The following is a 57,671-nucleotide window of genomic DNA, read 5'->3' as shown; positions in this document are numbered from 1 at the left end:
TGAATACGACATCAAGGTGAAAGATAAAGAAGACGGCACATTAGAAAATGGGATTGATCCTGAAAATGTAGCTGTCAATATTGATTACCTGCCTGAGGGATTCGATAAAGTAGCTATTGCGCAAGGCCATCGCTCAGCCGACGCAAGTGCGGCTTTTTCTTCGGGTAAAAGATTGATTGAAGCCAGTGATTGTAAAGCCTGCCACAGTGTAGAGAAAAAATCTATCGGGCCGGCCTATCGAGAAGTTGCCATGAAATATAAAGGTGATAAAGAGGCTATTGACCGTCTGGCGAAAAAAGTAATCAGCGGTGGTAGTGGTGTCTGGGGAGAAACTGCTATGGCAGGTCATCCGCAGGTTTCTACCAATGATGCAACTGAAATGGTGAAATACATTCTGAATATTGCAAATGAAAAACCAAAAGCCAAGTCGCTACCATTGAAAGGGAAATATACGGCAAAGTTACCTTCAAATGATAAAGGCAAAGGTGTTTATATAGTCCGCGCAGCTTATGAAGACCAGGGAGCAAATGGCCTGCCATCGCTGAAATCAGAACAGACATTTACTTTAAGAAATGCTACCCTTGGAGCTCATGATTTTGATAGATATGAAGACGTTAACAAGATGTCGTTTAGCGGACGAAACCTTGCTATGCCTGCGAAATCAGGAGCTTATATGGTACTGAATCAGGTAGATCTGAACGGTATTACTGAATTACAAATACAGGCTATGGCGCCAAAACCACAGGTAAATGCTTTAGGGGGCAAGGTAGAATTAAGACTGGATAACCCAAAGGGTAAATTGATTGGAGAGTCTGATTTCCTTGAGCCATCAGAAAAAATGAGTATGGCACCAAACATTCTGAAAGTTCCTGTTGGAAACGTTGAAGGATTACATGATTTATTTGTGGTATTTGTAAATCCGAAGGCTGAAAATGGGACTCTAATGATAGTAACGGGTCTGGAGTTTAAATTAAATTTACCTGATGAACCTAAAACCAATATAGACACCGGAGCATTACCTAAAGCTAATATTGGTGATTATATTGGTAAATACAAAATGGAGGGCTTACCAATGGATTACATAGATCTGGAGCAAACAGAAGGTAAGCTAAATCTGAAATTTGGAGACCAGGGAACTGTGATGCAACCAGCTGATGCACCGGATAGTTTTACTGATGGTGAAAAAGTAAAAGCAAGCTTTGTAAGAGATGAGACTGGCAAAGTAAGTAAAATCAGACTTGAAGCAATGGGAATGACCTTTGAAGGCAAAAAACAATAATTTTATATTTAACAATCAAAAATCAATGAAAAATCCAAAGTTCGTTCTCACTGTAATTGTTTTATTTGCCTCATTATCTTTGGCAAAAGCTCAGGTTAATCAAAATTTCTTCGTAGGCAACTGGGAAGTGTTAGTTAAAGGCACCCCACAAGGAGACATAAAGATGCCTATGTCTTTTGAATTGAAGGAAGATAAATTAATAGGAAAAATTACGAATCCTGAAACTAAGGAAGAAACTACGATGACTTCTGTTGAGTTGAAAGGTGAAGAATTATTTACAGCTTTCTCCGCAGGCGGTTATGATGTAACCATGGTTATTTCCAAAAAAGACGAAGAACACTTTATCGGTAAATTAATGGATATGATAGAAGTTGAAGGAACGAGAATGAAATAAAATCAAAAAATCTATTTAAAACACCTTTGAGCTATACCTCAAGGGTGTTTTGCTTTTATAATGGCCCTCAATAAAAAAACAGAATTTATTAGGATATTACTTCTTTTTTACTAATTTGGCATTGATTTTCACAACATACGCTATTTATTATCTCTTGCTGTATTCTATGAATCTGAGATATTCTTCCCAAAAGACACTTTTGGTATGTAATTACCAGTCTAAGAGTGTGTTTATTCCGCAGTTTTTTTATATTTTAATTAATCATTTTTACTTGATATTACGACATTCCGAATATTTTTTTATTAAAAGGGTCTTCTAAATCTCTTCCCACCTGAACACCTTATTAAATCATTATAACCTCCTCTTTACCATGATTTTATTACAAGCAAGCCTGTTCCCAACCGAGTTTTATCTTGTCATTCCACACGTCATTTTAGCACACCTTTGCGGGGTTCATTACCTCTTCTGGCAGATTCAGCCACGCTACCCTCATTATAGTATGACCGGGAAAATTTCAAGTTGGATAGCCTTTGCCATTATCATCTGGTTGGCGTTTTATGCGCTTCCAATTTGGATAACAATATTCGGCGTAGTTTCTAAAGCATCTACTCTCGCTGCAAACTATTTTACAATATCTTTAGTAGCTCTGCTTTTTGTAGGCTTGATGATTTTAGAATCCTTTATTGTCTATAATCATTTTTTTAAACAACGCCTAAAACATTTTTCGTCAAGCTACTTTGCCTTATCAGTGGTTATTAGTGTTATTGCTTTTATCTGTACCTTCGCAATGTTCAGTTTTCTGACTAAAGATGTCATTCTGACAGAATTAGGACATCCGAATTATGCATAGAATATTTATTGATCGATTGAGTGATTTAGCAGTTACATTTTAAACGTATATTAAATACTAAGTCACTCATTCAATTCCTAAATCCTCTACCGGAAAATACATATCAAACTTTGCTCCTTGCCCAGGCTCACCGGAAGCCGTTATGATACCAAAATGGTTTTCTACAATTTTTTTTACTATAGCAAGACCAATTCCTGTACCCGGATACTCATCTTTACCATGTAATCTTTTAAATACCTGAAAAACCGCCTCATTGTATTCAGATTCAAAGCCAATACCGTTATCAAGAAAACTGATATGATAATAATCTGAGGTTTTATCAATACCCGCTTCATCAATAGTTTTACCCGATTGCACTTCAAAGTCTATTTTTATAACAGGTTTCTGGCCTGCTTTAGAAAATTTTAAAGCATTAGTGAAAAGATTAGTAAATAACTGCTCAAACTGGTATCTGACCACATTTAATGTCGGTAACTTTGCCGATTCTATTGAAGCACTTTTCTGAAGAATCGATTCTCTTAATTGTTCTAATATACTTTCCAGAAGTACATTCAAATCTACTTTCTCCAAATGTCTTTCGGCAGTGTTGGCACGAGAATAAGCCAGCAAATCCAATATCAGCTGTTGCATACGTTTGGAAGCATTCTGCAAACGGGCAAAATAATCTTTGCCCTTGGCAGATAAATTATCTTTTTCTATCTCCTGAATTCGGGCCGAGAAAGTCTGAATTTTCCGCAATGGTTCTTGCAAGTCATGGCTTGCCACATAAGCAAACTGTGCCAGTTCGTTATTGAGTTTGCTAAGCCCCTCATTCGAATCCTCCAATTGTTGCGTTCTTTGCTTTACCTGCTCCTCTAACTCATGAGTAAATACCTTCCAATCGTGTACATCTGTACTGGTTCCAACCCACATAATAATATTTCCATCATCATCTTTCTGTGGCACGGCTCTGCTTAACTGCCAGCGATATTGCCCGTCAAATCTTCTGAATCGATGTTCAGCTTTAAACAGTTCTCCTTCTTTTACAGCGGCAAGCCAGGCCTTCCGGCTATTCTCTTTTTCTTCAGGCAGTAATAGTTCTAACCATCCATCCTGCCCTAACTGAATGGCTGTCAGACCTGAATAATCATAAACTGACTGATTAAAATAGTTCATATTGCCTTCTGCGTCACCTGTCCAGATATGTTGTGGCAAGGAGTCAGCTAAAAGTCTGAATACCTGTTCTCGTTTTTCTAATTCCTTCTGATAGTTCATTTCATTGGTAATGTCTCTGATTGTCCCCATCATTTTATATGGTCGGTTCTGTCCGTCATACAAAACTTTTCCTTTCCCCTCCATCCAATGAATACTTTTATCATTCCATATCAATCTGGAAGTATAATGGAGTGTACCTGTGCGATAAGCTTCTTCAAAAGCCTGTTTCCTGATTGGCAGGTCATCCGGATGTAAATGAGCTATTAATTCATCATGCGTCAGCATAGCATCTTTGGTATATCCGAATATTTCAAGGTATCTTGGCGAATACTCTACTTCTCTCGTCATTAGATTAAGATCCCAAGTACCCAATTCGCTGGCACCAATTAGTATTTTCAATCTTTCTTCACTTTCAGCAATCAAACGTTCATTATGCCGCTGTAGAGTAATATCACGTGCAATCTTTGAAGCACCTATTATCTCTCCCTGCTTATTTTTTACTGGTGATATTGTAAGCGAAATATCAATTGTTTTACCATCTTTTCTTACTCGTCTGGTTTCAAAATGTTCAATGCGCTCTCCTTTTCGTAAACGATTAATAATTTCCTCTTCCTCTTGTAATCTATCATCAGGAATCAGTTTTGACACATGCTGACCTATCATTTCATGGGCCTTATAGCCCATAATTCTTTCTCCAGCATCATTCCAGCTTGTTACAATTCCACTTAACTCTTTACTTAAAATCAAATCCTCCGAAGACTCCACAATAGCGGCAAGCATTGCCATTTTTTCCTCTGCGGTTTTACTCTCGGTTATATCCTTTACCGTTCCCAGCAATCTTATAGGTGTATTATCCTCATTATAAAATACTTTAGCAATTGTTTCAATCCACTTCTTTTCTCCATCAGGCAAAATTAAAATAAACTGATAATTCAGGAAACCTGACTTTAATGAATCCTGAAAAGCCTTTTTACGTTTTTCTTTGTCATTCAATTTCATCATATCAACATACTGCTCTATCGAAACAGAGCTCTCTAAGCCAAACAATTTATTCATCATCTCAGACGATAACACTTCATTCGTTATAAGATTATAATCATAAATGCCTATCTCACTGGCGTCTACCGCCAAACGCATACGTTCTTCTAATTCTTCTACTTTTTTACGGACAGCAATCTGTTCAGTTATATCATACCCTGATATAATAATGCCGATGGTTTCATTTTTAGGATTCAATACAGGCTGAATAGTGAAATTAGCATAAGCTTCTTTTTGTTTTCCATCTTTTGTATTTATACTAAAATACATCTCATTATCTGCATAAGTTGCTTTAGAAGCATAGACCTTGTCTAAGATATTAAAAAAGCCCTGCTCTCTTAATTCAGGAAGTACTTCTCCGATGGGTTTACCGATTAGTTCTCTCTGTTCTACAAAATGTAGATAAGCCGGATTTGCCAGTTCAAAAATATAGTTTGGGCCTCTCAAAACACAGAAAATACCAGAAGCCTGCATGAAAAAGTTGTAGATTGCCTGTTGGAAGTCTAATTGAACAGATAAATGTGAATCATCAGGTATTACTAACGATGATTGAATATTCATAGTTTAGAACTGGTTAAAACTTAAAAATGCAAAGGTTTTTTTTAGAAACTATACTACAAATATAAAAAATTTCATGAATTTTTCTATGATTTGTAGTGCATCAGGTCCAACCAGATCTCTTATGTAGCCGGAAAAGTTTTACAGTCTTTAAGTGTAAAAAGAAATGAAAAACAATAGTTGTGAAAATAATTTGTCAAGTATAAAAACCTTAGGCGAATCTCTCAAGAATGATTGCCTTTATGATTTAAATATCACTAATTTAAGGGAAGAACGCCCATTTTAATTAGTACACAGAAGTGTAATACCCTAGTTCGCCTATTATCCAGAATACTATTATAATTCTATTTAAAGTAAATTGGCAAACTCATTTCTCGTTCTGAGGTAAGGATTTTTCTGATAGCCTCTATATAGTCCTTGTAAGATTCAGGCTTGGTAATAAATAGATTAGCTCCTGCCCGATAAGCCTTTTCTACCTGTTTTCTGTTTTTATCGCTGGTCAATACTACTGAATAGGTATTATTCCATTTATTATCTTTTCTGATTTCTTTCAGGCATTGAATCCCGCTCTTTTTGGGGATATTCATATCTAACACCACAACATTATAAGTAGGCGATTGAGCCGATTTGAGTTTATCCATCAACTCCTTACCATCGTTCACAATAGTAAGCGTAGCAGGAATACTCACCTCTTCTAAAGCCTCCTGAAATATCTCCTGATATTCCGTATCTTTTTCGGCTAAAACAATATTAAGAGAAATATACATATACCAATACCGTTTAGATTCTAACAATATAGCTACCAGTAAAATGAAAGCACTCAGGTATTAAGACCAAAAAACTCAAACTTGTAAAAATGGAAAAAGCACAAGGTTTTACAAATAATTTATATTACAGGAAGCACTTATAGAGGTAAACGGGGAAAGAGTTGTGAAAAAATATCAAAAAATCGTGCCAAAATTTAAATACAAGAAAAAGGAAGATTCTTCCCTGACAATACAAAATTAAACAATTAAAATGTAGAATTGTTTACATATTTAACTCAAAAGTTAAATTTTACAATAAATTAATATTAAAAGCAGAGTAAATTGTATTAGCCAAGAGATGCTTTTCAAAACCAGTATTAATACATTAATATTTACTGATTAGTGTCAGACAAGAGAACCTTCATCACACCATTTGTATTGTTATCACAAAGAGGTTTTCAGAAAGTTTCAATACAAGCGTGTAATTAATATTACAGACTAATTCCATTATTTTATCAATCTTAAAGCTAAATCCAGTTCAACATCTTTGTGTTGTAATATATCCTCAATATCAGGTATTATCTCATAATCAGGTATAATACCTCTATCAGGAAATTGTGCTTTTTTTACCGCATTCACATATTTATATAATGGAATATTAACAATAATCTGGCTATTGGGAAGCATGGTTTGTGTACTTCCACCCGAAGTATTACCGTAATAGCCCCCTCCAGTTTCTTCACCTATAAAAACGGCTCTGTCATTACTACGGGCTGTAGCACAGAAATCTGCTGTGGTCGAGAAACTAAAACCATTGATCAGAATAAAAACTTTCCCTTTGAAACTATTGGATTGTGCTTTTTGAAAACCCAATAATGGGTTTTCTTCTAATTTTACTACATGGGTACTTGACGCCTTAGAGGCAAAGTATCTGAAAGGTTTCTGACTCAGATAACTATACAATAAAGCGCCATAATCATCTGCTCCCCCACCATTATTACGTACATCTATTATCAGATTACTGATTTTCTGTATATTCAACGCTGAAAAGGCACTATCCATAAACCCGCCAAAATCTATGTTTGCCTGATCTATTCTATTTTCATCAAATGTTCTTATATTGAGCAAAGCGGTAGATGAGTTAAGCCGTTCCAATTGTAAAGGTTTGGTATTGTTCAGCTTCCGTAAGAAGTCACAGGCAACATTTTTTGTAGCTATACTGGCAATTCTGATAGTTTCTATCAACCCTTTTTGATTTTTATACTGTACTTCAAAAGTATTCTTGCTTCCATAAAGCCAATGATACAAAATCGGGAAAGCACCATCGTTTAATTGCTGTCGCTTATTGGTCTTAATAGAACCATCTGAGGGCAGGTATCGAAATATCCTGTCTTTAATTTCTTTAATGGGCATACCATCAATCGCTACAATTTCTGTTCCGGCAGGTAACCTTTCAATACTACCGCAAAGCACGTAGGCTTTACTATCAACAAAATAAGGATATAAAGGAAAAACCTTCGCATTATTGTTGTAATAAGCGCTTAACAAACGAGGAACATTACTGCGTGTATGACCATCTTCTAAAGCACTTATAACCCATAGAATTGTCTTGCCGAACTCTAATTGTGTCATAGATCTGGTTAATACCATAAAACAACTATCCAACAATTTATCTAAGTGTTGTTTATTTTTAAATCTATAAATTCCGGCATGATATTTTTCCAATGCCTCCCGAAAAACGATGAAATCTTGCTGCAACTTTTCGGGTTTTATCAGGTTATCGTCCTTAGCATCAATAGCAGTCTGGTTGGTATTTCTAAAAGTTGAAATTCGTGTATAGCAGGTATCTCTATCATTCAGTATAATAAGAAAATCATAGGTTCTATCAGGTACTACATCAAATGAAATCGAATCGATGTCGGTATAAAATGTAATGCGTTTGTCAATGAGTGGCTCTAAAGCCTGATACACATCAGGCTTTACTTCAGGTGTGAGATTCCAGACAGCCCTCTGAAAAATCTGTCCGTCTTTTACGTTTACCAGCTTTGATTTTGCCCGAATAACGGGCAAAGATTGAGCGAAGTCACACTGAGTAAACAGCAGGTTAATTACAAGAAATGCAATATATTTCATACTTATTCAGGTTTACTATCAGAGTGCTTCAGAAAGAAGAAATATCCTAAAAAGCTTCCGGCAATACAGAAAGCCATAATAGCTAAAGAGTGAATACCCAAAGGCAAGGTGTAATGAATAGCAGTAAGGGCAACACCTAAACCTGAAAGAATAGCAAACCATTTCATATTACTATTCAGATTTTCCTTAGGATTTGTTTTTAAAACCGAAGCAACAACACTATCAGGCACCCCCTTATCAACAATCTTATGTTTTAATTTATTCTCCATCAGGCGTTTCATAATAGCTAAGACAAACCACATAAACAGCCCTACTGTGAAAATTGTCACAATAACTCTGAAAACCTCCGGTGGGTATAATTCGCTTTCACCCTGCGCCCGAACTATAAAAGGACACACAATTGCAAATAAAATGATAATTGACTTTTTCATATTTTTATAAATGTTAATATTTTATAGCAGATTAGATAGATAACTCCTTTAATTGTTGCAATATTTAATAAAAATCAAGCACCTTCATTTGTGCCTTGTATCTCTGATACATATCAACTCCGAAGAAAATCATAACCCCAAATGAAGCTAAAATTACAAGGCTCACAAGCATGGGTGTTAAGCTTGAAAGGATATCCACTATATTATTACCAAATTCATAACTTACCACTCCACTCATTATAATTATAGCAGTGGTAATAATATACAAAAATGACTTATCATGCGTAGTTTGTTCTTGCGGCAGCCGAGCCATTACTAATTCAGTCAAATCAAAATCAAACACAGCTTTTTCCTGGGCTTCAATACGATGAAACATTAGTTTATATATCATTGCCTCTTGCTGGCAATAAGCACAATGATTAATATGCGTAACAATTGTTTCCGTACAGCTATTGGAATCTAAAGCATATTGCTGCATTTCTGCTTCAGTCAGATGTCCGTTTGTCATAATGCTTCCTTTTTATAATTGAGCAATAAATTATCTTTTAATAATTTCCGTGCCCTTGAAAGATAACTTTTCACAGTTCCTTCTGGTAATTGTGTTATTTCAGCTACTTCGGCATAACTTAATTCTTCATTATGGTACAATGTGATAAGAGTTTTATAGATAGTCGGAAGTTTTTCTATTTCTATCTTTAAAATAGAAGACAACTCCAGCTTAAAAAAACTATTTTCAACTTCGTTATTAAAGGGGTCAACCTCATGATGGAGTTTTTCTAACACCTCATTTTCATCTCCATCATTAATATAATTTATTAAAACTAATTTTCTTTTTTCAAGATAACCTAAGCAGGAATTATAAGCAATCTGCGCTATCCATGTTGAAAGTTTAGATTGAAACTGAAAAGTATCTAATTTCTGAAAGGTCTTGAAATAAATATCCTGAGCAATATCTTTTCTATCAGCAGGATTCTTCACCATCTTGTAAACAATTTGTCCGACTAAAGTTTCAGTATTTTTAATGATGAGTCTGAAAGCATTAGTATCTCCATCTAATACTTTATTGACCAAAGTACGGTCTAACCCATTATTTTCTCTGATAGTCTTCAATAAAACATTTGACAGCTAAGTTGGAAAAATGTTGCAGGGGATTTAAGATCATTCCAAATTTAGGAGATAAATGAATGATTTTACGAGCACAGAAGTACTTAAATAAAAAATAGAATATTTTTTTTAGTTAATGTGATTTTTTCATAAATCTATACACTAATAAGGCAAGAAAATAAAATCGCCTGATTGATACGTGGAAAAAAAAGAGATATTCATCAAAGCCATCAAGGAAAATGAAAGACTAATTTTCAAGATTGCATCAGTTTATACCAATAATACTGATGACAAAGCTGATTTAGTACAGGAAATCATTTATCAGCTCTGGAAATCTTTCGATTCTTTCAAACAGCAATCCAATTTAAATACATGGCTGTATCGGGTTGCTCTAAACGTGGCTATTTATCAGCTAAAAATTGCTAAAAGAAGAGTTTCGACCGTTGAGATAAATGAACAAATACTGAACCATAACGACGATTTTAATAATGAAGAAGAACAAAAATGGGAGTTATTCCGACAGCTAATCGAAAACCTTAATTTGCTTGATAAGGGAATTGTTATGCTATACTTAGAAAACAAAAGCTATGCTGAAATTGCCAAAATAATTGGAATTACAGCAACCAATGTAGGTACTAAAATACAACGTATTAAAGAAAAACTAAAGAGACAACATATAAATTCGAAAAGTAATGGAATTAGAGGAACTAAAAACACTTTGGGATGAAGCAGGTAATCTCAAAGAGAAACAACCTTTTTTAAAAACAAAAACTATTGAAAAAATGACAGAAATCAGATACAAATCTAAATTGAAAAAAGTAATCTTTCATGAATCGCTCGGAACCCTATTTGCCTTTGGAGCTGTAGTCTATATGATTATTAACTTTAATAAGCTAACTACTCTATTCTTTCAAGGAATTGGCATTATTACCTCCTTGATGTTAATAGTTTTACCAATTATTAGCCTTGTTTTACTTTACCAGATCAACTCGATTGGAGATGTAAATCAACCATACGTAGAAACACTCAAACAATTTGCCAAACAGAGACTGCGATTTATCAGATTTCAGCAGGTAAGCGTAGTGTTTGCCTATATTCTTTTAGTGTTTGTCATTTTACTGATGCCAAAATTTACAGGCGGACGTAGCCTCAACGAAAACAAATATTTCTGGGCAATTGCTATCCCCATTGGATACATTTTCTTGTCCTTTTTTTCAAGATGGGTAATTAAATACTATAGTAAGACTTTACAGCAAGCAGAGGAATTATTAAAGGAACTGGAAGGTTAATTACTCCTGAAAGCGTAAGTAAATCGCTATTTACGCTTTCAGTATTATTTATTTTATCAATTTCCTAAGTCATCATTCCGATTCATCAATAATACTTGTGAGATACCATTGATTGTCAATTTTAGAAAACAAGTGATGCACTACTTCTCCACTTTCTTTATTAGTAAACACCACATCCTTAGAGTCAGTACCTTTATCTACAGTTTCCAATCTATTCTTTGGATGCTCTCTTTTAAGTTTTTGCAAATTCGTATGTCGCCAGTCGTTTTGTTGAATCATTTTTTCATTTCTTTTTTCATCATCCACTACTACTACTTTCAACGGAAATTTAATTCTGCTTAATTGAAAAGTAGAATTTCTGCAAAATTCTTTAAAAAATTTATCGAAGTCATCCTCATTATTCTCAATTTCCTCTACAAGACCTATTTCTTTTTTAGCATAGCTTTCATTAAAGAACGGGGCTAAAAACAACAAAAAAGCAATTAATTTCATATATAAAATTTTAGGGCTGTATCATCAGTATCATAACCTGATTATCTTTCTTAAAGTTTTCTATTAGTTTTAAAAAAAGAATTTTATAGTAAAATCTTCAAATAAGTGCCAGAGCTATTTTCAGAGTTAACTGAACCCTATTTCTCAGCATACTTATAATCTTTAATCACCCATTCCTCTCCTTCTTTCTTCGTTAAAAAAATAATTAGGTCAACATTTTCTTTTTTGCCGTAGATTTTTGTTTCTATACGCACATTAGTTTCTCCGTTACGCTTGCTGATATTATATCTTGGAACTTTTCCCATTCTGATAACTTCTCCTGTTTTCTCCTGAATTGCTTTGCTACTAAAAACAAAGGCTTCTGTCAGAATATATTCTTGTTTCTGACGTATATACAGGCCTATCAGATTGGTAATAGACAGATATAAAACTAACAGAATTACAAAAATACCAGCCATTAATTCGGCACTCCTTTTAACAGTTGTCTGATCTATTACTTCAACCTTGGTTTTGAATAGGACATCTCCTATACGTTTATCAAAAATAAACCAGACAAGAGCCTCTGCAGGAAATAAAATAAGACTCATATTCCGCAAAATAAGATCAACCACATTTCCTGATTTGTTCACAACTACCAAGCCTATATAAAATTTACCCGGACTCTGCCCTTTTCTTATATCTTTTATAATAAGTAAGCCAATAATGACAACTATCGGAAGATAAATAGATGTCTCAAAGTCAAGTTTCCAGACAAAAATTTCCATGTCCATCAATAATACGGCTGGCACACTTGAAATAAGAAAATCTATCAGAAAAGCATATATACGTTTTTGTTGCATAAATATCCTACTGTTCTGGATCTTTAGCTCAAAGATAATTTAATTCATCAGTTTCAGGAAGAACATAGAAGGATTTATTCAATATCCATAATAACATTCAGATTACAAATTGATCTTATACAAGATAAAAAAACATCCTGAACAACAACACCCCGAATAAACCATATTTTTCTGACGAAAAAACCTTACTTTTGCAGAAAATTGCGCTTCACAAAGAAGCATTACTCACAATCTATGAATATCGAATTATCATTAAAATCTGCTATCAAGCAGGCCTTATCAGCATTATTTCAGGTAGAAGAAGAAGTGATTTTACAACCTACCAAAAGTGATTTTGAAGGAAACTATACCTATGTGGTTTTTGCCTTGGTGAAACAACTCCGAAAAAGCCCTGCTGATATTGCCAATGCCATAGGAGAATATTTAAAGACCAACACAACCTATATTAAAAATTATAATGTTGTACAAGGCTTTTTGAACCTTGTATTGGCCGACGAAGTATGGTTTGATATTTTGAATGGCATTTTAGCCGATGAAAACTTTGGCATTTTACCTAAGAATAATCAATCCGTAATGGTTGAGTATTCATCGCCTAATACTAACAAACCGCTGCATTTAGGGCATTTAAGAAATAACTTCCTGGGTTTTTCTGTATCAAAAATATTAGAAGCCAATGGTTATGATGTAGTTAAAACCTGTCTGGTAAATGACCGAGGTGTGCATATCTGTAAATCCATGTGGGCTTATCAGCAATTTGGAAATGGAGAAACACCGGAATCGTCCGGTATCAAAGGTGACCATCTGGCCGGTAAATACTATGTAATTTTTGATAAACATTACAAAAGTGAGGTTGCAGCCTTAATGCAGGAAGGCATGAGCGAGGAAGAGGCCAAAAAGAATGCCCCGGCTATTAAAGCGGTACAGGAAATGCTTATTAAGTGGGAACAAGGTGATAAAGAAACTGTTGCCTTGTGGCGTAAAATGAACGACTGGGTTTTTGCAGGTTTCAACGAAACTTATCAGAAAATAGGTGTATCATTTGACAAAACTTACTATGAATCAAATACTTATTTGTTAGGAAAAGATTTAGTAGAGGAAGGCTTATTGAGTGGCATTTTCTTTAAGAAAGAGAATGGAAGTGTTTGGATTGATTTAAAAGAAGAAGGGCTTGACGAAAAATTAGTGCTTCGTGCCGACGGTACTTCAGTATATATTACCCAGGATTTAGGGACTACCGACCTTAAATTCCATGATTTCCATATTAACAAAGCTATATGGGTAGTAGGCAACGAACAGGACTATCACTTTGAAGTGCTTTTTGCGATCATGAAAAAACTGGGTCGTAATTATGCTGATGGTTGTTATCATCTGAGTTATGGCATGGTTGAATTACCTGAGGGCAAAATGAAGTCTCGTGAGGGAACAGTGGTTGATGCGGATGATCTGGTAGACGAAATGATTGAAACGGCCGAAGTAACAACCCGTGAACGGGGCAAAATTGATGATTTTACGAATGAGGACGCTGATATTTTATTTCAGATGATTGCTTTAGGGGCATTGAAATATTTTTTATTGAAGGTAGACCCTAAGAAGAAAATGCTATTTAATCCGGCGGATTCAATCAGTTTTGAAGGCAATACCGGGCCTTTTATTCAATATACTCATGCACGTATCTGTTCTATTTTGCGGAAGGCGTCTTCACAGGGCATTTCAGTAAATAGCCGGATTAAAAATGTAGAAATAGCAAAATCTGAAACTGAATTAATTTTTGTTCTGAGTGAGTATCCGAATGCCGTTAAAAAAGCTGGTGATGAGTATTCACCATCAGTTATTGCCAACTACACTTATGAATTAGCAAAGACTTTTAATCAGTTTTATGCCGAGATTTCTATCATGAACGAAACAGATACTGATAAACAGCAGTTTCGTCTGGCATTAATAAAAGCTGTTTCGGAAACAATTCGCAAGGCAACTGCGTTATTAGGCATAGAAGTACCAATCAGAATGTAATACCCGAATCTTTCAATCTCAACGCATACCGTTCTAAACAATTCAATTAAATGAAAAAGACCCTTATTTTAGCATCATTAGCCCTTTTGGCTATTATCGGAACTATGAGTTTCAGAACAATAAAACTTATTTTCTCTGACAGAGAATTCAACGAAGGCCGACCATCAACTTCTGTGGCAAAAGGATCGTTTTACGATTATTCATTGAAATCGCTTGATGGCAAAGAAACAATTAACTTCAGCCGCTATAAAGGTAAAAAAGTAGTGGTAATAAATGTAGCTTCAAAATGTGGCAACACCCCTCAATATGCTGAGTGGCAAGCATTTCACAAGCAATATGGTGATAAAATTGTGGTATTGGGGATTCCTGCTAACAATTTTAAATCACAAGAACCTGGTACAAATGAAGAGATTGCAGAATTCTGTCAAAAGAATTATGGTGTAACTTTCCAGATGCTTGAAAAAGTAAGTGTTTTAGGTGAAGACCAGGCACCATTATACCAATGGCTTACACATAAAGAATTGAATGGGTGGAATGATAACGCTCCAAACTGGAATTTTAGTAAGTACGTAATTAACGAAAATGGCGAATTGACCCATTTCTTCCGGGATAAAGTTCTTCCATCTAATGAAGACTTCAAGAAAGCAGTAGGAATTTAATTGTATTGCAACACATTTGTGTAATTTTGCAAAAGCGTAAATTTTTGTTTACGCTTTTGTCATTCTTATCTACCTGAATCATGAAAAACTGGCTCTCTGCTGCCCGTCCCCGAACATTACCTTTGTCGTTATCAAGTATCTTTATGGGTAGTTTCCTGGCTGCTTCTTCCAGACATTTCAACTGGCTTATCTTTGCTTTCTGTTGCCTTACTACCATTGCTTTGCAGGTATTGTCAAACTTTGCCAATGATTATGGCGATACCCAGAACGGCGCTGATTTGGCCGGACGTGTAGGGCCTCAAAGAGCAGTTCAGTCGGGAGCTATAACACCTAAACAAATGCTTAATGGCATCATTATTCTGGCTATTTTCTGTCTTATTTTTGGTGTATCACTTTTATACTTTGTTTTCAGAGATGCTTCTACCAACCAGTTCTGGGGCTTTTTAGGCTTGGGCTTACTTTGTATGTTAGCTGCTTATACTTATACTGCAGGTAAAAAACCCTATGGCTATGCAGGACTGGGAGATATGTCAGTACTGATATTTTTTGGTTTGGTAGGCGTTTTAGGAAGTAATTATCTATATACCAAAACTTTCGATTGGTTGAATCTTCTCCCGGCTTTAAGTTGTGGTTTCTTCGCTACGGGAGTATTAAATATCAACAATATACGAGACATTGAATCAGATACCCGTGCAGGTAAAAAGACTATCCCGGCCCGTTTAGGTCGCGAGGCAGCAATCAGATACCATTGGTTTCTGCTAATAGCTGGCATGGTAAGCATTCTTTTATTCAGTATTCTGAAAGAGCAATATACAATTCTGTATGTGTTATGCTTCCCCTTATTTTTTATTAATGGCATCAAAGTATCCAGACTTCCCAATCCTGATCCTATGCTGAAACAAATGTCTCTTTCAACTTTAGCATTTGTGTTATTATTTGGTGTGGGGCAGTTGCTTTTGTAAATAAACCAGTAATCAGTTTTTTTTTAAATCGTTATGGCAAGAAAACCTATCCCAACAAATATATAAAATACCATTGTCTATACTATTAACTTTATTCAATAGGTTTGAGAGAACTACGATATTCTGTTGCAGTTACACCCACTACTTTCTTAAACGCATTATTAAATGAGTTTTTATTATTAAAACCTACTTCATAGGCAATCTCAATAATATTCATTTCCTGCCTGGTTTTGGTTTTAAGTAGTGTTTCAGCTTCCTTGACTCTGAAATGATTCACATAGTCTGAAAAGTTAATTTTGAGTTGCTCATTAATAGCCTGAGAAATATGATGGTTACTCACCCCCATTTTTCTTGCTATTTCGTCCACCTTTAGTCCACTTTCCAAATAAAGTTTTTGTTCCTGCATCAATTGGTCCAATTGCGCCACTATTTTTCGCCCTTGTTCAATACCTAAACCATTCTTCCGATACTTCAATTGTTTGATTGATTGAATAATGCTCATTCCGGCGAAAACCTCTGGCCTGATATAAGCCAGCATCGTAACCGAGTAAATCGCAACCACAATTACAAACGAAATAAATAAGTCAAAATAAATCGGTATCCCACCTAAAAACCGATTCCAGATAACATAAATGGCCGAATTAACGCCAAAAAGGAAAAAAAACAATACCAAGTAACGATGCCATGACAATTGATAAACATGGCTTTTAAATAATGGTGTGTATTTGTACCACAAATAAGCTGAATAAGCAAATACTGAGATTAGTAACAAGTAAGGCGTAATATCCGTACTACTGAATATTGTCATTTCCCATAAGAATCTCCAGCCAGTTTTATAGCCAAACCAATTAAAAGAATAATAAGGCAGATATTTTATAAGGATAAAAACAGGCAATATAAAATGCCATAAATCATTCTTGTTAAACTTATAATTTTCAACCGAATAACGATAATAAAAAAATAAAATCGGCCCATACAATGCCGAAAAACTGATGGAAATATTAGTAAAAAGAGGATAAGAATTATAATGATTAGTCCAGAAGCCAACCCAGTCAAGTAAGCAAATCGAAAACAATAAAATAAACAAAGCTAAAAGCCTGTTTGGAATCCCCTTTTGATAAAAGAATAATACCCCCGAAATAAAAAAGCCCTGAATAGATGCTACCACAAAAAACAGCATCATTAATCTGAATCCCATATGGTTCCTTTTTAGATCATTTTTTTATTTCAAAACCCAAGATTACTATGTAAATAAAAATAAAAGGTGAAAATTTCCCGGCAAAGCAATTTTTATGAAAAATTTACCCTAAATCAATTTTTCATTCGATTGCTTTGCAAACAATCTTTTACAAATACACATTCATCAGTATGACTCACTACAAATATCTGGTACTTTTTTTACTATTCAACTCATACTTTGTTATGGCACAAAATATACAACCATCGCCTACAAGAGGTGCTGACTCTTTATTTTTTAACATGAGGTACAAAGAGGCAATCTCTAAATACAATGCCTATCTGGCTACTGCATCAAATCCACTGAACATTACCTATGCCAGACTTGCCTTTAGTAATCATTTTACCGGAGATTATGAAGAAGCTATAAAATATTATAACCTCATTCTATCAAAAAATCCATTGCCAGCACTAAAAGCTCAGTTATATTCAAGAATGGCCATGACTTATGCCATGAAAATGAATAAGGAAAAGGCTTTGGTTTATTTAGATAGTGCCAATGCCAACGGTTATCTGAATGCCTATGAAATGGAGAAATTTAAAGATTTTGATAGTATCCGCAATTTACCCAGATTCAAGGATATTTATCAGAGCGTTTCTAACAGAGTTTATCCTTGTAAAACCCAACCCAGAGCAAGAGACTTTGATTTCTGGATTGGCACATGGGAGGTTTACAACAATCAATATCCGAATCACAGAGTAGGTACAAGCGTAGTTGAAAGTGTCTCAGGTGATTGTACAATACTTGAAAACTGGTATGCATTTAATAGCCCCGGTGACGGGAAAAGCCAGAACTGGTATAACCCAACCACAGGCAAGTGGACACAAATGTGGATAGGCTCAGGTGGCGGTGCTACACAGTATAATGACGGAGAATACAAAGATGGTGCTATGCGTTTTAAATATACACAAACCGATGCGCAAGGGGTAGTTCAACCTGGTAATTTTGTTTTTGAAAATCTCGGGCCGGATAAAGTCAGACAATATCAGGACATATCCAGTGATGGAGGAAAGACATTTAATATTATGTTCGACTTCATTTACATCAGAAAGAAATCATAGAAGTAGAAAATAGTGTTGTTAATTAACCTGGGCCGGGAATCAAAAAAGAGCGACAAACCCTGTCGCTCTTTAACATATTAAAAACCTCAACAAAAAACTAATAAGCAATCTATTTACTTGCTACCTGAATTTTAGAAGCTAAAAATTTCTTTTCATTGGCTCTGATTTTTACCAGCACTCTGCGGTTTTTACGTCGTCCTTCTGGTGTTTCATTGCTGGCCAGAGGCCGTGTTGCACCATATCCGGCAATTGCCAGTCTTTCAGCCACTACCCCTTGTGCTTTCATATATAAAGCTACTGATTTCGCACGATTTTCTGATAGTTTTTTATTTTTTAGCTGATTCCCGCTGCTATCAGCATGGCCTTCAATAAATACCTCAGTGTAAGGGTATCGATTCAAAACACCTGACACCTCGTTTAATAAACTCTTTGCATCAGGCGTTAGTTGCTCTGAACTTGATTCAAAATAGAAATCAGGCTGAAAAGTAATATTAATACCTTCACCTGTCCGCAAAATATCTGCTTTACCAGTAGTAGCACTCACTAAATCTGTAGCTAATCTATCAAGCATAATACCAATTTTCAAAGCCGCATTTGCTGCCTCCGGGTCTTTCTTACGACCACTTGCTGTGTCTTGTGAAGTTTTTCTGGCTGAATTGCATGAGGCGAATAACGCTATACCAATAGCCACGCCTGCCAAAAGACGAAGTACTTTCATGAATTTAGGAAATTTTTAGCAACGTAAGTAAGGGGTTTTACACAAGGTAAAACTTAAATTATAGTAAAATTGCTAAAAAACTATTGAGAATTACAAGTTTTTTGCAATAAAATTTAATATTAGCTGATTTAATGGTATTCTTAACAAAATCTTTTCAGAAAAGTTATGGACTAAAGGCTCATAAAATTTATCTTTGTTGTTCAAACTTTAGTTCACTTAGCATCATTACATACTTCCTCCTAAATGCTTAAATTCTCTATGAAAAATCGTTTTTTCTCCTTGTGCTTTCTATTAGCAGTGTTGTGTATGTCTCAAACTTTTGCGCAACAAACTGCCTCAGAGTATTTCGATATTGGTGTCAACAAAAGTAAAGCTGGTGATTTTGTAGGTGCTTCACAGGCATTTAGTACCGCTATTGCTATGAACCCCGACAACCCAAGTAGCTATTTTAATCGTGGTTTAGCTAAACAGCAACTTAAAGACCATAGAGGTGCTATTTTAGACTTTGATAAAACCATTGACCTTGATCCTAAAAATTCTCTTGCGTATTTATACCGTGGCAAAAGCAAAGGTGAGCAGGAAGACCACAGAGCTGCTTTGCAGGACTATAATCGTACGATTGAATTAAGCCCTGAAGATGCGCTTGCCTATTTGGCAAGGGGTACTACCAGAGCCAAATTATTAGATTACCGACGCGCTATTCAGGACTTCACCAAAGTAATTGAAGTGAATACTGAAGACGTTAATAAATTTCAGGCTTATTACTCACGTGGTACTTGTAAATTACGTTTAGAGGATTATCCGGGTAGTATATCAGATTTTACAAAAGCCATTGATATGAACCCTAAACGCTCACAGACTTTTGCCAGTCGTGGTTTCAGTCGTTTAAGAATCAACGATTTTACTGGTGCCATCAAAGATTTTGACGAAGCAATTAAACTGAACCCAGAAGATAGTGAATCATTTTACAATCGCGGATTCAGCAAAACCAAAATTGATGATTTCAGAGGAGCAATAAACGATTTCGATAAAGCTATAGCTTTAGACCCACAGAATGTAAGAGCTTATTATGGCCGTGGTTTTTGCAACAGTAAACTAAATAGCCAGAAAGATGCTATTAATGACCTGACAAAAGCCATTGAAATCAATAATGTGAATATTGATTCAAAAGTGGTTTATACAGGACGAATTACTAAAAATATTTTAGATGAACTACGAAATGTAGTGCAGGAAAAAAGTAAAATCAATGAGTTTTCCGATGATCGTTCAGAGGCTTATTATAGCCGTAGCGTAGCTAAATTCAAAAATGGCGATGCCAAAGGTGCAATCAATGATTTGAATAAATCGATTGAGTTAAATCCTACTTATGCCGAAGCCTATTTCTTCCGTGGTTTTGTCCGCTCTTCAACAGGTGCACAGAAAGAAGCATTACAGGATTGCTCAAATGCCATTAAACTAAATCCTAAATACGGAGAGGCATTTTATGTAAGAGGTATTATTAAACACGCTTTAGGAGATGATAATGGCGGTTGCTATGACCTGAGCCGTGCTGGTGAATTAGGCTATTCAGCAGCCTACAATGTAATACGTGAGTATTGTAATTAAGATTAATTACTATAATCTATATTGCTCTTAAACCCTGCCAATTGGTAGGGTTTTTGCATTTTGTTAAAACCTAACTCCAATAATCTCTCAAAGCTTCATCAACCAAAACCCTACCTTTATTAACTAAAACCCCTGTTCTATTAAAAATACTTATGATACCGCTTGATAATTATAATTTATTTTAGTAGTATTGTTTCATAACTGACTTTTCTATGACTAAACACTTACCTGAAACTGCTGTTCTCTTCGATAGCAAAAACGCTGTTAATGCTTCCTGAGCCAGACTTACCAGTTGCTTAGTCGCTCCCACTTCTTATAAAAATAAAAACTGTTTTCATGCCTTAAAGCTTGGAACAGTTAAACCTTTTTATACCTTATTTAAACTTAAATTGCTTTTACTATGACTAATTCTTTACCTAACCCTATCGTCTACCTAAACAAAAGAACGATGGTGTATGCCAACGAAATAACGTTGCTCGAAGCCGACATTAATTACACAAAAGTCTATTTTGAAGAAAAAGCTCCCTTGATGGTTGCAGTTACTTTAAAAAAAATTCAACCCTTGCTTGAGATACATGGATTTCTGCGGATTCACAAAAAATTTCTTATTAATCTCAACTACGCAGATAAATCACTTCTAAAAAATGAAATTGTTACCCTACCCGGTAATGTACTTATCAAGGTTTCTCGAAGAAAAAGAAGCACCTTAAGAAGAAACCTGAAAAAGAAGAAATAATACCATTTTCAAAATTAACTTTCTAAATACTGGAGTGGAGCGAAACCAGTCCGGTATTTTTCGTTTAACAAAATCCGTTGTTCATTAACCATTTCCCTTATTTGGGCAAATAATCGTTTTCTTTTAATAGCTAATTTGCATTTTTGACTATTGATGTGACCAAAAATTTAATTTTCATGAAAAAAAACTTACTTAACCCTATTGTTTTTCTCAATCAAAAAACGGCTGTAAATATTAATGAAGTTTTATTCTTAGAGGGCAACGTTAATTATACAATCATTCATCTGGAAGGAAAACATCCAATCACCATTGCCTCTACTTTAAAAAAGATTGAATCAAAACTAAAAGGCTATAATTTTTTGCGTATTCATAAAAGATTCTTATTAAATATGACCTTTGCCGACAGGTCTCTTCTGAGCAATAATCGGTTATTAATAAAAAAGAATATTGCAATTACTGTTTCTCGTAGAAAACGAAGTGAATTAAAAGATTGGCTTACAGCTGCCTAACCTAAAGCCAAAATAAAAAAGGCTGCCAACCGAATCGCTGACAGCCTTTCTATTTATTGTTACTGCTAAGTGTTAGAGTTCAATCAATGTCTCAGAATCACATTGGAAAATAAACTGTACAGTTTCTGCCAATTCAGATTCTGAAAGTTTTTTCATTTGTGTATCAAAGCTGCCGGCATATTTTTTTGTAACACTCTTTGCTTTTTCTAAGATTTCAATAATAAATGGATGCTTTGGTTTCCCGATGGCCTGTCCAAAATCCTGAATATCAGCCTTGAACATCAGATTAACAGGAATCTTATACATTTGTCCGTTACGGGCTGCACAAACTGGTACAGGTTCATAAATTGGTGACGAAGAGTACTCTCCCATCTTTTTTTGGGCTGTTTTGTATTGCTCGTCTGATTCACCAAATACTACTGCTACTTTTTTTCGGGGAGTATTTACCCGTTCTTCAATCATACTGTCTAACCTTTCTAAAAGCTGACGGAACTGTACAGTATTTTTTCCGCTCCTGATACGCTCACGAATTGACTGACGAATAAAATAAGTGATTGATTGTGTCACCGTCAAACCGATTTCAGCCATTTGTTTGAATATTAAAGAAGATGGCGACATACCAGGAATAGTATTCGGGTCATGCAATAATACCCGACTATCAGGAGTCAGGAAGCCATCAATACGGGTTACTACACAAAAGCCCAGGGTATTGAAGGTTTTCAAAAGGCTTTCATGTATTTTATGTAGGTTTTCAAGACTTGTATCGACCGGAATCCGTTTTTTAGTAACATTTGACTTATACTTTGATTTAAAGTCAAAGGTTTGTATCTCGCCATAAATCTCAGTCGGAGGCAAGGCAATGGCTTTCCCATCATCTTGCTGAATGACCCCGCAAGAAAACTCCTGCCCTACTACAAATTCTTCAATCATCACATAGTCTTCAGCATGTGCCGATACTACCGTTACACTATCAGAAGTAAATAAAACAGCGTCCAACTCCTCCATCAGGTCGGCAGGGTGTGCAAGTATTTTGCCATTTACCATTACCGGAAAACCAATTCCCTCATCCAGATTAGACATTTTTTCCATCATATGGCGTTTCTGGCGCTCGGTCATTTTCTCCCACTCACTCTTTTTAAAAGTAACTTCAAAAAAGCATTGGTTCACGGCCCTTGTAAACTCCTCCAAACTTCTTTTTCTGACAATTGCTACACCAATTGAAGACCCTTGATGCGGTGCTTTTACAACAAAAGGAAAACCTATACTATTGATTAAATCTGTAAACTGTTTCGAGCGATCTGCCACAGCCCATTCTTCTCGTGTGAAAGTAACTGATTTCTTTTTTTGCCCTGTTACTAATGAAATCAGTTTATTTTGCATGGGTTTATCTATTCCGACTGCCGAGCCCATCAAGCCAGGCCCCATATATGGGATACCATACCATTCTAACAAACCCTGCACACTACCATCTTCTGCCTGAGGGCCGTGCATAATGGTAAAAGCAAAATCCATTATCTGAGGAAAATCAGTTGGCTGAACCTGTTTACCAACTTTATAAATGAGTTTATAAAGTTGTGTTTCATTTAATTCTCCTAATGACTCAATATACACCCGAAAGCCCCTGTTAAGGTTTTTTGATGGAAAAAAATCACGGATAGATTCTTCATAGAGTAATTCGGGATTGATTTGTATAAAATGCCCCAAACTGTCTACAAATATCGGAATAGGTTCAAATAAAGCCTTGTCTATGTGTTCAAAGGCTGTTTTCCCCCCTAAGTATGATATTTCCCTTTCTCTGGCCTGTCCGCCAAAGAAAATCCCGACTCTGATTTTGTTTGCCATTATGTAACCTAAGCTGATGTTTATTGCGCGAAGTATGCGAAAATTAATTTCTGTGCAAGATAATAAAAAAGCCACTTGTATCTGCAAGTGGCTGTATATTTTTAGCTTTCAGTCTGACACCAAGGCTATTAGAAGGCTGGTGTTAAGTTCAATGCTTCTACTTTACGAATTTCAGGTACAGCCTTTAAAATGGCTTCTTCCAAACCAGCTTTGAAGGTCATAGAAGACATAGGACATGCCCCACAAGCTCCCATTAATTCAAGTTTAACCGTATAATCATCTGTAATTTCAATTACTTTCACATTCCCACCATCGGTTTGTAAATATGGTCTTACCGAATTTAAAGCGGTTTCTACTCTTTCAATTAAATTTTCCATATACCAGCATTCAAAGGATTTATTCCCGTGAGTCTCTTCGCGAGAATTTTTCTATATACAAAAGTAAAAAAATAATAAAAAAGTTCAAATAAATATGTATCAATTCCAATAAGAAAGACTTTTAAACCATGATGCAGGATTACCATGAATATTAGCAGAATTTATTGAATTAGGATATTTTTAAAAGACAGCTTAAAAAATCGTGAGACAAACCTTATATTTACAAGCCGGAAATTACTCTACTTTTATCATCAGGCAAATCCATTTTTCTAAAAACTATCAACAAACTATGCGAAGCTTCATTCTTATCTGTTTACTTTTATGCCAGGGTGTGGTAATGGCCCAGAATACCGATGCTGATTATGTGCGTGAAAACTATAAAAAGCGAGAAGTATATATAACCATGCGTGATGGAGTTCGTTTATTTACCTCCATTTATCTACCAAAAGATTCCACTAAAAATTACCCCATCATATTGCAACGTACGCCTTACTCGGTTGCTCCTTATGGTGAAGGTAAATTAAAAACGTTGGTCGGGCCAAGTTCTGAACTGATGCACGACAGTTACATCTTTGTGTATCAGGATGTGCGTGGGCGATGGATGTCAGAAGGTGAATTTGTAGAGATGCGCCCACATATTGATAATAAAAGCAGTAAGACCATGATTGATGAGTCGACTGATACCTATGATACTATAGAGTGGCTTACAAAAAACACTTACAATACCGGCAAAGTAGGTATGTGGGGCATCAGTTATCCAGGTTTTTATGCCTCAGCAGGTTTGATGGCCACTCACCCGGCTTTAGTGGCCTCTTCGCCACAAGCTCCGATGGCTGATTTATGGCGAGATGATAGCTACCATAATGGCGCTTTTATGTTACCTCATAATTTCGGATTTTATCCGGGCTTTACTAATAGAACTGACAATAAGCCTACACAATCATATGGCAAGCGCTTCAATTTTGGCACTCCTGATGGTTATAAGTTTTATCTGGACTTAGGGCCTCTGAAAAACTCCCTGAATTATACAGAGAGCCTCGGTAAAGACCCTTACTGGAGAGCCAATCTTGATCATCCCAACTATGATGATTTCTGGAAAGCCCGTAATATTCTGAATCACCATAATGGAATTAAACACGCCGTAATGGTAGTAGGTGGTTGGTATGATGCCGAAGATTTATATGGTACTTTCAAGACTTACAAATCAATTGAGGAAAAGAATCCGGGCATTACCAATATTTTTGTGGTAGGTCCCTGGGTACATGGAGGATGGGCAAGAGGTGATGGTGATATTTTAGGCAATGTAAATTTCGGGCAAAAAACAAGCACTTATTATCGAGGGAGTATTGAGCGTAAGTTTTTTAATTACTACCTGAAAGGACAAGGCGATAATGTTTTTGCAGAAGCACTGATGTATGAAACAGGAACCAACAAATGGCGTAGTTTTGCAGAGTGGCCGCCAAAGGCAGCCAAAGAAAAAAATCTATACTTCGGAGCTAATGGAAAACTTTCGTTCAGCGAGCCGGAAGAAAAAAAGAGTACTACTTCTTATATATCAGATCCTGATAAACCTGTCCCATCATCTGACTATATTACCGCGGGTATGCCTCGTGAGTACATGGTTGACGACCAACGCCATGCAAGCCGACGTCCTGATGTTCTGACCTTTCAGACTGACATTTTAGATAAAGATATTACTTTAGCCGGAAATATCTGGGCTAATCTGAAAGTCGCTGTAACAGGTACTGATGCTGACTTTATCGTTAAGGTCATAGATGTGTATCCTGATGATGCCAAAGATAATCCGAACACAGATAAAAAGATGAAAATGGCCGGCTATCAGCAAATGGTAAGAAGTGAAGCGATGCGTGGAAAGTTCCGTAAGAGCTTTGAGATACCAGTTCCATTCAAGCCCAACAAGGTTGAAGATGTATCATTTGAACTACAGGATGTGCTCCACACATTCCAGAAAGGCCATAGGATTATGGTTCAGATTCAGAGCACTTTCTTCCCGATTATTGACCGTAATCCACAGAAATACCTGCCTAATATTCATTTTGCCGATTATTCAGATTTTCAGACAGCTACACATACCATTTTTCATGAAAAGAAAAATGCAAGTTTTCTGAAAGTGCGAGTATTAGAATAAACCTCTATTGACGCAAAACCCCTCCATCTGCTAATGCCTATGGAGGGGTTTTACTTTGTATAACTATCTTTAAACTACCTTCTGTTTATTTCAATGTAGTAATCCATTTGGCAATTTTCAGAGCCTCCTCTTTAGGAACCTGACTCATCGGAGCCATTGGTGGATACCCTTCCCAGTTAGTCGGAACCGGTTTATAAATCAATTCAACTATTTGTTCTGGTTTATATTTTTTCTTCTTCATGACTTCCTTGTAAGCAGGTCCTACTAAACGGGTATCTACCTTATGGCAAGCCAAACAAGTATTTTTTTGTAATAACTTTTCTACATCTGGAGGGATTTTGGTTTGGGCCTTCGATACCGAAGCTATACCAAGTACAACGGCAACGGTCAAGAATGTTTTTTTCATTGTTTACTTATAAAGATTAAAAATAATACTTAAGTCGAAGAGGAAATTCTTCCGCTAAATACGTAAACAAAACGTTAGAATGAAAGAATTTGTTAAATTTTTAATAGAATATTTTGTTAATGAAAAGTTAAATAAAGGTTTATCAGATGAGCAAAGTATTTTCTACGGTATATCGAACAATCGTTTTCTTGAAAGTTTAATAATTTTCTTTTACTTTCGTTTTATAAGAAACAACTTAAACGTTATTCCAAAAGTATTAAAAATTGTATGAATGTATTACTCCCCAAAAAACCAGATAAACCAGCAATGTTTTATCCGAAATTTATGACCTGTTTTGGGGTTATTCTCCTGCTGTCTTTTCATTCTTTTTATGCCAAAGCTCAATATATTCAGTGGGCCAGTAAAGTAATCGGGTTTTCATCTGAGAGAACTGACCCTACCAATCAGGGTCTTGAGTTCAGGGCTGTACAGATTCTGGGAAATCCAAGTAAACTACCACAGACTGGCGACTCCAAAGCAGCCTGGTCTCCGGCAGGTGCTGATACCAATGGCGATGAATGGATAAAAGTAGGTTTTGAGAAACCAATGAAAATCAAACAGGTTTCAATCGGTGAAAATCATAATCCTGGGGCAATTATCAGAGTATTTGCCTACGATTCAACTGATACCGAACACCTGATACATGATAATGTAAACGATGTACCCAAAATGCCCGGCCGGATGTGGAACATCGTCATACCACGGACACCTTATTCGGTCTATGCTATCAAGTTGGTAATGTCTCCGTCAAGAGTACCTGGCTATAATCAGATTGATGCTATTGGTATTTCTGAGTTGGCAACACCTTACGAAGCCCGAATCAATCTGTCGAAGAATATGCCAAAAGAAATCATCAAAGAAAATCTGGGCAAAGGAGTTAATTCTAAATATCGTGAGGTTGCACCTATCATCACACCAGACGGTAAAACGCTGTTCTTTACAAGACAAGGACATGATGGAAATTTGGGCAGGGATAAAAAACAGGACGTTTGGATTTCGAAAATGCAATCTGATGGCACCTGGGGAAATGCAGAAAATATTCAGGCACCGATAAATACTGAAGAACACAATGCTGTAAGCACGATTTCGGCTGATGGCAAAACCGTATTTTTATTAAACACTTATTTACCTGATGGATCTCATCGACCGGGTCTTTCCAAATCAAAAAAAACACGTACAGGCTGGGAGTTTCCGAAAGAAGTAAAAATTACTGATTATTATAATAATGCTTCCTATACTGAGTTTTCTTTAGCTCCTAATAATAAGGTAATGATTATTGCCTGCAAACGAAACGATACACGCGGAGGTAAAGACCTCTATGTGTCGTTTCTGCATGAAAACGGTACTTGGTCTAAACCTGTAAATATGGGAAATAATATAAATACAGTGGAAGATGAAGGAGGGCCATTTGTAGCAGCTGACTCAAAAACTATTTATTTTTCGACATCAGGCTTTCCAGGATATGGCGACAATGATATTTTTTTAAGCCGTCGCCTGGATAGTACCTGGACAAAATGGAGTGAACCTGAAAACCTGGGCTCATTGATTAATACAGCAAAGTGGGATGGTTATTTTACAATTCCCGCATCAGGCGAATATGCTTATCTGAGTTCTGAAGAAAGGTCGATGGGAGCCGAAGACATTTTCAGAATTAAACTTTTCCCATCAATTAAGCCTGACCCGGTAGCCATAGTTTCGGGAACTGTAATTAATGCCATTGACAGAAAGCCTGTTCCGGCTGATGTATTTTTGGAAGCTCTTAACGATACCACCGATAAAGACAAGAAAGATAAAATCGTGTCAGAGTTTGATCCTGAAACCGGCGAATACAAATTTGTTGTACCTTTGAAGAAAAATTACAGTTTGAGTGCCACCAAAAAAGGCTTCATTGCTGTTAGCGACAATATTGATTTGACAAAAGATAATCGTTTCAGAGAAATCAGACGGAATATTAGCCTGATACCTATAAAAGAGGGGCAAACGATTGTACTCCATAATCTCTTTTTTAATCAGAGTAAATATGATATTCTGCCTCCTTCCTACCCTGAGCTGAACAGAATCATTGCTTTAATGAAAGAGTATCCCACTATGGAGGTGATGATTGAAGGTCATACAGACGGTGCTGACGACAACCTGATGCTAAATGTAAAACTCTCGCAGGACAGAGCCAATGAAGTTAAGAAATATCTGGTTGAAGTCGGTGGTATTGATGATAATCATATTCAGACCAAGGGGTGGGGTCCGTCAAGGCCAATTGCCAGCAATGCCACAGAAGAAACGAGAAAGAAAAATCGTAGAGTCGAATTTTCGATTTTGAAATTGTAATCAATGCTACTAAAAAATTCATTGGTACAGAAAGGCCTTGCGCTCTGTCTGATACTTATTCCGCCTGTACTTTTCGGATTTATTTTTCAGAAATATGCTATTAATATCCCTCATTGGGACGATTTAGCTGTACGAAATTCATTAGCTGATTTTCTTACATCAGACTCATTTTTCAACAAAGTCAGAATACTTTTTGCGCAACATAACGAGCACCGGATTTTCCTGACTCGTATATTTGCACTATTTATATTTTTTCTGAAAGGTACGTTAGATTTAAAACTGCTTATGCTATTAGGCAATTTAAGTCTTATTGGTATCTTAATGATTTTATACAGGTTTAGAAGCCATAATCATTCAGCTTTAATAACCTTGGTACCAATTTCGTTTTTGCTGTTTAATAGTGGGTTGTACGAGAATATGTTCTGGGGAATGGCCGCTGTTCAAAATTTCTGGGTTATATTCTTAGCCTTTCTCTCTTTTTATATTTTGATTTACAGTTACGACAAACCCACAAAAACCTACTTCTCTATAACAATTGCTACTTGTTTCTTGGGTATATTTACAAGCAGTAATGGAATCCTGATTCCAATTATCGGAACAACCATTCTTCTATTTCAGAAACGGTATCGTGAACTCACTGCCTGGGTGGTGCCATCAGTCTTATTCTTATTTTTGTATTTTTTCCAATACCAGTCATCTCCTGATAAAGTTTCCAGTTTCAATTTTTCATCTATTCCTATCATAGTAAAAGGATTCTTAGCGGTTACGGGCAATGCAATAGATTTGTCTTTTTTATCTCCAAACAAACACCTTGATCTATCAATGGCAACAGGTGTTATTATATTGATCATTATCGGATTATTCAGTTTTCAGGTTTTATTCAGTAAATACAACATCCGCCAACGCAATAATGATTTATTTCTGCTTAGCTGCCTGATGTTTTTAGTTATTACTTGCCTGGGCATAGCTATAGGCCGTATTTCATATGGCATAGAAGTTCTTCTGACAAGTAAGTACAAGATTAATTCGATTCTTATACTTTGTATAAGTTATCTTATTATTCTCAACTCACTTGTCAAACAAAAACAAAAAAAAGTCATCACAATAGCCATTTTATTGAGCATCGGGTTTAATTTTTATACTTATCTGGCTGAATTCCAGCATATTGTTTATTTGAGGCATGAACGCATAACCGACCAATTTAAGATACAATACAGTGACAAAGAAATGCCTGCAAACGGCATTTATGCGCAATTACAACGACCCGTCCCGACATTCTATGATTCACTCTTGCCTGACTTGTTGTCTGCAAAAGATTCAGTACAAACACAAATCAATATCTTAGAGAATGAATCAGGCTTTATATTGACGGATAAACAGTCTGGTACCCTCGATGTAAGTTCAGCCGATGCAGGACAATATATAATTTTAAGGTCGGCACAAAATATTTATTTGTTTCCTTGTAAAATTTTTACTCAGGCTTCCTTTCAGTTAAAAGATTATATTAATATCGGATTTCTTTTCAAAAATCAATTGAAGCTTGGTAGCTTTGTGTGCGATTTTACAAAATTTTATATTCAGTCTGGTACTTACCAGATAGGTATTGTCAGAGTAGAAAATGAGCAATCTGTTGTTACTTTTACGAACCAATCAATCAATATCCAAGCAATACAGAAGCAAAAACCCAAGCAAAACTGGTAGATTTCTATAAGAATTATAATCCTGATGTCGGCACAAAACACTTCCTATTTAAAACAATTAGATGGCATACGATTTATAGCAGTATCATTGGTTCTAATAGACCATTGGTCTGACGAAAAGCTAAAACTCCCTTTGGGATTCTTAGGCGTTTGTCTTTTTTTTGTATTAAGTGGATTTCTGATAACCCGCATTTTGTTAAACGCCAAAGATAAAGACGAAGCACTCAATCGTTCGCATGGGTTTTCTCTCAAGCAATTCTTCATACGACGTACCATTCGCATTTTCCCTGTTTATTACCTGACAATCCTTATCCTTTATATTCTTAATGTTCCTCCAGTTCGGGATAAAATCGTGTGGTGCCTTACATACTCAACCAATATCTATATTGCCATTTATGAATCATGGTTAGGGGTAATCGACCATTTGTGGTCATTGGCAGTGGAAGAACAGTTCTACCTCTTTTTCCCTTTCGTTATCTTTTTTATTCCTTCACGCTATTTAGTTAGAGTGTTATTTGGCTTTATCGGCCTCTCAATATTACTCAGACTTGTTCTTTACCTTAACGGTGTAGCATGGATGGCTTCTTATGTACTGATGCCTACCTGCCTTGATGCTTTTGGTATGGGAGGGCTTTTAGCTTACTTTTTTTATCACAAAAATGAGAAAGTCAAAGCATTTGTTACTAATAAAGTATGGATTGGGGTGAGTGTGCTGCTTTATACAGGCGTAATTATGTTGAGTAAATGGGTTTCAGAAGGGCAAAGCATCATAACCATTGTATTCTTACGAATATTTGAGTCTTTCCTATCTCTATTTTTGGTAGGTAATGCCGCTTATAATTTCGGAGGCATCATGAAAGGCATATTAGAAAACAAATTAAGCATTTATATTGGTCGTATTAGCTATGGGATTTACATCTATCACAATTTTATCTATAACTTTTATCATTCCTCACCTAATCATCCTACTATCAGGTTATTGAACAAGTTGCCTATTATTGCCAATCACTTACCACTAAAGTTTTTTTTCTTATATGCAATTACAATTGGAATTGCCTCTATTTCATGGTTTCTGATAGAGAAACCAATCAATCATTGGAAAGAGAAGTTTGGATATTAAACTCTAAGGAGATTTTACCAACTTTTTGGTAATTATCTGACTGCCATCAACAACTTTTAGTACATAAACACCATCCGGCAGGGAGCTTAAGTCTATTGGAATAGTTTCAGAAGTAATAGATTGGCTGTCAACACGCTGAATTGTCCTTCCTTTGCTATCCAACAATTCTATGCTTACGTCACGTCCCTGATTCCGTAATGGGAAAGCAACTTTTACAATGTCTGCTACAGGATTAGGAAATATAATGGCACTTAACACAGGTTCAACTATGTATTCGTTTGCCGTAATTGGATTCCCCTCAATCCCCACAATCTGCCAGCCCAAGTCCTGCAAACACCTCAGCAGTAAATCACCCGGCTGCTGATTTACCTCGGCTGAACGTACATTGGGCGACATCAAAGAATTAGGGTTGCCCTGTGGGTAGTAAGTTTCATCAAAATGAGATATACTTGAGCCTTCATTAAATGAGGTGGGTGCATAGAGTTTTGGCAGAAAATTGGCATATTGGCTATTTCTCAAACCAAAATAAAGCGCATTACCTGTTAAAGCGGCTTTCAGGTCTGTAGATGGGTTTCCGAAAACACCGTTGTTTGTTAATTTAATTTTGCCTACGTTCTGCAAGAACATATCATAAATATAATTGCTGCCTGACTGCCCATATTGCCCTTGTGTATTGCTATTGACTAATTTCATTGAAGATGAAAAACCCAGACCGTGTGCAATTTCATGCATAACAACCGTAATTAAATCGAACTTACCCGATTGTGATTTCCCGTCTACACCATAATACCAGTTCATATTACTATTGAGCTTCATCTCAATCTCAAAATCCCCTTCATTCAGGTCTTTGCCCGAAATTGCTTCTGCCAATGATACCGGATACCAGACATTCTGAAAAGGCGCGTTCTGAAAGTTTTTATAAATACGGGTTGAGCCTGTAACAGCCAATACTCCTGTTGAAAGAGCGGTCCATGTGGCTTTAATACGAATAGGCTGGGTAGAATACAGGTATTTTGACCATATACTCATGGCCTTTTCATAGGCTGTTTTTGCAGCCTCGGGAAAGTCAACATAAGATACCTGAATAGTTGAAGTAGCCAGGACTCTGGTATTGGATAGGCGATCTTTATCGGATAACAGTTCTGTAAAGCTATCTTCTTCGGTGTAATAACAAATAACCGGCTCAGCAGGCATTGATTCTACCTGCGCAAGTGCTGTTTGATAAGTCAATAACAAAAGAAAGAGTTTTCCTAACAGACGCATTAGTAAATGTTTAGGTAAAATTTATTGAGTGAGTCAGTCAATTCTTTTATAAAGACGGAAAAAGATGCAAAAAAATTGCATGAACAAATAAGCAATTATCGCGCCATCACTTTCGATACATAATCCCAGCAGATAATTCCGACCGTAACAGAAATATTAAGCGAATGCTTGGTACCAAACTGTGGTATTTCTATACAATGATCGGCAGCGGCAATTGCTTCATCATTCACCCCAAAAACCTCGTTGCCGAATACAAAAGCATATTTTTTGAAAGGCTCAGGTCGAAAATCTGTTAAACTCATACTATCTTCCACTTGTTCTACCACCAACACTATATATCCATTTTGTTTCAATTCTGTAATTAATGTCACAATATCCGCCCGATGTTCCCACGCTACCGAATCTGTTGAACCTAAGGCTGTTTTTTCAATCTCTCGGTGGGGTGGTGTACCAGTGATACCACATAAATAGATTTTTTCTACCAAGAAAGCATCTCCTGTCCGAAAAGCGGAACCAACATTATTCATACTTCTGACATCGTCTAATATCAGGCAAAAGTTCTTTTTTTCAACCTCCTGAAACTCCTCTATCGACAGACGATTCAATTCTTCCATTTGCAATTTTCTCATACAACATTTTTTTCTGCAAAGTTAGAATGTAATTGAGTGTATTTGAAAGTTTTTTGGAAAAAGCTTCTGAGTAGAGATGTAAGATAAAATTTCTATTTTAAACACATTATTAATTCAGTTTCCAGTTTAGATTCGTCTGAATTCCAATGTCCATAAATTTCAATATTTGGAAGAATAGCCTCATACTCCATATTTACCAGCGCATTTATCATTTTTTGTCCAGTACTGCCAATAAGCTTATAGGAGCCAATATGTTTATAATATGCGTATTTTTCAATTTTTATTTTCTTTTCAACAAGTCTATTGCTCGTATTGTCAAGTTCCACACCTGCAAAAACAAAATTATTTGGTTCATATACCCAAATATTGGTGCCTTTACTTTTCAAGCCGAGATTTTTCACCACTTCCCACACCTTTCCGCTTAATTTAAAGACAGTATCAACGTAATCTTTCTGTAATGCAGTAGCTCCAAAGCCATAAATAGTTAATTGGAGATCTTTTCGTATTTCTATGTTCATTTAATATGGTCCTTAAAATAGATAGATATCAGGCATCTTTTGAAAAAGTATTTATCAGATTAAATATAAATATTTTTACAAAGTCATCCAAAAGACATTTCATTAGTCGAAAAATTCTTTATTTTGCTTTGTTGAAATCAAGACTTATGGAATTTCTGATTTTTCTTCTTACGGCCACTATCAGTTTTTTAGGATCTATTCAATTAGGTTCAGTAAATTTAGCTGTTATACAAACTACTCTTAGCAAAAATTTTTCAGCCGGGGTATCGGTAGCTATAGGTGGAAGTATCCCAGAAATCATCTATTCTGCATTGGCTTTAGAAGGATTATTATTTATTCAGCAAAACCAGTCATTTCTTGACAAACTCAACCTACTCATGATACCTGTCTTTATTGTGATGGGTATTGTCTATTTTTTTCAGAAAAATCCTGATGTCAACATAGCTACTGCTACGCCTGTCAACCTTAAGGTTAATTTCCTGAAAGGTTTTTCGTTAGGTATGGTTAACCCCCAGATTCTTCCCTTTTGGTTCTTTATATCAGTCTATATTAATAAATATATAGTTATCAGCAGCCTTGCCACCAAATCTGCCTTTATTTTAGGGGCTGTTACTGGCGCCTTTGGTATTTTGTATCTTTTTGCATTCATTAGCAATCGTCAGCAACTGAAAATTCAGAAATTGTTAAAAGGCTACCCTATTAATCGAGCAATTGGTCTTATTTTTTTAATATTAGCGCTGTTTCAGGTTATCAAAACATGGGTTGATTAAAGGGAGTAGACTCAGTAATAAAATAAATTTTATCCTTAGCTCCGTCTCCTTTGGGCTCTACTATTTGCCATACTCAAAACCGTCTCATTCTGTCATTTGCCCGACATTTTACTCAATCCATATATTTTACTTTTGCGATAGAAATTAAAAGAAAATCAAAATGAAAAAATTATTTTTTCTGTTGGTGATGGTATCCCTTCAGAGTTTGGCACAAGAAACAGCTATTCGTCAAAAACATTTTTTATTAGAAAAAGGCATTGCTTTATCAGGATATGACCCTGTTAGTTACTTTTCAAATAAACCAGTAAAAGGTAAAATTTCTTACATATTTAATGGCATTACTTACAAATTTGCCAATGAACCTAATCTGGAAGCCTTCAAAAAAACACCCCTTCAATATGAACCTGCTTATGGTGGCTGGTGTGCCTATGCAATGGGAGCAAAAGGTGAAAAGGTAGAGGTTGACCCGGAAAATTACAAAATTATTGATGGGAAGGTCTATCTTTTCTACAAAACCATTTTTAACAATACGCTTAATAGCTGGAATGAGGAAGAAGCAAGACTCAAGAAACAGGCAGATATAAACTGGATAAAGATTTACAAATGATTCAATGCTAATTTTTTTAAAATCATGAAAACAACACTTATTCTGCTTTGGGTAGCTCGCTTGGTAGCTGCCATAATTATGCTACAGACTCTGTATTTTAAATTTACCGCTCAGGCAGAGAGCGTCTACATATTTTCGACAATCGGGCTTGAACCTTGGGGAAGAATTGGAACCGGTATTGCCGAACTAATCGCTTCTATCCTATTATTAATTCCCCATACCTCATGGCTTGGGGCATTAATGGGTATTGGCATTATGGCTGGAGCAATTGTGTCACATCTGTTTCTATTAGGTATTGAAGTAATGGACGACGGTGGGCAGCTTTTTTATATGGCATTACTCACAACAATTTGTTGTTTATTTGTAGTTTATAAAGAAAAAGCTACCATTTTTAGGGTTATTAAGAAATTCGCATGAGGCTTCCACTTTTTTTAGTCAAGATCTTTAATTATGAGTATTGGTCATGGTGGGTATTTTATCTGCCAATGACTCCATACTGGATTTTTCAGGCTATTCGCGCCAGGTCACTTACTTATTTTACAGCCGTTAATCCAAGTATAGAAGCGGGGGGGTTTTATGGCGAACATAAGAGCGAGATTCTGAAATATATTCCAACAGAATATCTGCCAGCTACTGTATATATTTCACCCGAAACTGATTTCGATGAGGTATTATCTGCATTACAATTGCACAAATTAAATTTTCCTGTTATTGCCAAGCCTAACGTAGGGGAAAGAGGCACTTTAGTGGTAAAAATACTGACAGAAGCTCAACTGAAAATATACCATGAAAGTATAAAAGCTGATTATCTGATTCAGGAGTTTATAGAATATCCGATAGAACTGGGGGTTCTATTCAGCAGAATGCCCAATCAGCAATCAGGACAAGTCTCATCAGTTACTCTAAAAGAGTTTCTGAGTATTACGGGTGACGGGAAATCGACAATTGAAGAGTTAATTCTCAATAGCACAAGAGCAAGATTTCAGTTAGAAACTCTCAGAAACAAATTAGGAGAAGAAATAAAAGAAGTGTTACCAGCAAATGAAAAAAGAATTCTGGAACCCATTGGAAACCATTGTAGAGGAACTAAGTTTGTTAATGCCAATCACCTGATTAATGAACAGTTACATAAGGTTTTTACAAAAATTGCCATGCCATTTGAGGGCTTTTATTATGGCAGGTTTGATATGAAAGTAGCCAGCTATGAGGATTTATATGCCGGAAAAAACATCAGGATTTTGGAGCTGAACGGTGTTAGCTCTGATCCTGGGCATATCTACGACCCCCGCTATTATTTATGGCAAGCTTACCGTGATTTAGGCTGGCATTGGAATCGGGTAGCCGAGATTAGTATTGAGAATCAGAAAAGGGGCGTAAAACCCCTCCCTCTTAAAGAAATAATCCAGATTGTGAAGCAACATTTTGGTTGATTAAAACTCCATTATTAGTATATTTAGGGTATTATCCCTTGAGCCATGAATCTTGAAACCAAATACTGGCATTTGCATAATCATCAATTATTCAACGCTTTAAATTCAGCCGAGTTAAAGCAAATCTGCCTCATTACCAATTTTAAAACTGCTAAAAAAGGTGAGATAATCTACTTTTCGCATGATGAGGCTGACCGTGTTTATACCATTAAAAGAGGTACAATAAAAATCGTCGAAATTGATGACAAGGGTAATGAAATTGTAAAAGATATTCTACAAACCGGCGATTTATTCGGGCAATTTACACTGGTCAATCAAACACTCGATGAGTATGCTGTGGCGGTATCAGACTATGTAACCTGTTGCAGTTTTAAATTGACTGACTTTGAAGATGTTATAGAGCGAAACCCAGTTCTGGCATTGCGTTATACTAAATGGGTTGGTTTCAGATTAAAACGAATGGAAAACCGTTATGCCAATCTGGTTTTTAAAGACGTAAGAGCCCGTCTGAATAGTTTTCTGAAAGATTGGGCAGTAAAAGAGGGGAATAGCGAGAAAAATGAAATCGTATTAAAAAATTATCTTACCCATCAGGACATAGCAAGCCTCATATGCAGTACTCGCCAGACAGTTACACAATTATTTAATGAATTGAAAGAAAAAAATATTCTCGACTACTCCCGTAATGAAATTACAATTAAAAATCTTTCTGCCTTAACCTGATCGGTAGGGTTTAATCTTTCAAGCATATCTTCTGAAAATTATTCATATTCTTAGTCAGCCAGCCGACATCCTGTTTTTACAACTTAATCTACTTTTGTCTTATTAATATAAGTTAAAGGTCATGAGAAAAAAATCATTTGTGTTGTCAGTTGTATTATTATTTTCTTTAGCCTGTCAGAAAGAAAATATCACGACATCAACTGATAATGAATCCTTACTACCAAACCCGATTACGCAAAAACCCGAAAATCTGATTGCCAAAGGAACTTTTCAATCGGCTGTTCACACAACAAGCGGTGAAGTGAAAGTATATAGAGATATCAATCTGAAAAAAGTTTTGCTTTTTGAAAATTTCAAAACTGATAGCGGGCCCGATCTGAGAATTTACATGGCAGAAGATAAAGTGCTCACCAATTTCATTGAAATAACTGATAAAGTTAATATTAATGGCACTTATAGTTTAGCTATACCTGATGAAGCCGACCCTTTGAAACAAAAATACGTACTTATCTGGTGTAAACGTTTCGCCGTACTTTTTGGCAGTGCCGAATTAAAATCAAACTAAAACATGAAAAAGTTATCAATTACTATTATTATCCTGATTCTTGCCAATCTGGTAAGCGCTCAGAAAAAAAATCAACAATCGTTTGATTTATCTGTTGCTGGTGCCAAAGGCATCTCTCCGGCAATATCATATAATTATCTTTGGGGGATTGGTAAAAATGGTAAGTTCAAAATCGGGACTGGAGCCAGACTCACTTTTTTTGCAGCACCAAACAAAGATTTTATCACGGCTCCGGCCAGACTTACCTCTGGACAAACAGGACCACAGGTTTTATTTGTTGAGAATATCCAGGCTAATTTAGACACCCTGCATCTGAATAAAGTAAGTGCTTTTTATTTTAATATCCCCATTCATTTACAATATAGTTTCAGTAACAGGTTTGAAATAGGTTTTAATATTGATGCCATTGGTTTGAGTTTTGGCAAATCTCAACAAGGAGTATTCAGGGCGAGCGACTCCCCCACCCTTAATGGTAGTATCCAATTGGCTAAACCCACCACGTTTAACCTTCTGCTGGTAAGTGATAATGATCTTGGAAGCCTCAATTCCGAATTATATTTTCGCTATTGGTTTACCAACAAGGTTGGCTTGAGGGCTGGTGCGAGTTTTCAGTTTACTGAGTACACAACCAATCGATTGCTGACTTTCGAAAACGATCGCTTTCGTTCCAAAAATTTGCTGCCAATGATAGCCATCTCTTATAAATTCTAAATCCTGTTACTATGCAAAAATACATTTCACTGATACTTTTCTTATGGATAAATTCTTATCAGTTATATGCTAACCCTTGGAAACCAATTAATGTTTCTGTTACTTTTAAAATTAAACATGCTTTAGGAGCTACTGCTGACGGGTCATTTGGTGGTTTTACCGGAGTCATGATTTTTGATCCTGATAATTTAACAACTTCTTCCCTGAAAGGGAGTATTGAAACTAAAACTATTAATACCGGAATTAGTTTAAGAGATAGAACTTTGCGGAGCGGTGACTATTTTGACACCGAAAAATACCCAAAAATTACACTGCAATCGACAAAGATTGAAAAAGCTCAGCAAGAAAACGAATACATTGGTTATTTTAGCCTGACCATTAAGAATATTACCAAAAACATCAGAATTCCTTTCACTTTTGTACAAAATGGTGCTAAGGCTACTTTTAGAGGAAATTTCATGATTAATCGTACTGAATATGGTGTGGGTACCAAAAGTAGTTTATTGAGCGATACCGCCGCAATTATCATTGAGATAAAAACCCAACAAATATGAAAAAGATACATACGAATGTAATCAAACAATTAGCTGAATTATTAAACCAACTGAGTTCTCAGAATTACTCACAGTCACTTTGTGTACTCAATGGTAGTAGTATAGGTCAGCACACCAGACATATTATAGAATTTTATCAATGCCTTCTGAAAGGGCATAAAAGTGGTGTAATAGACTATGATGCACGCGAGCGGAATTTTCTGTTAGAAAACGATCTTAGCTTTACTTTACAAACCATTGAAGATATTGTTACCGGTATTGAAGCTGTTTCTGATATTGCAGAACCTCTACTTTTAGCTGTGAGCTATGAAGCCAATCACAAAGCCTATATTGATACCAGTTTTATGCGTGAGCTTGTTTATCTCATAGAACATTCAATTCATCACTACGCCCTGATACGAATTGGATTGCAGGAAAACTTCAAGGAAGTAGTCATTCCTGAAAATTTCGGAGTAGCTTATTCAACTATTCAATACAGAGAAGAACAATTTGGCTGATGATGCCTGAATACATTCAAAAAAATATTATAATAAGGTATTGATTCACTATTCATTAATTAATTCATGTGTGTTCTGACTTATTTACCGACCAAAAACAACGGTTTTATTTTTACTTCCAACCGGGATGAAAAAATGAATCGGGTGTCGGCTATTCCACCTCGCAAATATGAGGTTGAAGGTCGGTATATGTTTTATCCGAAAGACCCGCAAGGCAATGGTACCTGGATTGGCGGTTGTGATACCTTTACACTTTGCCTGCTAAATGGTGGATTAAACCCACACATATCTTCTCCACCATATCGGCAGAGTCGTGGTAAAGTAATTCTCGATTTTTACAGGTTTCAGAACGAAGAAAAATTCATAAATAACTACCAGTTTGACGGGATAGAGCCATTTACATTGGTTATTATCAACAGACAGAATGAGAAAATATATTACGAAATACGATGGACTGGTAAAGAGGTTTTATCTACAGTGCATGCTCGGGCCGAACCACGAATATGGTCATCTGTTACGCTTTACTCTCCCCAGATTATACGAGAACGAGAACAGTGGTTCAATGACTTCCTGCAAAACAAACCGGATTATACCGCCGAAGACATCCTGTGGTTTCATCATTCCGGGGGTAAAGGCGATATCAGAAACGATATTAAGATGAATCGGGATGAAGTGCTTAAGACACTTAGCATTACACAGTTCCAGGTAGACACTGAAGAGTTTTTAGTAAACTATGAAGACCTGCAAAAAAACAAAAAGTATGTTTACAGAGTTTTTATAGAATGTGTTTGATATGTCTTTATTTTAGGCTTATATACGATATGTTTGCTAAGACAGGCAACCCAAATACTATTGTTTTCGTATGTTTTACAGATTCGTCAGACACTCAAAAGCTCCGGCACATCGTTTAAAATAGCCCAAAACCAAGATGCCAAAAATCGTTTCTATCGGAACAGCCGTACCCCGTTATGCACATAAGCAGGACGACATCATGCGTTTTATGCTTGATGCTACCTATCCCGATGAGAAAAACAGAAAACTACTGCCTATACTTTATAAGCGTAGTGGTATCGAAACCCGGTATTCTGTTTTCTCCGACTTTTCTCTTTTACGTGGTAACTGGCATTTTTTTGGTAATAACTGTACCGCTCCTTCACTCGAACAACGGATGAAGCTATTCAATGAAGAAGTGGTGGCTTTATCTGAAAAATCAATCATAGATTGTCTGGGACAAAGAAACTTACAGGAAATCACACATCTGATTACTGTAACCTGCACAGGGCTCTCTGCCCCGGGTTTAGATATATTATTGACCGAAAAACTTAATCTTCCTACACATATTACACGTACTTCGGTGAACTTTATGGGTTGTTATGCAGCACTGCATGCCCTTAAAATAGCCAATGCCTTTTGTAAAGCAGATACCGCTGCTAAAGTTCTTATTGTGTGCACTGAATTATGTACCCTTCATTTTCAGAAATCAGGCGATATTGATTCTATACTATCCTCTACCCTCTTTGCTGATGGTTCTGCCGCTTGCCTGGTGGTTGGAGACGAAAAAGAAAAGGGTTTGAGTATCCAGCAGTTCTTCTCTAAAATAGCATTGGCTGGTCAGCCTGATATGGCATGGCAATTATCAGGTAATGGTTTCCTGATGACACTCACCAATCATGTACCCAAACTGATTAAAGACGAAATCGGAAGTCTTCTGGCAAATGCCTTAACACAACTTAACTTATCAATCAAAGATATATCCAACTGGGCTATACATCCGGGAGGTAAAAATATTTTAGAAGCCGTTGAAAGTTCATTATCACTTTGTTCAGCAGACTTAGAAACTTCCTATAAAGTGCTTCGCAATTATGGTAATATGTCGTCGGCAACAATTTTATTTGTACTCAAGCAAATGATAGATAATCCAACAACCAAAGGGAATATTTTTACTGTAGCTTTTGGCCCTGGCATTACCATTGAAACAGCCATGCTTACCTTATGAATTTCAAGACCCGCTCTTATACACCTGAACTGTTAGATAATAATGATATTCCCACCGAAGACCTTTATCAGAATCTTCGGGAACTCGACTTTATCAATCGATGGCTGGGTGGTCATAAAGTAGTATTAGACGGAGTCAGAGCTTTTCTGAAAAAGCGTACAAAAGACCAAAGGGTTTCTATTATGGAAATTGGCAGTGGTGGTGGTGATAATTTGAGAGAAACAGGCATATTATTAAACAAAAAGAAAATACCATACCAATTACAGGGAGTAGATTTAAAAGAAGATTGCGTGCAATTTGCTTTAAGCCAGCAAAATATTCAGGTCTCCTATCAGATTTGTGATTATCGGCTGGCAGATACTAAAAAAAAGAAACCACATTACATTTTTAATTCACTATTCTGCCATCATTTCACAGACCCGCAGTTAGTAAGAATGCTAAGATGGCTTTACCAAAACTCTGAAAAAGGATTCTTTATTGCTGACTTGCATCGTCATGTTTTAGCCTATTATTCGATCAAATGGCTTACACGACTTTTCTCGAAATCATACTTGGTTAAAAACGACGCTCCATTATCTGTTTTAAGAGGATTCAGCCGCAAAGAATGGGAATATCTCTTACAACAGGCCGAAATAAAAAATTATTCCATCCAATGGAAATGGGCATTCCGCTGGTTAATTATTGTTGAAAAATAAGTATATTTACCTTATATGTTTGTTTCTCTTACCATAGTCCGATACCCTAAATACCTCATTCCGATAGCCATACTTTCAATGGCATTGTTCAGGCTTCCCTTGTGGTTTACAAAAGGCATTACATTCTGGAAATTGTTGGGCTGTGGTAAAAATGGGTCTTTTGATATTCAACCAGATTTAACACAGTGGGGTTTGTTGGGCGTATGGAAAACCGAAGAAGACTTTGTTACTTTTCAGCGGAATTCCCTCATTCAAAAATGGTGGAAATCTTTTACCAAAGAACAATGGACCATCCTTTGCCAGCCCTATGAATCACATGGTAAATGGGATGGCAAGGAGCCTTTTGGCAAAAATATAAAAGATAAAACTTATAACGGGAAAATCGCCGTGCTCACAAGAGCCAGTATCAGGGTTTCAAAACTTAAATACTTCTGGAGCAATGTACCTCAGGTAGCAAATAAATTACAAAGTGCCCCGGGTTTTGTAACTTCTGTTGGTATAGGAGAAATACCTTTTATCCGCCAGGCCACATTTTCGATTTGGGAAAGCATTGATGATGTCAGACAATTTGCCTACCGGCAACAAGAACATGCAGAGGTGATTAAGAGGACCCGAAAAGAGGATTGGTACTCGGAAGAGTTATTTGCACGATTGATTCCTTTAAAGATAGAAGGAACTTTGTTTGGGAAACCCCATTTAAACAACATAAATGCTACCGCTTGAAAACTTTCTAAAACCTCCGTTTTTCACTCCACAAATTTCACGCCAAATGCCTTTTAATACCGATAAACAACTTATAACTAATTGATTTTCAAAGAACTACAAAGAAATTTTCTGTTAAAAAATTTGCTTTTTCCTTAAAAACCTTCCTAATTTGTTAGATAAACTGCACTATACGCCCTTAAAATGTCAGGATCCCTCTTTATCGGGCATGATTTTTGAATCATTACATTGAGTGAATACAATAGAAACTATTTAATTTATGTCCCGCATTAAATCATACTTGCTTGGATTCATTAGCCTATGCACTGCTATTACTGCTCTTGGCCAACAGGCTACTGAGCCGCAAGCATGTAAATCAATAAATATTACATCTTCCGGACATACAATCGGAGCAGATTTCACAATATCTCCCCAAACAGGTTGCTTAACTGATGTTAATAGAAATATTGGAGCTCAGGTTAATATCAGTAACGTAGTTACTCCCAATGGACAAACTTTTATCAGTCAATCCGGAACAGTTAATTTCTTTTATGATTATACTGATGCTAAAGCTCCTTTGCAATTTACCGGAAATGTTACCCCTTCAACTATTTTTTCAACACCTGGTACTTATTGGATTGCTATAAATGGCAAATTACTATCATCCTCCACTTCTTATGTTACTTGTAAATCTGTTGAAGTAATTGATACACATAAATTAGATATAGAGTATAATTTTTGTGATCCGTACAATGTAAAAATTACCATAAAGGATACACCAAACAATAGAGAGCAACAGAGAGTGGAGATTGCCTGGGGTGATGGAACTCCGGCAAAAGTCTACGATATAACAACCTATCCATTTTCAATTGATTACAATTATGGAACCACTCCTCCGACTTTAAAACCAAATGTAAAAGGGATATATGTTCGTGGCAGTCGCAATGCTTGTAAAAGTGATGGACTTAATTTGGAAACCACTCCTTCAGTAGCGCCTAAAATCGTGATATTAGAGGGTTTAGCAGGAGGCAAAGATAATAAAATTACAGTTAAAGGGGGCACTGAAGATGTTGAGTTTAATATTGAAATGAAACCTAAAGGTGGTAGCTGGACAGCTACCGGAAAAAAAATTAAAGTAACAACTGCAAATCCTACACCTTCAGAAATAATTACTGTACCGACTGCATATGGCGAATATTGTTTCAGATTGCAGAAAGATGCACTTTGTGGTGCCTCCACCACATCTGACCCTATATGTACTATCAATACTTCGGCACAGGTACTTTCACCCAGAAAAGTAAAAATAGACTGGAATTCAGAATCAAATGCCAATGTTACAAGTTATCGGGTACATTACAAAGCAATGCCATTAAACGCCACAAATTATGTAAGCGTCAACCCTTCTCCAAGTCCGACTTTTACTTATGATGCCTTAATTTGTAGCCAGAAATATGAATTTTATATAGAAGGATATTGGGGAGCAGGAATCAACAGAGTTCAAATAACATCGCCACCATTCCCTGTTGATCCTGATCAGGGAGGTAAGCTACCCAATGCACTGTTAAGCTATGCTTCAGTAGGAAAAGATGAAGTAAGCATTAATATGTACCCTAATGGAGAGTTTTACCCTAAATACCATATTTATAAAGCAGAAGGCAACTCAAGCAATTTTGAGCCACTTATTTCACTGATCACTAACAGCTATCAGGATAAAGCCGTAGAATTAGATAAGCAGCAATATTGTTACAAAGTAGCTTTTGAAGATGACTGTGGGAATGAATCTGAATTATCAGACCCTTTCTGTACCATTTTTCTTACCTCTGCGCAGGCAAATACACTTAGCTGGACTCCCTTTGCAGTCAGTGACCCTACCAATATGTGGTATGACAGACAACAGATTTTATATACAATAGATATTGTAAATGATCAAGGGATTGTTTTGACTCCGGTTGACGAGACGTTTAATACAGAATATGACGTAAAAGATTATCTGGACAGACTATTAGACGATCCATTGAATAATGGCAGGGTTATCTTCAGGGTTTTGGGGCGTCAGGTTGCCACACTTGACATAGGAAATGTTCCCACACCTTTTCCATTAAGTAGCTATTCAAATAATTATACCTTTATTACCCCAGCAAGACTATATCTTCCTACTGCCTTTACACCTGACGGGCAGGGCCCTGAGGCAAGTGAAGTATTTAGAGCCAATGGGAAGTTCATCTCAGAATTTAATATGGTTATCTATAATCGTTGGGGAGCTCCTATTTTTGAAACAAAAAATATCGACATTGGTTGGGATGGTAAAGAAAATGGTGATCCGGCACCGGAGGGTAATTATAGCTATAAAATATACGGAATAGACAATGCCGGGCAAGAATTTAAAAAAGTAGGTTCGGTTTTGTTATTAAGATAAAAAACAAATTCTCATGATATTTTTATGGGCAGTCTGAACCGACTGCCTTTTTTTGTAGTTTTGTCTTTGAAAAATGTTTATCACTTAACCGAATTATATATTATGAATATGGGAGATATTTTTGGGCTTGCAGGAAAAATGAAAGAAATGCAGTCCCGTATGCAGGAAGCACAGGAGAACCTTGGTAAAATTACTGAAACCGGAGAGTCAGGTGCAGGGATGGTGAAAGTTACTGTAAATGGCAAAAAACAATTGATAAAAATTGAAATAGACGAAGACCTGATCAGTAAAGACCAGCGCGAAATCTTGCAGGATCTGATTGTGGCAGCCACCAACAAAGCACTTGAAAAAGTAGAAGAGAAAGCCAAAGAAGAACTCAGAAAAAGCACCGAAGGCATGATGCCGAATATCCCGGGCATGGACTTTGACAAGATGTTTAATAAATAATAGTTGAGTAATTTAGCGATTGAGTGAATGAGTGATTTAATTAAAATTATTTTGGTTCCTTCCTCAAAGTATTTGCTCTCATGGAGATTTACTTATTACTATTAAATTAAATCAAAATAATCACTCAATCACTAATTCACAAATTCACTCAATTCCTATACATGCCAAAAGTCACTATAGTCATACTGAACTACAATGGGCAAGGGTTTCTTGAGAAATTCTTGCCTTCTGTTATTCAACACTCTCAAGGACACGAAATCATCGTGGCCGATAATGCTTCTACAGATACTTCTGTTAAATTTTTGAATCAAACCTATCCTTACATTCATCTTATTCAATTGCCTCATAACGGTGGTTTCACAGGAGGATACAACGAAGCGCTGAAACAGGTACAAGCCACTTACTATATATTGTTAAATTCTGATATTGAAGTGACACCAAACTGGGTTAATCCTATCATAGATTTGATGGAAGTCAACCCAAAAATCGCGGCTTGTCAACCCAAAATGCGAGACTATTACAAACATGCCTATTTTGAATACGCAGGTGCCGCAGGAGGTTATATTGATTGGTTAGGATACCCATTTTGTAGAGGAAGAATTTTTGATACTTGGGAAGAAGATACCGGACAGTATGATGATACCAAAGAGATATTCTGGGCTACGGGGGCCTGCATGTTTGTAAGAGCCGATGTTTTTCATGAATTAGGTGGTTTTGATACTAAATTCTTTGCCCATATGGAAGAAATAGATTTGTGCTGGCGTATGAAAAACGCAGGTTATCAGATTTACTATTCTTCAGCCTCAACAGTATATCATGTCGGAGGAGGTACACTCCATAAATCGAATCCACGTAAAACCTTCCTGAATTACCGGAATGGATTGGCTATGATGTATAAAAACCTGCCCACTAATCAGTTATTTACTACCATCTTTTTGAGATTAGTATTAGATGGGGTTTCAAGCATCAAATTCCTGCTTGCAGGCTCATTCAAAGACATCTGGGCCATTCTGAAAGCCCACTTCGCTTTTTATGCCATGATTCCCAAATTAGAAAGAAAATCTCCTAAGCAATTGAAGGACATATATCCTAAGAGTATTGTGTTGGATTATTTTTTGAGGGGGAAGAAAAGGTTTGGGGAGTTGTGAGAGATTTGCATCTTTTAATAAAGATGCCATTATGTCACCACTATACCACTTTGAAAGAGTTTTTCCCCTATCTTTACTTAACAAAAACCAAATCAACATTGCTTAAAATAGGTATTACTGGTGGTATAGGGTCTGGCAAGACTATTGTCTGTAAGATGTTTGAAATCTTAGGGATTCCGGTATATTATGCCGATGAACGCGCCAAATGGCTTACCAATACTGATTTACAGCTCCGCAAGGAAATTAAAGAATTATTAGGTAGACAAGCCTACGACGAGAAAGGGCAATATAACCGCAAATGGGTAGCATCTCAGGTATTTGATAACCCCGAGTTATTGAAGATGCTTAATGCCTTGATTCACCCGCGTGTATTTGCCGATACCGACCAATGGTTTTTACAGCACCAGGATAAGCCATATACCCTAAGAGAAGCTGCACTGATGAATGCCGCAGGTGATAATAATGACTTTGACGCTGTTGTATTAGTAAGTGCACCAGTAGATATAAGAATTGCTCGTATCAGAAAACGAGACCCCCAAAGAACCGAAGAAGAAATTAAGGCAATAATAGACCGACAAAAAACAGAAGAGCAATTTGCTTCAATTGCCAACTATACTATTATTAATGATGATGAGCACCTGCTGATTCCGCAGGTTTTAGTATTACACAAAAAACTTAGCATACAAACGTAGCTTACTTTCTGAAAACCTTCAATAGCTTATTTACCGCACCGCTTATATCCTTATCAGTATCCATTAAATCATTCACAGTCTGAATAGCATGAATCACGGTACTATGGTCACGGCCTCCGAAATGATAACCTATTGATTTTAGCGATAAGTTAGTGAGTTCTTTTGCTAAATACATGGCTATCTGTCGTGGCAATACAATCTCACGTAAGCGGCTTTTCCCTTTCAGATCAGGAATACGTACTTTGAAATGTTCTGTTACAGATTCAATGATTGTATCAATAGTTACTTCCTTTTCTGAATCTTTTATCAGGTGGCGAAGTGTGCTTTTAGCCAATTCAACATCTATATCTCTGCGCGTCAGCGACGCTTGTGCCAATAAAGAAATCATTACTCCTTCTAATTCACGTACGTTCGTATCAATACTATGAGCCAGATATTCAATTACCTCATAGGCAATAGAAATACCCTCTGCCTGAGCTTTTTTCTGAATAATAGCAATACGTGTTTCAAAATCAGGTGTTTGCAAATCAGCAGTTAAACCCCATTTGAAACGAGATAATAATCGGTCTTCTACCCCTTCCAACTCGCGTGGCGGGCGGTCAGAAGTCATCACGATTTGTTTCCCTGATTGATGCAGATGATTAAAGATATGGAAGAAAGTCTCCTGAGTTTTTTCTTTGCCTGATAAAAACTGTACATCATCAATAATCAGAATATCTACCTGCATATAGAAGTTCATAAAATCCTGCAAGCTATTATTTCTGATAGCATTGATAAATTGGCTCGTAAATTTTTCAGAAGATACATAAAGGACAAATTTATTGACAGCCCTATTCTTCATAAAATTTCCGATTGCTTGCACCAGATGAGTTTTTCCAAGCCCAACACCCCCATAGATCATTAATGGATTAAACGAAGTTACCCCAGGTTTGGAAGCCACTGCAAATCCTGCTGCTCTTGCAAGGCGGTTACAGTCACCCTCCACAAAATTATCAAATGTATAATTCGGATTAAGATAAGAGTCCAGATTTAAAGAATCCAGATCCTTCATTTCAAACGGATTTCTTACCTGCTCGTTTGTATGATGGGAGTCTGCTCTGCCATTCCCATCTGCCCGTCCGGCAGAAGGATTTTGCTGTGGCATGTTGATAGAAATCGGTGGCTCGTTTTTTTTCTGATTCCCACTATCTACAATAATAGAATACTCCAACATCCCCTCACGACCAATCGCATAATCCAAAGCCTTTCTTAAGAGTTGAACATAGTTCTCTTCCAGCCACTCGTAGAAGAATTGGCTTGGGACTTGAATAGTCAGCTTCTTTCCCTCTAATTTACCCGGAATAATAGGCTCAAACCAAGTTTTATAACTTTGTTCCGAGATACTATCACGGATAATTTTGAGGCAATTCTGCCATACTACATCAACATCTCGTTGGACTTTAGGAGTTTCTAAAATAGTCATTTGGCTTCATTGGGATTCTTAAAGGGGGTGCAAAGATACTAAAATTTATGTACCTACCAAGAAGTGAATTTTGAGATTTTTAATGTATTTTCAAAGTAATTCTCAAACATTATTTTACCAAATTTGATTTGCCTTATAAAAATACAAAATGTACCTTTACATTTGCTTTGGTAACTGACTTTTTTTCACCGAAAAATACAATTCTGTTATGACGAAAAAATTCTTCGAAGAATTTCCGGAATCGACAAAAAAAATTTGGAGGGCACAAGTAGTTAAGGATTTGAAAGGGAAAAATTTTGAAGAAACCCTTATCTGGAATACACCAGAAGAAATTATGGTTCAGCCTTATTACACGGAAGAAGACCTGTTTAATCTTCCACTCAGAGAAATTCAGCAATCCCAATCAAACAAAAAGGCTGCAAACTGGCAAAACCGAGCATTAGCGAAATTTTCGCAGGAAAAACCGACTAATACCTTAGTTCTTGATCTCTTTCGCAATGGGGCTGATGAGGTTGTGATTGACTTTAGGGGAACTGATATTAATAAGATTGATTTCGCAAAACTACTGGATAAAATAAAATTAAGTGATACGCCTGTTTATTTTCAGACCAACCAAATTGAAGGTTTATTAGCAGTGCTTGGTAAATATATCCATTATCAACCCAAAGGCGGCTTTATCTTTGATTCTTTAGGTGATTTCTTTACAGGAAAAGCTAAAATAGACAATACAACTTGGGAAAGTACAAAAAAAATTTTTGATTATTGTACTTCATATCCTGCCTTTACGGCAATTACTATTCGGTCTGATGTATTTCATAATGCAGGAGCAAATGCAGTGCAGGAACTTGCTTTTACCTTAGCTTCGGCAACTACTTATTTAGATAAATTGACTGACATTGGGCTCAGCATTGGGCAGATAGTTCCGAAGATAGAATTTTCTTTGGCAATCGGCACCAATTACTTCATGGAAATTGCAAAAATCCGAAGTTTACGTTTTCTATGGTGCAAAATTTCAGAAACTTATCAATGCACTGATAATAACTGCCAGATTAATTGCCAGACTTCTTATTTTTATGATTCTATACTTGATGCACATACTAATATGTTAAGGGCTACCACTGAAGCCATGTCGGCAGTAATTGGTGGTTGTGACTCATTGACAATACATAGATATAATGCTGTTCTGGGAACGGGCTATGATGAGATGAGCGAAAGAATTGCGCGCAATATCTCTGTACTCTTAAGTGATGAAAGTTACTTAGGTAAAAGTAGGGATATATCAGCAGGTTCGTATTATATCGAAAACCTGACTAATGATTTATCAGCAAAAGTCTGGGAGTTGTTTCTTTCCATAGAACAACAGGGAGGTATATTGAAAGCCTTTGAAGAAGATTTTATACAGACCGAAATTGAAAAGGCTTATCGGCAGAAAGCAGAAGCCTTGAAGAATAGCAAAATTATGGTGGGGGTTAACAAGTTTATTTCTCCTAAAGATCCCCCTATTCACGCATCAGAACAATCAACTAAGGTCAAACATTTTTTACCCAATAGACGAATTGCTTCCCTGTTTGAATGAAGATACTCTTAGCACCCGATAAATTCAGAGGTTCACTGGATGCCCCACAAGTTTGCCAGGCCATGGCTGAAGGTATAAAAATGGTTTCGCCAGAGATTGAGGTTATAAGTCTACCAATGGCTGATGGCGGTGAGGGTACTTTGGATTTGCTTCTATGGTATGCAGGTGGGCAAAAGAGAACAGCCAAGGTACATGACCCGTTAGGAAGGCTCATTTACGCGCAATATGGCATTTCAGCTGACGGTAAAACGGCATTTATTGAGATGGCAACTGCTTCTGGTTTGAATTTATTAAAAACTGACGAAAGAAATCCTTTATTGACCAGTACTTTTGGAACAGGCGAACTGATTAAAACCGCAGTAGAAGCAGGTGTAGAACAGATTATTCTTGGCATTGGCGGAAGTGCTACTACCGATGCCGGCATAGGTATGGCAAAAGCATTAGGCTGGCAGTTTCTTGATGCAAATAATCAGGAAATAGAAGCCATTGGTGGTAATTTGTCTTTAATAAAAAAAATTGTCCCCCCTCTACCCTCTTCAAAATTACCAGAAATTCAGGTAGCCTGCGATGTTACTAATCCCTTATATGGTATTAATGGAGCAGCACACATCTACGGCCCGCAAAAAGGAGCGGATTCTGAAGCAGTGGCAATTTTAGATATGGGTTTAACGGATTTTGCTCATTTGACAGGTTTACCAGAAGATACTTTCAATGGCCCAGGGTTTGGAGCGGCAGGCGGCTTAGGTTTTGGTTGTGTATTCTTTCTGAACGCTAAACTCAAAGAAGGAGTAAAATTGCTGATGGATTTCTGCAACTTCGATAAAAACCTGTACAATGTTGATTTAATTATTACAGGGGAAGGCAAAATTGATAACCAGACTCTACAAGGTAAACTCATTAAAGGTATTACAAACAAAGCACAACAAATTCCAGTTGCAGCTATTTGTGGCACTTTAGCTGTTACCCCCCAGCAAATGCAGGAGATCGGTATTTTTTATGCTAATTCAATACTCAATAAACCTCAGAGTTTAGCCGATGCTTTACAAGTCGGATACGAAGGGGTAAGAGATGCTACTTATTATTTAGTGAATATGTTTTATCAGATTTCTGCAATTAAATCGTAATTTTGTAAAAAAATCAAGCGCATGGAAGAGAACAACGACATGAAAAATACCAAAACCTGGCTAAAATTTACCCAGATTGGTTTGCAGATGATTTTAACTATCGGCTTAGGAACATGGTTTGGCTATTGGCTCGACCAAAAAGCGGCCAATAAAACCCCTGTCTGGACACTCGTTTTATCTCTTACATCTATAGGGGTTTCTTTATATAATGTTATAAGACAGCTACCAAAGCAGTAAGCAGTTTCTTATTTACATTCATACCAGCACTTTATGTCAAAAACACTCATCCTTACGGGCATACTCATAATTGTATTTTTTTTAGCTAACACTATCGGATTAGACCATTTATTACATCCGCAAAAATGGGTAATTTTAAGCTTTTTCGTTGCCTATTCCTTTCTGTTCAATCGCTTAATAGAAATGGGTTTTAAAGAAAAAAGTAAAAACTTTATCCCTTTTTATCTCGCAAGTGTTGCTTTTCGTCTAATTCTGAGTATAATCTTTATTGGAATCGAATTGTACATGGGGTTGCAACAGCAGGAATTATTCATTGCAAACTTTTTTGTATTATATTTATTTTACACAATCTTTGAGATTTGGAATTTAAATAGTAACTTGCGCCAAAATTCAGAAAAGTGATTATCCTGAAACGTTGATTGACCGAATAATTTAAAAATTATGTTGCGTTTACTTACAAATAAATTCTTATTAATAGCCTCATTATCAATCTTTTCTCTGACATTTTCATTCGCACAAGAAGAGCACGAAGGGCATCATGAAGCAAAAGATGGGGCAGCTCATGAAGAAGAACATTTTGACATCGGCCAGATGATTATGCACCATATTTCTGATTCGCACGAATGGGAATTTGCACATGGTGCCATTATACCACTTCCGGTTATTCTATATACCGAACAATATGGAGTAGAAGTATTTTCTTCAAACCGTTTCAGAGAAGGAAATGGCGTTTATAACGGTTATATTAACTTGCATGAACATATTCACAGATTAAGCCCTGATGGCTCAATAGATGAAGCCGTACATGTTTTGGACTTTTCCATTACAAAAAACGTAGCCTCTCTTATGCTAAGTGCCATTATCCTGATTGTATTGATGTCGACAGTAGCCAAGAGCTTCAATACTAACAGAGGTAAAGCTCCTAAAGGTATTCAGTCATTTATAGAGCCTGTTATATTCTTTATCCGAGACGAAGTAGTAAAACCTAATATTGGTCCTAAATACGCAAAGTATTTGCCTTATTTATTGACTTTATTCTTCTTTATTTTAATTAATAACCTTTTAGGCTTATTACCCGGTGGGGCTAACGTAACTGGTAATATAGCCATTACCATGACATTGGCCGTGATTACTTTTATTATCACACATATCAATGCCAATAAACATTACTGGCTACACCTGGTAAAACCGGAAGGAGTTCCTGTATTAATGTTACCATTAATGTGGGTAGTTGAGATTGCTGGTGTGTTTATGAAACCTATGTCTTTAATGATTCGTCTTTTTGCCAATATGACAGCAGGCCACATTATCATTTTAAGTTTATTAGGTCTGATTTTTATATTTAAAAGCTTTGCCGTAGGTGGGGTAATCACAGTATTCACCTTATTTATGAATGCCATCGAGTTGCTTGTTGCGTTTTTGCAAGCTTTTATTTTTACATTGTTATCCTCAATGTATATCGGAAGCGCAATTGAAGACCATCACGAAGCAGACCACGGTCATTGATAATTTTATTGTATTTAATGTTTCACTCATATAAATTGTTTTAATCATGTCTTTATTACAAGTTCTTTTACAAGCAGGTGCTGATGCAACTCGTGGTTTCGCAGTAATGGGCGCAGCAATTGGTGCTGGTCTTGCAGCTATCGGTGCTGGTGTAGGTCTTGGCCGTATCGGTGGTAGCGCATTGGAAGGTGTGGCTCGTCAACCAGAAGCAGCTAACAAAATCCAGACCATGATGATCATCATCGCTGCCCTTGTAGAAGCAGTAGCACTTTTTGCAGCCGTAATTTGTCTTTTGATCTCTTTCAAATTAGTTTAAGAATCAAATTAAACGACGCTGATTAAAATCCTGTACTATTCGCATTAGGCGTTAGTACAGGATTCAATCTAAGCACTAACGGCAAGTGTAAAGTAATTTATAATAAAATAGTTGTTATAAATGAACCTCTTTACAAATCAAATAATTAAAATAAAATCTTTTAACTGATATGGAATTACTAACCCCCGGCATTGGATTGATTTTCTGGATGCTTTTGGTTTTTGGTATTTTAGTTTTTTTCTTAGCTAAGTTTGCTTGGAAACCTATCTTAGGTGCATTAAAAGAGCGTGAAGACTCAATTGAATCAGCTTTGAGAATGGCCGAGGAGACACGTGCAGAAATGGCAAAATTGAAAGCTGATAATGATAGAATTATTGCTGAAGCCCGTTTAGAACGTGACAAGATTATCCGTGAAGCTAAAAATGCCTCTGATAATATGCTTGCTGAAGCCAAAGATAAAGCAGTAGCAGAAGGCAATAAAATCATTGCTGATGCGCGCGAAGCCATTCAACAAGAAAAAACAGCTATGGTAGCACAAATGAAAAAAGATGTAGCTGCATTCTCTATTGAAATTGCTGAAAAGGTTTTACGCAAAGAATTGACAGACAAAAAAGCACAAGAGTCGTTAGTATCTAACCTTATTTCCGAAGCGAAGTTAAACTAATCGGATTAATCTATCAGTTTACTTATCGCCGTTAAATAAAAAATACCACTTTTTTGTTATATTGTTGTTAAGCTTTTGCAAAATAAGTGTTCCAAAATTTGTTTTTTTGATAGAGTCGGTTGTATTTTTGTATAAATATATGTTGCAACCGAGAATTTAGTTCTATAATTAGAAAAATGGCAGATTCAATAGTTGCATACCGATATGCTAAATCATTATTTGATTTGGCAACAGAAAAAAAAGTTGTAGATAAAGTAAACAACGATATGCTGTTGTTTCAAAAGATCTGCGACGAAAACAGACAGTTTGCTGTTGTTATGAACAATCCAATCGTTCGTCACGACAAAAAATTAGGGATATTGAAGAATATTTTTGAAAATCGTGTCAACGATGTGACTTATTCAATATTCAACGTCTTAACAAAGAAACATAGAGAGAATTTGATTTATCCCATTGCTGAAGAGTTTCAGAAGCTGTACAATGAGCAAAAAGGTATTCAAAAAGCTACAATTACTACTGTTTCTCCATTGACCGATACCCAACGCAAAGAATTTACAGATCTGGTTGCAAAAGCTACCAAAAAAGATGTAATTTTAGAGGAGAAAATCAATGAAGACCTGATTGGGGGTTATGTGTTGAAGTTAGAGGACAGACAAGTAGATACTTCTATCAGAAAAAAATTAAACGATTTGAAACTAACATTAGCATAGATATTGCGTTATGTTATAAAGAAATTAGTTTTCATGGCTATAAAGTTGAGAAATACCCCCGAGTTTCGGGGGTTTTTTCTTTATAGCCATTCTACAATAATTCCGTAACCGGATTCCAGAAATGATTGTCAAAATTCACAATCTGATCATTTTTCACTTTTATACCTTCAGCCTCTAATCTTTCCTGCATTATATTTCCGCCAAAATGATGTTTACCGCTCAAAATCCCATTTCTATTCACTACTCTGTGCGCAGGCACATCAGGCCTGTTATGACAGGCATTCATAGCCCAGCCAACCATTCTTGCACCTGCTTTAGAGCCCAGATACTGAGCAATGGCCCCATAACTGGTTACTTTACCTTTAGGGATGAGTTTAACTATCTGATATATATCATCAAAAATGTTTTCTTGAGAAGAAGCCATTGAAATAATATTGTCTTTAACTATGCGTTGAATTACGTCCAATTGAAAGCTCTATAATTGATAAAATTGAATAAGAAGCCTTATGATTATAAAATCGATTACTGATTTCAAAATCAGTCAAATCATTGTTCGACAAAAAGCTAATTAATCATTTCAGCTTCTCTCCTCTACTTCTTTCTCCAAAGTCTTATACCACTCTTCCCCATAAAAACGTGTAAGAGGCTCTTTTAAAAACTTGTAGACAGGCACACCTAATTTATCACCTAATTCGCACGCATCAGAGCAGATAGACCACCGATCGTAGTTAACCGCATGATAGCTTTCATATTTGGTAATACGTATAGGATACAAATGGCAGGAGATAGGTTTCTTCCAGGAAATTTTACCATCTATATAAGCTTGTTCAATCCCACATTTTAAAATTCCTCTTTCATCGTAAATTGCGTATGCACATTCACGGTTATCGATTGTCGGTGTCGAGAAATCACCCTCCCAATCTTTAATATATTTGCCTTGTTCTTCAATTGCCTTAATTCCAGCTTCTGATAAATAAGGTTTTACTTCTTCGTATATCTCTTCCAATACTGGCAATTCAGATTCTTCTAACGGGGCTCCTAAATCACCCTCAACACAGCAGGCGCCTTTGCACTTCTCCAGATTGCAAACAAAGAATTTTTCCGCTACATCATCACTTATACAGGTATTTTCTATTAAGATCATTGTCTGAACACAATAAAATATGCCATACTATGAAGCATGGCATACTTAAATGATAAAATCTATTTTAACGTATCAAAGATACAAAAATCTTTAAATCTTTCTGATAATTAACTTCTGCCCTATCTTAACATTCTGGTCACTCATATTGTTCCACTCCTGAATCTGTTTCATTGCTACCTTATAACGCTTAGCAATACTGAACAAAGTCTCACCTTTTACTACCTGATGTGTAGCTACACCGCCCTCTTTTTCTGATTTAGCATTATTTTTGTCAACACTATTAGCTCGCGGCGAGTCTGCAACCTTTACTCTGTTACTAACAATCAGTTCCTGGCCAACTTTTACTCGCTCATTGGTTGTAAAACCATTCCAGGCAGCCAAATCTCTTACCGTTACTTTATACAGGCGTGCAATACTATAAAGCGTTTGTCCAACATCAACTGTATGAATACCTGTTTTAGGCAAAGCAGTTGGGGTGGCAGCAGTAACAGTTTTTCTTGCTTCTGTAGTTTTAGGAGAATCCTTAATTGTTACATTCGGATTCGAGTAGGCGGGTTTTACAGGCACCGTTGAAGCAGTAAAATCAGTTTTATCTTCGTCTTCCGTAATAACCACAATATCATCTTCATCACCTTCGTCTGTAGTACTCGTAGTTGTGGCACTTACTGTTTCTTTTACGGGCTCTTTCTTGGCTTGCGGTTGTCTTTTTGTAGTTCTTTCTATTACAACAGTCTCCCCCTGATTCTGCATGGTCACTTCAGGGCTTG

Annotated in this window: 61 protein-coding genes (2 of these 61 only partly in view); 41 read left to right on the top strand and 20 right to left on the bottom strand. The window is 36.3% G+C overall.

The genetic code is table 11. The features are described 5' to 3' along the window. The 3 genes from H1R81_RS02785 to H1R81_RS02775 all read left to right on the top strand — a co-directional run. On the top strand, window positions 1-1,279 hold the final stretch of the coding sequence (locus tag H1R81_RS02785; protein WP_181839151.1) for a ThuA domain-containing protein. Its footprint begins 2,447 nt before the window's first position; 1,279 of the gene's 3,726 nt are visible here — the last part of the coding sequence; its start codon lies beyond the left edge, outside the window; its stop codon occupies window positions 1,277-1,279. A 25-nt stretch (window positions 1,280-1,304) separates the two neighbouring features. Continuing rightward, complete coding sequence (locus H1R81_RS02780) at window positions 1,305-1,673, top strand: hypothetical protein (RefSeq protein ID WP_181839150.1); 369 nt, start codon at window positions 1,305-1,307, stop codon at window positions 1,671-1,673. A gap of 370 nt (window positions 1,674-2,043) precedes the next feature. Further along, window positions 2,044-2,523 (top strand): hypothetical protein, encoded by a 480-nt coding sequence (locus H1R81_RS02775; RefSeq protein ID WP_181839149.1) that lies wholly within the window; start codon window positions 2,044-2,046, stop codon window positions 2,521-2,523. A 66-nt stretch (window positions 2,524-2,589) separates the two neighbouring features. On the opposite strand, the gene H1R81_RS02770 is transcribed toward H1R81_RS02775, so the two are convergent. The 6 genes from H1R81_RS02770 to H1R81_RS02745 form a co-directional block, all read right to left on the bottom strand. Next, a complete protein-coding gene (locus tag H1R81_RS02770) occupies window positions 2,590-5,316 on the bottom strand; it encodes a PAS domain S-box protein (RefSeq protein WP_181839148.1) in 2,727 nt (908 codons plus the stop codon). A 341-nt stretch (window positions 5,317-5,657) separates the two neighbouring features. Continuing rightward, the gene (locus H1R81_RS02765) at window positions 5,658-6,080 is read right to left on the bottom strand and encodes a response regulator (RefSeq protein WP_181839147.1); all 423 of its coding nucleotides are present in this window, start codon (window positions 6,078-6,080) and stop codon (window positions 5,658-5,660) included. Between the two features lie 486 nt (window positions 6,081-6,566). After that, window positions 6,567-8,192 (bottom strand): S41 family peptidase, encoded by a 1,626-nt coding sequence (locus H1R81_RS02760; protein ID WP_181839146.1) that lies wholly within the window; start codon window positions 8,190-8,192, stop codon window positions 6,567-6,569. A 2-nt stretch (window positions 8,193-8,194) separates the two neighbouring features. After that, a complete protein-coding gene (locus H1R81_RS02755) occupies window positions 8,195-8,623 on the bottom strand; it encodes a hypothetical protein (RefSeq protein ID WP_181839145.1) in 429 nt (142 codons plus the stop codon). A 64-nt stretch (window positions 8,624-8,687) separates the two neighbouring features. Beyond that, on the bottom strand, window positions 8,688-9,131 hold the full coding sequence (locus tag H1R81_RS02750; RefSeq protein WP_181839144.1) for a hypothetical protein: 444 nt from the start codon (window positions 9,129-9,131) through the stop codon (window positions 8,688-8,690). Continuing rightward, window positions 9,128-9,733, bottom strand: coding sequence for an RNA polymerase sigma factor (locus H1R81_RS02745; protein ID WP_181839143.1), 606 nt, complete (start codon window positions 9,731-9,733; stop codon window positions 9,128-9,130). Before H1R81_RS02745 ends, H1R81_RS02750 begins: the two co-directional genes overlap by 4 nt. 193 nt (window positions 9,734-9,926) lie before the next feature. On the opposite strand from H1R81_RS02745, the gene H1R81_RS02740 reads away from it, so the two are divergent. Together H1R81_RS02740 and H1R81_RS02735 are read left to right on the top strand one after the other, a co-directional pair. After that, entirely contained in the window at window positions 9,927-10,454 is a 528-nt protein-coding gene (locus H1R81_RS02740) for an RNA polymerase sigma factor (RefSeq protein WP_181839142.1), read from the top strand. After that, window positions 10,420-11,016: a hypothetical protein gene (locus H1R81_RS02735; protein ID WP_181839141.1), complete on the top strand. Its 597-nt coding sequence runs from the start codon at window positions 10,420-10,422 to the stop codon at window positions 11,014-11,016. The genes H1R81_RS02740 and H1R81_RS02735 overlap by 35 nt, the downstream gene beginning before the upstream one ends. Window positions 11,017-11,088: 72 nt before the next feature. On the opposite strand, the gene H1R81_RS02730 is transcribed toward H1R81_RS02735, so the two are convergent. Both H1R81_RS02730 and H1R81_RS02725 read right to left on the bottom strand, forming a co-directional pair. Continuing rightward, window positions 11,089-11,508, bottom strand: coding sequence for a DUF4348 domain-containing protein (locus H1R81_RS02730; protein ID WP_181839140.1), 420 nt, complete (start codon window positions 11,506-11,508; stop codon window positions 11,089-11,091). 137 nt (window positions 11,509-11,645) lie between these two features. Then, window positions 11,646-12,347 (bottom strand): RDD family protein, encoded by a 702-nt coding sequence (locus H1R81_RS02725; RefSeq protein ID WP_181839139.1) that lies wholly within the window; start codon window positions 12,345-12,347, stop codon window positions 11,646-11,648. 234 nt (window positions 12,348-12,581) lie between these two features. Between H1R81_RS02725 and argS the strand changes: the two genes are divergently transcribed. The 3 genes from argS (at window position 12,582) to H1R81_RS02710 (ending at window position 15,978) form a co-directional block, all read left to right on the top strand. Beyond that, entirely contained in the window at window positions 12,582-14,357 is a 1,776-nt protein-coding gene (argS, locus tag H1R81_RS02720) for an arginine--tRNA ligase (RefSeq protein ID WP_181839138.1), read from the top strand. Between the two features lie 50 nt (window positions 14,358-14,407). Further along, a complete protein-coding gene (locus tag H1R81_RS02715) occupies window positions 14,408-15,016 on the top strand; it encodes a glutathione peroxidase (protein WP_181839137.1) in 609 nt (202 codons plus the stop codon). 80 nt (window positions 15,017-15,096) lie between these two features. Then, window positions 15,097-15,978, top strand: a complete 882-nt coding sequence (locus tag H1R81_RS02710; RefSeq protein ID WP_181839136.1) for a 1,4-dihydroxy-2-naphthoate polyprenyltransferase — start codon at window positions 15,097-15,099, stop codon at window positions 15,976-15,978. A gap of 91 nt (window positions 15,979-16,069) precedes the next feature. Here H1R81_RS02710 and H1R81_RS02705 read toward each other — a convergent pair whose 3' ends face one another. Next, a complete protein-coding gene (locus H1R81_RS02705; RefSeq protein WP_181839135.1) occupies window positions 16,070-17,176 on the bottom strand; it encodes an AraC family transcriptional regulator in 1,107 nt (368 codons plus the stop codon). Window positions 17,177-17,400: 224 nt separating this feature from the next. On the opposite strand from H1R81_RS02705, the gene H1R81_RS02700 reads away from it, so the two are divergent. Beyond that, window positions 17,401-18,276: a tol-pal system YbgF family protein gene (locus H1R81_RS02700; protein ID WP_181839134.1), complete on the top strand. Its 876-nt coding sequence runs from the start codon at window positions 17,401-17,403 to the stop codon at window positions 18,274-18,276. A gap of 109 nt (window positions 18,277-18,385) precedes the next feature. Here the strand turns inward: H1R81_RS02700 and H1R81_RS02695 are convergent, their stop codons facing one another. Beyond that, window positions 18,386-18,994, bottom strand: a complete 609-nt coding sequence (locus tag H1R81_RS02695) for an OmpA family protein (protein ID WP_181839133.1) — start codon at window positions 18,992-18,994, stop codon at window positions 18,386-18,388. A gap of 306 nt (window positions 18,995-19,300) precedes the next feature. Here H1R81_RS02695 and H1R81_RS02690 point away from each other — a divergent pair, with 306 nt between their 5' ends. The 3 genes from H1R81_RS02690 (at window position 19,301) to H1R81_RS02680 (ending at window position 21,844) form a co-directional block, all read left to right on the top strand. Next, on the top strand, window positions 19,301-20,599 hold the full coding sequence (locus H1R81_RS02690) for a tetratricopeptide repeat protein (protein ID WP_181839132.1): 1,299 nt from the start codon (window positions 19,301-19,303) through the stop codon (window positions 20,597-20,599). A gap of 400 nt (window positions 20,600-20,999) precedes the next feature. Continuing rightward, a complete protein-coding gene (locus H1R81_RS02685) occupies window positions 21,000-21,335 on the top strand; it encodes a LytTR family DNA-binding domain-containing protein (RefSeq protein WP_181839131.1) in 336 nt (111 codons plus the stop codon). A gap of 176 nt (window positions 21,336-21,511) precedes the next feature. Further along, entirely contained in the window at window positions 21,512-21,844 is a 333-nt protein-coding gene (locus tag H1R81_RS02680) for a LytTR family DNA-binding domain-containing protein (protein WP_181839130.1), read from the top strand. Between the two features lie 72 nt (window positions 21,845-21,916). Here H1R81_RS02680 and H1R81_RS02675 read toward each other — a convergent pair whose 3' ends face one another. Together H1R81_RS02675 and H1R81_RS02670 are read right to left on the bottom strand one after the other, a co-directional pair. Continuing rightward, window positions 21,917-23,686, bottom strand: a complete 1,770-nt coding sequence (locus H1R81_RS02675) for a D-alanine--D-alanine ligase (protein ID WP_181839129.1) — start codon at window positions 23,684-23,686, stop codon at window positions 21,917-21,919. 128 nt (window positions 23,687-23,814) lie between these two features. Further along, window positions 23,815-24,063: a NifU family protein gene (locus H1R81_RS02670; protein WP_181839128.1), complete on the bottom strand. Its 249-nt coding sequence runs from the start codon at window positions 24,061-24,063 to the stop codon at window positions 23,815-23,817. A gap of 202 nt (window positions 24,064-24,265) precedes the next feature. On the opposite strand from H1R81_RS02670, the gene H1R81_RS02665 reads away from it, so the two are divergent. Continuing rightward, window positions 24,266-26,212, top strand: coding sequence for a CocE/NonD family hydrolase (locus H1R81_RS02665; RefSeq protein ID WP_310588046.1), 1,947 nt, complete (start codon window positions 24,266-24,268; stop codon window positions 26,210-26,212). An 85-nt stretch (window positions 26,213-26,297) separates the two neighbouring features. Here H1R81_RS02665 and H1R81_RS02660 read toward each other — a convergent pair whose 3' ends face one another. After that, window positions 26,298-26,618: a c-type cytochrome gene (locus H1R81_RS02660; protein ID WP_181839127.1), complete on the bottom strand. Its 321-nt coding sequence runs from the start codon at window positions 26,616-26,618 to the stop codon at window positions 26,298-26,300. Window positions 26,619-26,885: 267 nt separating this feature from the next. On the opposite strand from H1R81_RS02660, the gene H1R81_RS02655 reads away from it, so the two are divergent. From H1R81_RS02655 to H1R81_RS02645, 3 genes are read left to right on the top strand one after another with little or no spacing between them, the layout of a single operon-like run. Further along, window positions 26,886-28,982 carry an OmpA family protein gene (locus H1R81_RS02655; RefSeq protein ID WP_229251039.1) on the top strand — a complete coding sequence of 699 codons (2,097 nt, stop codon included), beginning with the start codon at window positions 26,886-26,888 and terminating at the stop codon, window positions 28,980-28,982. Window positions 28,983-28,985: 3 nt separating this feature from the next. Next, entirely contained in the window at window positions 28,986-30,683 is a 1,698-nt protein-coding gene (locus H1R81_RS02650; RefSeq protein WP_181839126.1) for a hypothetical protein, read from the top strand. 24 nt (window positions 30,684-30,707) lie between these two features. Further along, on the top strand, window positions 30,708-31,802 hold the full coding sequence (locus tag H1R81_RS02645) for an acyltransferase (protein ID WP_181839125.1): 1,095 nt from the start codon (window positions 30,708-30,710) through the stop codon (window positions 31,800-31,802). A 3-nt stretch (window positions 31,803-31,805) separates the two neighbouring features. On the opposite strand, the gene H1R81_RS02640 is transcribed toward H1R81_RS02645, so the two are convergent. From H1R81_RS02640 to H1R81_RS02630, 3 genes are all read right to left on the bottom strand, one after another. Continuing rightward, complete coding sequence (locus H1R81_RS02640; protein ID WP_181839124.1) at window positions 31,806-33,065, bottom strand: T9SS type A sorting domain-containing protein; 1,260 nt, start codon at window positions 33,063-33,065, stop codon at window positions 31,806-31,808. Between the two features lie 95 nt (window positions 33,066-33,160). After that, a complete protein-coding gene (locus tag H1R81_RS02635; protein WP_181839123.1) occupies window positions 33,161-33,694 on the bottom strand; it encodes an RNA methyltransferase in 534 nt (177 codons plus the stop codon). A 92-nt stretch (window positions 33,695-33,786) separates the two neighbouring features. Continuing rightward, window positions 33,787-34,212, bottom strand: a complete 426-nt coding sequence (locus tag H1R81_RS02630) for a GyrI-like domain-containing protein (protein ID WP_181839122.1) — start codon at window positions 34,210-34,212, stop codon at window positions 33,787-33,789. A 146-nt stretch (window positions 34,213-34,358) separates the two neighbouring features. On the opposite strand from H1R81_RS02630, the gene H1R81_RS02625 reads away from it, so the two are divergent. From H1R81_RS02625 to coaE, 17 genes are all read left to right on the top strand, one after another. After that, window positions 34,359-34,982: a LysE family translocator gene (locus H1R81_RS02625; protein ID WP_181839121.1), complete on the top strand. Its 624-nt coding sequence runs from the start codon at window positions 34,359-34,361 to the stop codon at window positions 34,980-34,982. A gap of 160 nt (window positions 34,983-35,142) precedes the next feature. After that, a complete protein-coding gene (locus tag H1R81_RS02620; RefSeq protein WP_181839120.1) occupies window positions 35,143-35,589 on the top strand; it encodes a YHS domain-containing (seleno)protein in 447 nt (148 codons plus the stop codon). A gap of 24 nt (window positions 35,590-35,613) precedes the next feature. Beyond that, window positions 35,614-36,006 carry a DoxX family protein gene (locus H1R81_RS02615; protein WP_181839119.1) on the top strand — a complete coding sequence of 131 codons (393 nt, stop codon included), beginning with the start codon at window positions 35,614-35,616 and terminating at the stop codon, window positions 36,004-36,006. Then, complete coding sequence (locus tag H1R81_RS02610; protein ID WP_181839118.1) at window positions 36,003-37,019, top strand: hypothetical protein; 1,017 nt, start codon at window positions 36,003-36,005, stop codon at window positions 37,017-37,019. The genes H1R81_RS02615 and H1R81_RS02610 overlap by 4 nt, the downstream gene beginning before the upstream one ends. A 45-nt stretch (window positions 37,020-37,064) precedes the next feature. Continuing rightward, a complete protein-coding gene (locus H1R81_RS02605) occupies window positions 37,065-37,742 on the top strand; it encodes a Crp/Fnr family transcriptional regulator (protein WP_181839117.1) in 678 nt (225 codons plus the stop codon). 121 nt (window positions 37,743-37,863) lie between these two features. Continuing rightward, window positions 37,864-38,307: a DM13 domain-containing protein gene (locus tag H1R81_RS02600; RefSeq protein WP_181839116.1), complete on the top strand. Its 444-nt coding sequence runs from the start codon at window positions 37,864-37,866 to the stop codon at window positions 38,305-38,307. Between the two features lie 3 nt (window positions 38,308-38,310). Continuing rightward, the gene (locus tag H1R81_RS02595) at window positions 38,311-39,018 is read left to right on the top strand and encodes a hypothetical protein (protein WP_181839115.1); all 708 of its coding nucleotides are present in this window, start codon (window positions 38,311-38,313) and stop codon (window positions 39,016-39,018) included. Window positions 39,019-39,029: 11 nt separating this feature from the next. Next, window positions 39,030-39,572: a YceI family protein gene (locus H1R81_RS02590; RefSeq protein ID WP_181839114.1), complete on the top strand. Its 543-nt coding sequence runs from the start codon at window positions 39,030-39,032 to the stop codon at window positions 39,570-39,572. Next, complete coding sequence (locus H1R81_RS02585; RefSeq protein ID WP_181839113.1) at window positions 39,569-40,069, top strand: DinB family protein; 501 nt, start codon at window positions 39,569-39,571, stop codon at window positions 40,067-40,069. Before H1R81_RS02590 ends, H1R81_RS02585 begins: the two co-directional genes overlap by 4 nt. Before the next feature lie 66 nt (window positions 40,070-40,135). Then, window positions 40,136-40,861, top strand: a complete 726-nt coding sequence (locus H1R81_RS02580) for an NRDE family protein (protein WP_181839112.1) — start codon at window positions 40,136-40,138, stop codon at window positions 40,859-40,861. Between the two features lie 136 nt (window positions 40,862-40,997). Then, window positions 40,998-42,065 carry a type III polyketide synthase gene (locus H1R81_RS02575; protein WP_181839111.1) on the top strand — a complete coding sequence of 356 codons (1,068 nt, stop codon included), beginning with the start codon at window positions 40,998-41,000 and terminating at the stop codon, window positions 42,063-42,065. Next, a complete protein-coding gene (locus tag H1R81_RS02570; protein ID WP_181839110.1) occupies window positions 42,062-42,760 on the top strand; it encodes a methyltransferase domain-containing protein in 699 nt (232 codons plus the stop codon). The genes H1R81_RS02575 and H1R81_RS02570 overlap by 4 nt, the downstream gene beginning before the upstream one ends. A gap of 15 nt (window positions 42,761-42,775) precedes the next feature. Next, window positions 42,776-43,483 (top strand): DUF3291 domain-containing protein, encoded by a 708-nt coding sequence (locus H1R81_RS02565; protein WP_181839109.1) that lies wholly within the window; start codon window positions 42,776-42,778, stop codon window positions 43,481-43,483. A gap of 259 nt (window positions 43,484-43,742) precedes the next feature. Then, window positions 43,743-45,878, top strand: coding sequence for a gliding motility-associated C-terminal domain-containing protein (locus tag H1R81_RS02560; RefSeq protein WP_181839108.1), 2,136 nt, complete (start codon window positions 43,743-43,745; stop codon window positions 45,876-45,878). 102 nt (window positions 45,879-45,980) lie between these two features. After that, window positions 45,981-46,325, top strand: coding sequence for a YbaB/EbfC family nucleoid-associated protein (locus tag H1R81_RS02555; protein ID WP_181839107.1), 345 nt, complete (start codon window positions 45,981-45,983; stop codon window positions 46,323-46,325). 161 nt (window positions 46,326-46,486) lie between these two features. Further along, window positions 46,487-47,473: a glycosyltransferase family 2 protein gene (locus H1R81_RS02550; RefSeq protein WP_181839106.1), complete on the top strand. Its 987-nt coding sequence runs from the start codon at window positions 46,487-46,489 to the stop codon at window positions 47,471-47,473. A 98-nt stretch (window positions 47,474-47,571) separates the two neighbouring features. Further along, window positions 47,572-48,165, top strand: a complete 594-nt coding sequence (gene coaE, locus H1R81_RS02545) for a dephospho-CoA kinase (protein ID WP_229251038.1) — start codon at window positions 47,572-47,574, stop codon at window positions 48,163-48,165. Between the two features lies 1 nt (window position 48,166). Here coaE and dnaA read toward each other — a convergent pair whose 3' ends face one another. After that, window positions 48,167-49,627, bottom strand: a complete 1,461-nt coding sequence (dnaA, locus tag H1R81_RS02540) for a chromosomal replication initiator protein DnaA (protein WP_181839104.1) — start codon at window positions 49,625-49,627, stop codon at window positions 48,167-48,169. 208 nt (window positions 49,628-49,835) lie between these two features. Between dnaA and H1R81_RS02535 the strand changes: the two genes are divergently transcribed. The 8 genes from H1R81_RS02535 to atpH all read left to right on the top strand — a co-directional run bounded on the left by H1R81_RS02535 (window position 49,836) and on the right by atpH (window position 55,760). Next, window positions 49,836-51,203 carry a methylmalonyl-CoA mutase family protein gene (locus H1R81_RS02535; protein ID WP_181839103.1) on the top strand — a complete coding sequence of 456 codons (1,368 nt, stop codon included), beginning with the start codon at window positions 49,836-49,838 and terminating at the stop codon, window positions 51,201-51,203. After that, a complete protein-coding gene (locus tag H1R81_RS02530; protein ID WP_181839102.1) occupies window positions 51,200-52,327 on the top strand; it encodes a glycerate kinase in 1,128 nt (375 codons plus the stop codon). The genes H1R81_RS02535 and H1R81_RS02530 overlap by 4 nt, the downstream gene beginning before the upstream one ends. Window positions 52,328-52,348: 21 nt before the next feature. Next, window positions 52,349-52,564, top strand: a complete 216-nt coding sequence (locus H1R81_RS02525) for an AtpZ/AtpI family protein (RefSeq protein ID WP_181839101.1) — start codon at window positions 52,349-52,351, stop codon at window positions 52,562-52,564. 33 nt (window positions 52,565-52,597) lie between these two features. Further along, window positions 52,598-52,966: a hypothetical protein gene (locus H1R81_RS02520; protein WP_181839100.1), complete on the top strand. Its 369-nt coding sequence runs from the start codon at window positions 52,598-52,600 to the stop codon at window positions 52,964-52,966. A gap of 39 nt (window positions 52,967-53,005) precedes the next feature. Further along, window positions 53,006-54,070 (top strand): F0F1 ATP synthase subunit A, encoded by a 1,065-nt coding sequence (gene atpB / locus H1R81_RS02515; RefSeq protein WP_181839099.1) that lies wholly within the window; start codon window positions 53,006-53,008, stop codon window positions 54,068-54,070. 46 nt (window positions 54,071-54,116) lie between these two features. Next, complete coding sequence (gene atpE / locus H1R81_RS02510; protein WP_116980791.1) at window positions 54,117-54,386, top strand: F0F1 ATP synthase subunit C; 270 nt, start codon at window positions 54,117-54,119, stop codon at window positions 54,384-54,386. Window positions 54,387-54,555: 169 nt separating this feature from the next. Next, window positions 54,556-55,050 (top strand): F0F1 ATP synthase subunit B, encoded by a 495-nt coding sequence (locus H1R81_RS02505; RefSeq protein WP_181839098.1) that lies wholly within the window; start codon window positions 54,556-54,558, stop codon window positions 55,048-55,050. Between the two features lie 176 nt (window positions 55,051-55,226). Next, window positions 55,227-55,760 carry an ATP synthase F1 subunit delta gene (gene atpH, locus H1R81_RS02500; RefSeq protein ID WP_181839097.1) on the top strand — a complete coding sequence of 178 codons (534 nt, stop codon included), beginning with the start codon at window positions 55,227-55,229 and terminating at the stop codon, window positions 55,758-55,760. A 91-nt stretch (window positions 55,761-55,851) separates the two neighbouring features. Here the strand turns inward: atpH and H1R81_RS02495 are convergent, their stop codons facing one another. The 3 genes from H1R81_RS02495 to H1R81_RS02485 form a co-directional block, all read right to left on the bottom strand. Further along, the gene (locus H1R81_RS02495; RefSeq protein ID WP_181839096.1) at window positions 55,852-56,184 is read right to left on the bottom strand and encodes an MGMT family protein; all 333 of its coding nucleotides are present in this window, start codon (window positions 56,182-56,184) and stop codon (window positions 55,852-55,854) included. A gap of 153 nt (window positions 56,185-56,337) precedes the next feature. Beyond that, window positions 56,338-56,904 (bottom strand): DUF3109 family protein, encoded by a 567-nt coding sequence (locus H1R81_RS02490; protein WP_181839095.1) that lies wholly within the window; start codon window positions 56,902-56,904, stop codon window positions 56,338-56,340. Between the two features lie 90 nt (window positions 56,905-56,994). Further along, window positions 56,995-57,671, bottom strand: partial view of a LysM peptidoglycan-binding domain-containing protein gene (locus tag H1R81_RS02485; protein WP_181839094.1) — the 3' end only. 1,417 nt of this gene lie beyond the right edge of the window; only the last 677 of its 2,094 coding nucleotides appear in the window; the start codon falls outside the window, past its right edge; it ends in the stop codon at window positions 56,995-56,997.

Source organism: Emticicia sp. BO119 (assembly GCF_013912375.1).
Lineage (GTDB): Bacteria > Bacteroidota > Bacteroidia > Cytophagales > Spirosomataceae > Emticicia.
The sequence above is the reverse complement of the archived record's forward strand: the minus strand, read 5'-3'. Positions and strand labels throughout refer to the sequence as shown.

Coding starts and splice junctions, on each gene's coding strand:
- H1R81_RS02780 (WP_181839150.1), top strand. CDS start 1,305: ATGAAAAATCCAAAGTTCGTTCTCACTGTAATTGTTTTATTTGCCTCA.
- H1R81_RS02775 (WP_181839149.1), top strand. CDS start 2,044: ATGATTTTATTACAAGCAAGCCTGTTCCCAACCGAGTTTTATCTTGTC.
- H1R81_RS02770 (WP_181839148.1), bottom strand. CDS start 5,316: ATGAATATTCAATCATCGTTAGTAATACCTGATGATTCACATTTATCT.
- H1R81_RS02765 (WP_181839147.1), bottom strand. CDS start 6,080: ATGTATATTTCTCTTAATATTGTTTTAGCCGAAAAAGATACGGAATAT.
- H1R81_RS02760 (WP_181839146.1), bottom strand. CDS start 8,192: ATGAAATATATTGCATTTCTTGTAATTAACCTGCTGTTTACTCAGTGT.
- H1R81_RS02755 (WP_181839145.1), bottom strand. CDS start 8,623: ATGAAAAAGTCAATTATCATTTTATTTGCAATTGTGTGTCCTTTTATA.
- H1R81_RS02750 (WP_181839144.1), bottom strand. CDS start 9,131: ATGACAAACGGACATCTGACTGAAGCAGAAATGCAGCAATATGCTTTA.
- H1R81_RS02735 (WP_181839141.1), top strand. CDS start 10,420: ATGGAATTAGAGGAACTAAAAACACTTTGGGATGAAGCAGGTAATCTC.
- H1R81_RS02730 (WP_181839140.1), bottom strand. CDS start 11,508: ATGAAATTAATTGCTTTTTTGTTGTTTTTAGCCCCGTTCTTTAATGAA.
- H1R81_RS02725 (WP_181839139.1), bottom strand. CDS start 12,347: ATGCAACAAAAACGTATATATGCTTTTCTGATAGATTTTCTTATTTCA.
- argS (WP_181839138.1), top strand. CDS start 12,582: ATGAATATCGAATTATCATTAAAATCTGCTATCAAGCAGGCCTTATCA.
- H1R81_RS02715 (WP_181839137.1), top strand. CDS start 14,408: ATGAAAAAGACCCTTATTTTAGCATCATTAGCCCTTTTGGCTATTATC.
- H1R81_RS02710 (WP_181839136.1), top strand. CDS start 15,097: ATGAAAAACTGGCTCTCTGCTGCCCGTCCCCGAACATTACCTTTGTCG.
- H1R81_RS02705 (WP_181839135.1), bottom strand. CDS start 17,176: ATGGGATTCAGATTAATGATGCTGTTTTTTGTGGTAGCATCTATTCAG.
- H1R81_RS02700 (WP_181839134.1), top strand. CDS start 17,401: ATGGCACAAAATATACAACCATCGCCTACAAGAGGTGCTGACTCTTTA.
- H1R81_RS02695 (WP_181839133.1), bottom strand. CDS start 18,994: ATGAAAGTACTTCGTCTTTTGGCAGGCGTGGCTATTGGTATAGCGTTA.
- H1R81_RS02690 (WP_181839132.1), top strand. CDS start 19,301: ATGTCTCAAACTTTTGCGCAACAAACTGCCTCAGAGTATTTCGATATT.
- H1R81_RS02685 (WP_181839131.1), top strand. CDS start 21,000: ATGACTAATTCTTTACCTAACCCTATCGTCTACCTAAACAAAAGAACG.
- H1R81_RS02680 (WP_181839130.1), top strand. CDS start 21,512: ATGAAAAAAAACTTACTTAACCCTATTGTTTTTCTCAATCAAAAAACG.
- H1R81_RS02675 (WP_181839129.1), bottom strand. CDS start 23,686: ATGGCAAACAAAATCAGAGTCGGGATTTTCTTTGGCGGACAGGCCAGA.
- H1R81_RS02670 (WP_181839128.1), bottom strand. CDS start 24,063: ATGGAAAATTTAATTGAAAGAGTAGAAACCGCTTTAAATTCGGTAAGA.
- H1R81_RS02660 (WP_181839127.1), bottom strand. CDS start 26,618: ATGAAAAAAACATTCTTGACCGTTGCCGTTGTACTTGGTATAGCTTCG.
- H1R81_RS02655 (WP_229251039.1), top strand. CDS start 26,886: ATGAATGTATTACTCCCCAAAAAACCAGATAAACCAGCAATGTTTTAT.
- H1R81_RS02650 (WP_181839126.1), top strand. CDS start 28,986: ATGCTACTAAAAAATTCATTGGTACAGAAAGGCCTTGCGCTCTGTCTG.
- H1R81_RS02645 (WP_181839125.1), top strand. CDS start 30,708: ATGTCGGCACAAAACACTTCCTATTTAAAACAATTAGATGGCATACGA.
- H1R81_RS02640 (WP_181839124.1), bottom strand. CDS start 33,065: ATGCGTCTGTTAGGAAAACTCTTTCTTTTGTTATTGACTTATCAAACA.
- H1R81_RS02635 (WP_181839123.1), bottom strand. CDS start 33,694: ATGAGAAAATTGCAAATGGAAGAATTGAATCGTCTGTCGATAGAGGAG.
- H1R81_RS02630 (WP_181839122.1), bottom strand. CDS start 34,212: ATGAACATAGAAATACGAAAAGATCTCCAATTAACTATTTATGGCTTT.
- H1R81_RS02625 (WP_181839121.1), top strand. CDS start 34,359: ATGGAATTTCTGATTTTTCTTCTTACGGCCACTATCAGTTTTTTAGGA.
- H1R81_RS02620 (WP_181839120.1), top strand. CDS start 35,143: ATGAAAAAATTATTTTTTCTGTTGGTGATGGTATCCCTTCAGAGTTTG.
- H1R81_RS02615 (WP_181839119.1), top strand. CDS start 35,614: ATGAAAACAACACTTATTCTGCTTTGGGTAGCTCGCTTGGTAGCTGCC.
- H1R81_RS02610 (WP_181839118.1), top strand. CDS start 36,003: ATGAGGCTTCCACTTTTTTTAGTCAAGATCTTTAATTATGAGTATTGG.
- H1R81_RS02605 (WP_181839117.1), top strand. CDS start 37,065: ATGAATCTTGAAACCAAATACTGGCATTTGCATAATCATCAATTATTC.
- H1R81_RS02600 (WP_181839116.1), top strand. CDS start 37,864: ATGAGAAAAAAATCATTTGTGTTGTCAGTTGTATTATTATTTTCTTTA.
- H1R81_RS02595 (WP_181839115.1), top strand. CDS start 38,311: ATGAAAAAGTTATCAATTACTATTATTATCCTGATTCTTGCCAATCTG.
- H1R81_RS02590 (WP_181839114.1), top strand. CDS start 39,030: ATGCAAAAATACATTTCACTGATACTTTTCTTATGGATAAATTCTTAT.
- H1R81_RS02585 (WP_181839113.1), top strand. CDS start 39,569: ATGAAAAAGATACATACGAATGTAATCAAACAATTAGCTGAATTATTA.
- H1R81_RS02580 (WP_181839112.1), top strand. CDS start 40,136: ATGTGTGTTCTGACTTATTTACCGACCAAAAACAACGGTTTTATTTTT.
- H1R81_RS02575 (WP_181839111.1), top strand. CDS start 40,998: ATGCCAAAAATCGTTTCTATCGGAACAGCCGTACCCCGTTATGCACAT.
- H1R81_RS02570 (WP_181839110.1), top strand. CDS start 42,062: ATGAATTTCAAGACCCGCTCTTATACACCTGAACTGTTAGATAATAAT.
- H1R81_RS02565 (WP_181839109.1), top strand. CDS start 42,776: ATGTTTGTTTCTCTTACCATAGTCCGATACCCTAAATACCTCATTCCG.
- H1R81_RS02560 (WP_181839108.1), top strand. CDS start 43,743: ATGTCCCGCATTAAATCATACTTGCTTGGATTCATTAGCCTATGCACT.
- H1R81_RS02555 (WP_181839107.1), top strand. CDS start 45,981: ATGAATATGGGAGATATTTTTGGGCTTGCAGGAAAAATGAAAGAAATG.
- H1R81_RS02550 (WP_181839106.1), top strand. CDS start 46,487: ATGCCAAAAGTCACTATAGTCATACTGAACTACAATGGGCAAGGGTTT.
- dnaA (WP_181839104.1), bottom strand. CDS start 49,627: ATGACTATTTTAGAAACTCCTAAAGTCCAACGAGATGTTGATGTAGTA.
- H1R81_RS02535 (WP_181839103.1), top strand. CDS start 49,836: ATGACGAAAAAATTCTTCGAAGAATTTCCGGAATCGACAAAAAAAATT.
- H1R81_RS02530 (WP_181839102.1), top strand. CDS start 51,200: ATGAAGATACTCTTAGCACCCGATAAATTCAGAGGTTCACTGGATGCC.
- H1R81_RS02525 (WP_181839101.1), top strand. CDS start 52,349: ATGGAAGAGAACAACGACATGAAAAATACCAAAACCTGGCTAAAATTT.
- H1R81_RS02520 (WP_181839100.1), top strand. CDS start 52,598: ATGTCAAAAACACTCATCCTTACGGGCATACTCATAATTGTATTTTTT.
- atpB (WP_181839099.1), top strand. CDS start 53,006: ATGTTGCGTTTACTTACAAATAAATTCTTATTAATAGCCTCATTATCA.
- atpE (WP_116980791.1), top strand. CDS start 54,117: ATGTCTTTATTACAAGTTCTTTTACAAGCAGGTGCTGATGCAACTCGT.
- H1R81_RS02505 (WP_181839098.1), top strand. CDS start 54,556: ATGGAATTACTAACCCCCGGCATTGGATTGATTTTCTGGATGCTTTTG.
- atpH (WP_181839097.1), top strand. CDS start 55,227: ATGGCAGATTCAATAGTTGCATACCGATATGCTAAATCATTATTTGAT.
- H1R81_RS02495 (WP_181839096.1), bottom strand. CDS start 56,184: ATGGCTTCTTCTCAAGAAAACATTTTTGATGATATATATCAGATAGTT.
- H1R81_RS02490 (WP_181839095.1), bottom strand. CDS start 56,904: ATGATCTTAATAGAAAATACCTGTATAAGTGATGATGTAGCGGAAAAA.